Origin of the sequence: uncultured Streptococcus sp., from assembly GCF_963456385.1 — a bacterium.
Lineage (GTDB): Bacteria > Bacillota > Bacilli > Lactobacillales > Streptococcaceae > Streptococcus.
In genome coordinates, this window is record NZ_CAUOLF010000023.1 from 1 (window position 1) to 41,145 (window position 41,145).

42 protein-coding genes and 1 pseudogene are annotated in these 41,145 nt (G+C 42.4%); 38 read left to right on the plus strand and 5 right to left on the minus strand.

Features of this window, described 5'->3' with window-relative positions; translation table 11 throughout:
- The 10 genes and pseudogenes from RP262_RS09265 to RP262_RS09310 all read left to right on the plus strand — a co-directional run.
- Positions 1-281 (plus strand): annotated as a pseudogene (locus RP262_RS09265) (hypothetical protein); the annotation flags it as partial.
- A 494-nt stretch (positions 282-775) separates the two neighbouring features.
- Positions 776-1,564 carry a YhfC family glutamic-type intramembrane protease gene (locus RP262_RS09270; protein WP_311154963.1) on the plus strand — a complete coding sequence of 263 codons (789 nt, stop codon included), beginning with the start codon at positions 776-778 and terminating at the stop codon, positions 1,562-1,564.
- Positions 1,542-1,823, plus strand: coding sequence for an autorepressor SdpR family transcription factor (locus tag RP262_RS09275; protein ID WP_002915637.1), 282 nt, complete (start codon positions 1,542-1,544; stop codon positions 1,821-1,823). Before RP262_RS09270 ends, RP262_RS09275 begins: the two co-directional genes overlap by 23 nt.
- A complete protein-coding gene (locus tag RP262_RS09280; RefSeq protein WP_060976303.1) occupies positions 1,810-2,307 on the plus strand; it encodes a DUF1648 domain-containing protein in 498 nt (165 codons plus the stop codon). Before RP262_RS09275 ends, RP262_RS09280 begins: the two co-directional genes overlap by 14 nt.
- Positions 2,308-2,354: 47 nt before the next feature.
- Entirely contained in the window at positions 2,355-3,041 is a 687-nt protein-coding gene (locus RP262_RS09285) for a Crp/Fnr family transcriptional regulator (RefSeq protein WP_268686415.1), read from the plus strand.
- 289 nt (positions 3,042-3,330) lie between these two features.
- Positions 3,331-4,560 (plus strand): arginine deiminase, encoded by a 1,230-nt coding sequence (arcA, locus tag RP262_RS09290; RefSeq protein ID WP_002897955.1) that lies wholly within the window; start codon positions 3,331-3,333, stop codon positions 4,558-4,560.
- Between the two features lie 50 nt (positions 4,561-4,610).
- Positions 4,611-5,627, plus strand: coding sequence for an ornithine carbamoyltransferase (gene argF, locus RP262_RS09295; RefSeq protein WP_002896073.1), 1,017 nt, complete (start codon positions 4,611-4,613; stop codon positions 5,625-5,627).
- Between the two features lie 166 nt (positions 5,628-5,793).
- Positions 5,794-6,741 (plus strand): carbamate kinase, encoded by a 948-nt coding sequence (gene arcC / locus RP262_RS09300; protein ID WP_311154964.1) that lies wholly within the window; start codon positions 5,794-5,796, stop codon positions 6,739-6,741.
- A gap of 205 nt (positions 6,742-6,946) precedes the next feature.
- Positions 6,947-8,458, plus strand: a complete 1,512-nt coding sequence (locus RP262_RS09305) for a YfcC family protein (RefSeq protein ID WP_311154965.1) — start codon at positions 6,947-6,949, stop codon at positions 8,456-8,458.
- A 21-nt stretch (positions 8,459-8,479) separates the two neighbouring features.
- Positions 8,480-9,817: a dipeptidase gene (locus tag RP262_RS09310; RefSeq protein ID WP_311154966.1), complete on the plus strand. Its 1,338-nt coding sequence runs from the start codon at positions 8,480-8,482 to the stop codon at positions 9,815-9,817.
- A 138-nt stretch (positions 9,818-9,955) separates the two neighbouring features.
- Here the strand turns inward: RP262_RS09310 and RP262_RS09315 are convergent, their stop codons facing one another.
- Genes RP262_RS09315 through RP262_RS09325 form a run of 3 tightly spaced genes read right to left on the minus strand, consistent with a single transcriptional unit; the run spans position 9,956 to position 11,660 of the window.
- Positions 9,956-10,426, minus strand: coding sequence for an arginine repressor (locus RP262_RS09315; protein WP_002929798.1), 471 nt, complete (start codon positions 10,424-10,426; stop codon positions 9,956-9,958).
- Positions 10,427-10,442: 16 nt separating this feature from the next.
- Positions 10,443-11,471: a tRNA preQ1(34) S-adenosylmethionine ribosyltransferase-isomerase QueA gene (gene queA / locus RP262_RS09320; RefSeq protein WP_311154967.1), complete on the minus strand. Its 1,029-nt coding sequence runs from the start codon at positions 11,469-11,471 to the stop codon at positions 10,443-10,445.
- A gap of 9 nt (positions 11,472-11,480) precedes the next feature.
- Entirely contained in the window at positions 11,481-11,660 is a 180-nt protein-coding gene (locus RP262_RS09325) for a hypothetical protein (protein WP_311154968.1), read from the minus strand.
- Positions 11,661-11,794: 134 nt separating this feature from the next.
- On the opposite strand from RP262_RS09325, the gene nagB reads away from it, so the two are divergent.
- The 28 genes from nagB (at position 11,795) to RP262_RS09465 (ending at position 38,568) form a co-directional block, all read left to right on the plus strand.
- Entirely contained in the window at positions 11,795-12,502 is a 708-nt protein-coding gene (gene nagB / locus RP262_RS09330) for a glucosamine-6-phosphate deaminase (protein ID WP_311154969.1), read from the plus strand.
- A gap of 152 nt (positions 12,503-12,654) precedes the next feature.
- Positions 12,655-14,010, plus strand: coding sequence for a DUF1958 domain-containing protein (locus RP262_RS09335; protein WP_311154970.1), 1,356 nt, complete (start codon positions 12,655-12,657; stop codon positions 14,008-14,010).
- A gap of 94 nt (positions 14,011-14,104) precedes the next feature.
- A complete protein-coding gene (locus tag RP262_RS09340) occupies positions 14,105-15,274 on the plus strand; it encodes an MFS transporter (RefSeq protein WP_311154971.1) in 1,170 nt (389 codons plus the stop codon).
- A gap of 116 nt (positions 15,275-15,390) precedes the next feature.
- Entirely contained in the window at positions 15,391-16,353 is a 963-nt protein-coding gene (locus RP262_RS09345; protein ID WP_311154972.1) for a competence protein CoiA family protein, read from the plus strand.
- Positions 16,354-16,513: 160 nt separating this feature from the next.
- On the plus strand, positions 16,514-16,900 hold the full coding sequence (locus tag RP262_RS09350; RefSeq protein ID WP_311154973.1) for a DUF1310 family protein: 387 nt from the start codon (positions 16,514-16,516) through the stop codon (positions 16,898-16,900).
- Positions 16,901-17,110: 210 nt separating this feature from the next.
- Positions 17,111-17,518, plus strand: coding sequence for a DUF1310 family protein (locus tag RP262_RS09355; RefSeq protein ID WP_311154974.1), 408 nt, complete (start codon positions 17,111-17,113; stop codon positions 17,516-17,518).
- Between the two features lie 196 nt (positions 17,519-17,714).
- Positions 17,715-18,101 carry a DUF1310 family protein gene (locus RP262_RS09360; RefSeq protein ID WP_311154975.1) on the plus strand — a complete coding sequence of 129 codons (387 nt, stop codon included), beginning with the start codon at positions 17,715-17,717 and terminating at the stop codon, positions 18,099-18,101.
- Between the two features lies 1 nt (position 18,102).
- Positions 18,103-19,722, plus strand: coding sequence for a hypothetical protein (locus RP262_RS09365; RefSeq protein ID WP_311154976.1), 1,620 nt, complete (start codon positions 18,103-18,105; stop codon positions 19,720-19,722).
- Positions 19,719-20,093: a hypothetical protein gene (locus RP262_RS09370; protein ID WP_311154990.1), complete on the plus strand. Its 375-nt coding sequence runs from the start codon at positions 19,719-19,721 to the stop codon at positions 20,091-20,093. Before RP262_RS09365 ends, RP262_RS09370 begins: the two co-directional genes overlap by 4 nt.
- A gap of 35 nt (positions 20,094-20,128) precedes the next feature.
- Complete coding sequence (locus tag RP262_RS09375) at positions 20,129-20,437, plus strand: hypothetical protein (RefSeq protein WP_311154977.1); 309 nt, start codon at positions 20,129-20,131, stop codon at positions 20,435-20,437.
- A 162-nt stretch (positions 20,438-20,599) separates the two neighbouring features.
- Positions 20,600-22,402, plus strand: coding sequence for an oligoendopeptidase F (gene pepF / locus RP262_RS09380; protein WP_311154978.1), 1,803 nt, complete (start codon positions 20,600-20,602; stop codon positions 22,400-22,402).
- A 1-nt stretch (position 22,403) separates the two neighbouring features.
- A complete protein-coding gene (locus RP262_RS09385; protein ID WP_311154979.1) occupies positions 22,404-23,087 on the plus strand; it encodes an O-methyltransferase in 684 nt (227 codons plus the stop codon).
- 113 nt (positions 23,088-23,200) lie between these two features.
- Positions 23,201-24,208, plus strand: a complete 1,008-nt coding sequence (prsA, locus tag RP262_RS09390) for a peptidylprolyl isomerase PrsA (RefSeq protein WP_002904120.1) — start codon at positions 23,201-23,203, stop codon at positions 24,206-24,208.
- Between the two features lie 140 nt (positions 24,209-24,348).
- Positions 24,349-24,930: an LURP-one-related family protein gene (locus RP262_RS09395; RefSeq protein ID WP_311154980.1), complete on the plus strand. Its 582-nt coding sequence runs from the start codon at positions 24,349-24,351 to the stop codon at positions 24,928-24,930.
- 38 nt (positions 24,931-24,968) lie between these two features.
- Entirely contained in the window at positions 24,969-27,587 is a 2,619-nt protein-coding gene (gene alaS, locus RP262_RS09400) for an alanine--tRNA ligase (protein ID WP_311154981.1), read from the plus strand.
- Positions 27,588-27,829: 242 nt separating this feature from the next.
- Positions 27,830-28,852 (plus strand): N-acetyl-gamma-glutamyl-phosphate reductase, encoded by a 1,023-nt coding sequence (argC, locus tag RP262_RS09405; protein ID WP_311154982.1) that lies wholly within the window; start codon positions 27,830-27,832, stop codon positions 28,850-28,852.
- A 17-nt stretch (positions 28,853-28,869) separates the two neighbouring features.
- Positions 28,870-30,063 (plus strand): bifunctional glutamate N-acetyltransferase/amino-acid acetyltransferase ArgJ, encoded by a 1,194-nt coding sequence (argJ, locus tag RP262_RS09410; protein ID WP_125342545.1) that lies wholly within the window; start codon positions 28,870-28,872, stop codon positions 30,061-30,063.
- An 11-nt stretch (positions 30,064-30,074) separates the two neighbouring features.
- Positions 30,075-30,812, plus strand: a complete 738-nt coding sequence (argB, locus tag RP262_RS09415) for an acetylglutamate kinase (RefSeq protein WP_125342544.1) — start codon at positions 30,075-30,077, stop codon at positions 30,810-30,812.
- Positions 30,813-30,814: 2 nt separating this feature from the next.
- Positions 30,815-31,957, plus strand: a complete 1,143-nt coding sequence (locus RP262_RS09420; protein WP_311154983.1) for an acetylornithine transaminase — start codon at positions 30,815-30,817, stop codon at positions 31,955-31,957.
- 156 nt (positions 31,958-32,113) lie between these two features.
- Positions 32,114-32,323 (plus strand): helix-turn-helix transcriptional regulator, encoded by a 210-nt coding sequence (locus tag RP262_RS11205; protein ID WP_009659847.1) that lies wholly within the window; start codon positions 32,114-32,116, stop codon positions 32,321-32,323.
- Between the two features lie 97 nt (positions 32,324-32,420).
- Positions 32,421-33,185, plus strand: a complete 765-nt coding sequence (locus tag RP262_RS09430) for a DUF3169 family protein (protein WP_311154984.1) — start codon at positions 32,421-32,423, stop codon at positions 33,183-33,185.
- 28 nt (positions 33,186-33,213) lie between these two features.
- Positions 33,214-33,756: a DUF3267 domain-containing protein gene (locus tag RP262_RS09435; protein ID WP_311154985.1), complete on the plus strand. Its 543-nt coding sequence runs from the start codon at positions 33,214-33,216 to the stop codon at positions 33,754-33,756.
- Entirely contained in the window at positions 33,753-34,454 is a 702-nt protein-coding gene (locus RP262_RS09440) for a type II CAAX endopeptidase family protein (protein WP_311154986.1), read from the plus strand. Before RP262_RS09435 ends, RP262_RS09440 begins: the two co-directional genes overlap by 4 nt.
- A 21-nt stretch (positions 34,455-34,475) precedes the next feature.
- Positions 34,476-35,129, plus strand: coding sequence for a type II CAAX endopeptidase family protein (locus RP262_RS09445; RefSeq protein WP_311154987.1), 654 nt, complete (start codon positions 34,476-34,478; stop codon positions 35,127-35,129).
- A 162-nt stretch (positions 35,130-35,291) separates the two neighbouring features.
- Positions 35,292-36,209 (plus strand): diacylglycerol kinase family lipid kinase, encoded by a 918-nt coding sequence (locus tag RP262_RS09450; RefSeq protein WP_311154988.1) that lies wholly within the window; start codon positions 35,292-35,294, stop codon positions 36,207-36,209.
- 354 nt (positions 36,210-36,563) lie between these two features.
- Complete coding sequence (locus RP262_RS09455; protein WP_002919373.1) at positions 36,564-37,499, plus strand: XRE family transcriptional regulator; 936 nt, start codon at positions 36,564-36,566, stop codon at positions 37,497-37,499.
- 71 nt (positions 37,500-37,570) lie between these two features.
- Positions 37,571-38,185, plus strand: a complete 615-nt coding sequence (locus RP262_RS09460; RefSeq protein WP_002904134.1) for a DUF6287 domain-containing protein — start codon at positions 37,571-37,573, stop codon at positions 38,183-38,185.
- Between the two features lie 77 nt (positions 38,186-38,262).
- The gene (locus tag RP262_RS09465; RefSeq protein WP_002900763.1) at positions 38,263-38,568 is read left to right on the plus strand and encodes a hypothetical protein; all 306 of its coding nucleotides are present in this window, start codon (positions 38,263-38,265) and stop codon (positions 38,566-38,568) included.
- Positions 38,569-38,626: 58 nt separating this feature from the next.
- On the opposite strand, the gene nrdF is transcribed toward RP262_RS09465, so the two are convergent.
- Positions 38,627-39,586, minus strand: coding sequence for a class 1b ribonucleoside-diphosphate reductase subunit beta (gene nrdF, locus RP262_RS09470; protein ID WP_002910202.1), 960 nt, complete (start codon positions 39,584-39,586; stop codon positions 38,627-38,629).
- Positions 39,587-39,742: 156 nt separating this feature from the next.
- Positions 39,743-41,145, minus strand: a 1,403-nt coding sequence (gene nrdE, locus RP262_RS09475; RefSeq protein WP_311154989.1) for a class 1b ribonucleoside-diphosphate reductase subunit alpha, incomplete at its 5' end; no start/stop codon positions are given.

Here is a 41,145-nt window from a genome sequence, read left to right on the forward strand (position 1 = left end):
CTTACCGAGAAATCACCAAGCCAGCTTTTGCCCGCTTCGTCCTTTGGATTGTTCCCTTGACCCATATCATTGTCTATCTTTCTATTTTGTTCTATGCTCTCGATTCTCACTTCAATGTTAATAAGATTGCCTTGATTTTTTCAGGCTTGATGTTTATGATTTCTGGGAATTATATGCCCAAGAAAGTGGTGGTGGAAGAAAAACCAGCGCCGCGTTGGCTAGCCTACCTCTTTATCCTGGTCGGATTGACAGCCGTACTAGTGGGACTCTTTCTTTTGTAAATGAAGTGAAAACAAAGTGCACAGATTGTGCGCTTTTGTTTAGTCTCATTCTGACTCTTTGTCAACTGTAGTGGGTTGATGAGAAGTTATAATCTGGAGAGGACTAAATCAGTCCTCTCCTTTTTGATGTTCAAAGCGATGATTTCTTTATGAGTTCCAGCATCTAGAACATCCAAGATTATGATGTTAGGGTCTTTTATTCCCAGTAAGTTTGTGATAAAATTGAACTGTTCCATAAGAGTCTTTCTAATGATGATTTTGTCGCTTTTCATTATAGGTCTTATGGGACTTTTTTTCTACAACAAATAGGCTCCATCATTCCTACAGTGGTTTTACCCACTACAGAAATTATAGAGCCGTTTTTTATTGCAGTAGAGCTTGATGATTTTTAGATTGAAGTTGTTTAGAAAAAATTCGAAATAGATTTGACAGAAAGAAAGGAAAGATGTATAATCTATTTAGAAAAAAACCAAAACAGTTTAGGAGAAAAAACGATGATTTCCATTCATATCTTGATTGCTATGCTGCTGATTTTAGGGACAGTCCTTGTTCCTTTGGTTTATTTTAAAAAGACCAAGCACATTTCTCTATTAGTCTTTCTTTTAGGGGGAGTCGGTTTTTATTTATCGAGTCAAGTTCTGGAAAATATTTTGCATCGTATCGTTTTACAGCCTCAGGCTGATGGAACTATCGCTTTGCAGACGGAAAATCCTTGGCTATACGTTCTTTATGGTATTGCTGCGGCAGCTATTTTTGAAGAAACAGCCCGCTGGGTCATCTTTTACTGGTTGCAAAAGAAGCGTCCACTGACCTTTAGGGATGGTGTGGCCTATGGCTTGGGTCATGGTGGTATTGAGGCTTTGTTTGTTGGTATTGTCAGTCTCTTAAACTTTTGGGTTATAGCCCAAGTAGTGACTCAGGGGAATGCTCAGACGCTGGCTCAAATTCCTCAAGCAATTATTGACAATGTCCGTTCCATGAACGCTGGCAGCATCTATCTTTTGGCTTTTGAACGGATCTTGGCTATTCTCATTCAAATCCTTCTGACCTTCTGGGTTTGGAAAGCGGTCAAGGAGAAGGCGCCAGTGTATTTTTTAGCCGCTCTGGGACTTCACGCCCTGATTGACTTAGCGCCTGCTCTGGCTCAGGTAGGCTTTCTTCCGCCACTGGCTGTTGAGGCTCTGCTCTTAGTAGAAGTAGTGGCACTAGTCTTTCTGACCAAGAAAATTTTGAAAGTTTACCTGAAAGAAAGGTCTAATCATGGGGATCAGTCAAACGCTTAAAGCTCTAGCTGACCCAGTTCGAAGGGGGATTCTGGAAATGCTCAAGCATGGTCCGAAGTCTGCAGGGGAAATTGCCCAAGCTTTTGAGCTGACGCCTGCGACGGTATCCTACCACCTCTCTCAGCTAAAGAAAGCCGGTCTGCTCATAGAAGAAAAGCAGAAGAACTTTATATATTACAGTTTAGATGTCACTGTTTTTGAAGAAATTCTTGTCTGGTTTCAATCTCTTGGAGGAGGAAAAGAAAATGAAAAAAAATAGTTTTCAAGAATTAGGCTGGGCGCTTTGCGTCATGCTCTTGCCAGTTTTATATGCCATCTGGGTCTATCAGAAGTTACCAGAAAACCTAGCTATTCACTTTGACTTATCTGGAAAAGGTGATTCCTTTTTACCTAAGTTTTTAGTAGTTTCGGCTTTTCCAATTGTCATGATGCTGCTAGAAGTCATGATCTATTGGACAACCATTGCCAAAGATATCTTGAATAGAACCTTTAAGCACCTTATTCGCTGGGTCTTTCCCTTTAGCTTTGTCTTACTCTATATGGCGACTATCTATGGGGGCTTAAATGAGGAATTTGATATCCGTAAAATAGCAGCCATGATGGTTGCTTTGGTTTTCATAATAGTAGGCAATTACTTGCCCAAAAAAGTACAGGCTAACAGAAATCCCATGAATAGAAAATGGGCATACCTCTTTATTTTGTTAGGATTTCTTACTTTTACAGCTAGCATTTTCTATTTGTAAGCGAATTTATGCTATAATGGTATCAAGTATCAAATAAAAGGGTTATCATGATTACCAAGGAGCATTATCAATTTATCCGGCAGCACCCTGCCTTTGTCAATCTGCCAGTGGAGCTTTTCGATAAATTAGCAGTGGAGATTCAGTATCGCAAGATTCCAAAAGGGCAAATTATCTTTTTTGCAGGAGACCGACGAGAGCGCCTTTTTCTCTTGTCTCAAGGCTATGTTCGGATTGAGCAGTATGATTCGACAGACACATTTTCTTATATGGATTATGTCAAGAAAGACAGTGTTTTCCCCTATGGAGGTATGTTTTTTGATGAGCGCTATCATTACACAGCCAGCGCTGTCACCAATGTCGAATATTTGTCCATTCCTATCGATTTGTTTGAAGATTATTCAAAGAAGAGTGTGGATCAGCTGTTGTTCATTACCAAGCGCCTATCGCAAATCCTGGAATTTCAGGAACTTCGTTTGCGCAATGTCGTAGCAGCTAGTGCAAGCGAGCGTGTTATCCAGTCTCTGTCGCTGCTCTGCATGGATTTGTGCAAGGAGGGGGATAGCTTGCCCTTTCCTATCAGTATGAAAGAGTTGGCAAAACTAGGAGCCACAACTCGGGAAACGGTCAATCAAGTTCTGAAAAAGCTCTTGGATGAAGGTCGGATTGAATACGAACATAAAAAATTAACTTTTAAAGAGAAAGAGTATTTTATGAAATACCTTGCTGGAAGCTAATCTATTTTGATTGGCTTCTTTTTTGTCAAATAAATTCAAAATATTCTAATATTAACCATGTACTGATTTTATTTTAAAAAATAAATATTCACAAAAATAATATAATGCATAAAATATTCAAAGAAAACGCTTTAAAGAAGAATATTATAAAAATAGAAATAGAAAAAAGCAAAGGATTTGACATTTGCAATGTAGGCTTTTTCTTGAAAGCGGTAGCATTAAATGCTAGAATAGTACATGTAAACGGGCTTAGAAAAACCTAAACCGCAAAGAAAAAGGAGGATAGTAGATGTCTACACATCCAATTCGTGTTTTCTCAGAAATTGGAAAACTGAAAAAAGTTATGTTACACCGTCCTGGCAAGGAGTTGGAAAACTTGCAGCCGGACTATTTGGAACGTCTTCTCTTTGATGATATTCCTTTCTTGGAAGATGCACAAAAAGAACATGACAACTTTGCTCAAGCGCTTCGCAATGAAGGAGTTGAGGTTCTCTATCTTGAGCAGTTGGCTGCTGAGTCACTGACTTCTCCAGAAATCCGCGAGCAATTCATCGAAGAATATCTGGAAGAAGCCAATATTCGTGGCCGTGAAACCAAGAAGGCTATTCGCGAACTGCTCCGTGGTATCAAAGATAACCGAGAGTTGGTTGAAAAAACGATGGCAGGGGTTCAAAAAGTTGAATTACCAGAAATTCCTGAAGAAGCAAAAGGCTTGACGGACTTGGTAGAATCTGATTATCCATTCGCTATTGATCCAATGCCAAACCTTTACTTCACACGTGACCCATTTGCTACAATTGGTAATGCTGTATCGCTCAATCACATGTATGCAGACACTCGTAATCGTGAAACTCTTTATGGTAAATACATCTTCAAACATCACCCAGTATACGGTGGAAATGTTGAACTTGTTTACAACCGTGAAGAGGATACACGTATCGAAGGTGGGGACGAGTTGGTACTTTCAAAAGACGTGTTGGCAGTTGGTATTTCACAACGTACAGACGCAGCTTCTATCGAAAAACTCTTGGTCAATATCTTCAAGAAAAATGTTGGCTTCAAGAAAGTTTTGGCCTTTGAATTTGCCAACAACCGTAAGTTCATGCATTTAGACACTGTCTTCACTATGGTTGACTATGACAAGTTCACGATTCACCCAGAAATCGAAGGTGATCTTCGCGTTTACTCTGTAACTTATGTTGATGACAAACTTAAGATTGTTGAAGAAAAAGGTGATTTAGCAGAAATCTTGGCAGAAAACCTTGGTGTGGAAAAAGTTCATCTGATTCGCTGTGGCGGTGGCAATATCGTAGCTGCTGCGCGTGAGCAGTGGAATGACGGTTCTAACACCTTGACCATTGCACCTGGTGTAGTAGTAGTGTATGATCGTAATACAGTTACTAACAAGATTTTGGAAGAATACGGCTTGCGTTTGATTAAGATCCGCGGAAGTGAATTGGTTCGCGGTCGTGGTGGACCACGCTGTATGTCTATGCCATTTGAACGTGAAGAAATTTAGGAATCCAGTATTTTACTGAAACTCAAAAAATAGAAAGAGGAAATAATAGAATGACACATTCAGTATTCCAAGGACGTAGCTTCTTAGCAGAAAAAGACTTTAGCCGTGCTGAGTTAGAATACCTTATCGGTCTTTCAGCTCACTTGAAAGATTTGAAAAAACGCAATATTCAACACCACTATCTTGCTGGCAAGAATATCGCTCTCTTGTTTGAAAAAACATCTACTCGTACTCGTGCAGCTTTTACAACAGCGGCTATTGACCTAGGAGCACATCCAGAATACCTTGGTGCTAACGATATCCAGCTTGGCAAGAAAGAATCTACAGAAGATACTGCTAAAGTTTTGGGCCGTATGTTTGACGGGATTGAATTCCGCGGATTCAGCCAACGCATGGTAGAAGAATTGGCTGAATTCTCAGGTGTTCCAGTCTGGAATGGCCTGACAGACGAATGGCATCCAACTCAAATGTTGGCTGACTACTTGACTGTTCAAGAAAACTTTGGCCGTCTGGAAGGCTTGACGTTGGTATACTGTGGTGATGGACGTAACAACGTTGCCAACAGCTTGCTGGTGACAGGAGCTATCCTTGGCGTAAACGTTCACATCTTCTCACCAAAAGAACTTTTCCCAGAAAAAGAAATCGTTGAATTGGCAGAAGGCTTTGCTAAAGAAAGCGGCGCTCGTGTGCTGATTACAGAAGATGCTGACGAAGCAGTTAAAGGTGCAGATGTTCTTTACACAGACGTTTGGGTATCTATGGGTGAAGAAGACAAGTTTGCAGAACGCGTTGCCCTCCTTAAACCTTATCAAGTAAACATGGATTTGGTGAAGAAAGCTGATAACGAAAACTTGATTTTCTTGCATTGCTTACCAGCATTCCACGATACAAATACTGTTTACGGTAAAGATGTCGCTGAAAAATTCGGCGTAGAGGAAATGGAAGTAACAGACGAAGTCTTCCGCAGTAAATATGCTCGTCATTTCGACCAAGCAGAAAACCGTATGCATACAATCAAAGCGGTTATGGCTGCAACTCTTGGAAACCTCTACATTCCAAAAGTATAATCTTACCTAAGAAACCGTCTACCAACAGCTATGAGGGCTGCGACTAATAGCTTTAGTCCGGCCCTCTTTTATATGATAAGAAAAGCTCATTTTCTTATTGAAAATTAAAAAATCTACTAAAATAAATTGGAAGCGCATTCATTAGAGCGCAATTAAGGAGAATTTAATGGCAAATCGTAAAATCGTTGTAGCTTTGGGAGGGAATGCCATCCTTTCATCTGACCCATCAGCGAAAGCACAGCAGGAAGCCTTGGTGGAAACTGCTAAACACTTGGTAAAATTGATTAAAAACGGGGATGACCTTATCATTACCCATGGAAATGGTCCACAGGTAGGGAATTTGCTGCTGCAACAGTTGGCAGCGAACTCTGAGAAGAATCCTGCTTTCCCACTAGACTCTCTTGTGGCTATGACAGAAGGAAGCATTGGCTTTTGGCTGCAGAATGCTTTGCAAAATGCTCTCTTGGATGAAGGTATCGAAAAGAATGTTGCTTCTGTTGTGACGCAAGTAGTAGTTGATAAGAACGATCCAGCTTTTGTCAACCTCAGCAAGCCAATCGGTCCTTTCTACTCAGAAGAAGAAGCCAAAGCAGAAGCTGAAAAGAGCGGAGCGACTTTCAAAGAGGATGCTGGCCGCGGTTGGCGTAAGGTCGTTGCTTCACCAAAACCAGTCAATATCAAGGAAATTGAAACAATCCGTACGCTTTTGAATCAAGGTCAAGTAGTAGTAGCTGCGGGTGGCGGCGGGATTCCTGTCGTCAAAGAAGAAAATGGCCATCTTACTGGTGTTGAAGCCGTTATTGACAAGGATTTTGCTTCTCAACGCTTGGCAGAGTTGGTTGATGCTGACCTCTTCATCGTCTTAACGGGTGTGGACTATGTCTTTGTTAACTACAACAAACCAGATCAAGCAAAACTGGAACATGTGAATGTTGCTCAATTGGAAGAATATATCAAGCAAGAACAATTTGCACCAGGCAGCATGCTTCCAAAAGTAGAAGCAGCTATCGCCTTTGTCAATGGCCGTCCAGAAGGGAAAGCAGTTATCACATCTCTGGAAAATCTGGGTGCTCTGATTGAGTCTGAGAGCGGTACGATTATTGAAAAAGGCTAGACATAGAATTGACTGAAAAGCGATAGCAAGTAATCTCTATTGCTGATGGAAGTCTTTTCCTGAAAATTTTTGATTATTTTCAAAAATACTGGCTTTTTCAATGTTAATATGGTAAAATAGAAACAAAGTAAGCGTTTTCTTGTTTGCTCATACAGGGAAATGTAGGTTCGTAACCTCGTTAAAAAATTTTTAGGAGGGAATACAAATGAGTGAAAAAACAAAAAAAGGGTTTAAGATGCCTTCATCTTACACCGTATTGTTGATAATCATTGCCGTTATGGCAGTGCTGACTTGGATTATCCCAGCAGGGGCTTTTATAGATGGTGTGTATCAAAAACAAGCGCAAAATCCGCAAGGGGTTTGGGATGTCCTGATGGCACCGATTCGTGCTATGCTGGGTACGCATCCTGATAAAGGATCCTTGATCAAGGAAACTACTGCTGCGATAGATGTTGCCTTCTTCATACTCATGGTCGGTGGTTTCCTTGGTGTTGTCAATGAAACTGGCGCTTTGGATGTGGGAATTGCCTCTATCGTTAAGAAGTACAAGGGTCGCGAAAAGATGCTGATTGTTGTCTTGATGCCTCTCTTTGCCCTCGGTGGTACTACCTATGGTATGGGTGAGGAAACCATGGCTTTCTATCCGCTTTTGGTGCCGGTGATGATGGCGGTTGGTTTTGACAGTCTGACTGGGGTGGCTATTATCCTGCTTGGTTCGCAAATCGGATGTTTGGCTTCTACGCTAAACCCATTTGCAACTGTTATCGCTTCAGAGACTGCTGGTGTCGGAACCGGTGAAGGGATTGCCCTTCGTCTCATCTTCTTGGTTGTCATGACTGCTCTCAGCACTTGGTTTGTTTACCGCTATGCAGATAAGATTCAAAAAGATCCGACCAAGTCATTGGTTTACAGCACTCGCGAAGAAGATTTGAAACACTTCAACGTTGAAACTTCTTCATCTGTTGAGTCAACTCTGAGCAAAAAGCAAAGAATTGTTTTAGTTTTGTTCATTTTGACATTTGTCATTATGGTATTGAGTTTCATTCCTTGGACAGATCTCGGTATTACTATCTTTAAGGACGTCAATACCTGGCTGACAGGTCTTCCAGTACTCGGTAAGATTATTGGTTCATCTACTTCCGCACTGGGGACTTGGTACTTCCCAGAAGGAGCTATGCTCTTTGCCTTCATGGGAATCTTGATTGGCGCTGTTTACGGTCTCAAGGAAGACAAGATTATCTCAGCCTTTATGAACGGTGCAGCTGACCTGCTTAGCGTAGCCCTAATCGTAGCAATCGCTCGTGGTATCCAAGTTATCATGAATGACGGTATGATTACAGATACTATCCTCAACTGGGGTAAACAAGGACTCAGTGGTCTGTCATCACAAGTATTTATCGTCTTGACCTACATTTTCTACCTGCCAATGTCCTTCCTTATCCCATCATCATCTGGTCTGGCCAGTGCGACTATGGGAATCATGGCTCCTTTGGGAGAATTTGTCAATGTCAAGGCAAGCTTGATCATCACAGCTTACCAGTCTGCTTCAGGTGTGCTGAACCTGGTTGCTCCAACTTCTGGTATCGTTATGGGGGCTTTGGCACTTGGACGTATCAATATCGGAACTTGGTGGAAATTTATCGGTAAGCTGATTGTAGCTATCATTGCGATCAGTATTGGTCTCTTACTCCTAGGAACTTTCTTACCGTTCCTATAAGCTAGAAGCTGAGGTGATTCCATGAAAAATTTTATAACGGAAGAAGTTAAAGAAGATTTTCTTGAATCTTTGAAAACAATCGTTTCCTATCCTTCAGTACTGAATGAAGGTCAAAATGGAACACCTTTTGGACAAGCTATCCAGGATGTCCTAGAAAAAACTTTAGAAATCTGTCGAGAGTTAGGTTTTACAACCTACCTCGACCCTAAAGGTTATTACGGATATGCAGAAATCGGTCATGGAGCTCAGCTCCTGGCCGTTCTCTGTCATTTGGATGTTGTTCCATCAGGTGATGAGTCGGACTGGCAGGCGCCTCCCTTTGAAGCTACTGTCAAGGATGGCTGGATTTTCGGCCGTGGGGTTCAGGACGACAAGGGACCTTCCATGGCCGCTCTTTATGCGGTAAAAGCATTGCTGGATAGCGGAGTGGAATTTAAAAAGCGGGTTCGCTTTATCTTTGGTACAGATGAGGAGACGCTTTGGCGCTGCATGGCTAGGTATAATCAGCTTGAAGAGCAGGCTGCACTTGGATTTGCACCAGATTCTTCCTTCCCTTTGACCTATGCTGAGAAAGGGCTTCTGCAGCTCAAGCTGGAAGGGCCGGGCTCTGACACTTTAGAGCTCGAAGCTGGTCAAGCTTTTAATGTCGTTCCTGCCAAGGCTTCCTATTCAGGCAGCCTACTAGAGTCAGTCATTGCAGGACTGAAAGATTTAGGTTATGAATATGAGCGAACGGCAGAAGAAGTAACGGTTATTGGCTTGCCCAAGCACGCCAAGGATGCCGCCCAAGGAATCAATGCCATTATTCGCCTAGCTAAGGTCTTGCAGCCCTTGGATTCGCATCCGGCTCTTGCATTTCTGGCTCAGGCGGTCGGTGAAGATGCAACAGGCAGCCATCTCTTTGGTCCTGTGTCTGATGAACCGACGGGCTTTCTTTCCTTTAATGTTGCTGGTCTGACTTTAGCCTCTGACCGCTCTGAGATTCGGATTGACATGCGGATTCCGGTCTTGGCAGACAAGGATAAGTTGGTTGAAAAGCTAGCAGAAATAGCCAGTCAATACGAGCTGACCTATCAGGAGTTTGACTACTTGGCTCCGCTCTACGTACCTTTGGACAGTGAGTTGGTCAGCACCCTGATGGAAATTTATCAGGAGAAAACAGGAGACGACAGTCCAGCTATGTCTTCTGGCGGAGCGACCTTTGCTCGTACTATGTCTAACTGTGTTGCCTTCGGTGCTCTCTTTCCGGGAGCTGATCAGACAGAGCATCAGGTCAATGAACGATTCCGCCTAGCTGATCTGTATCGGGCCATGGATATTTACGCGGAAGCCATTTATCGTTTGGCTACAACGCCTTAAATGCTGATTTTTTAAAATCATTTTCAAATCTTATTTGTACTGCCTTGCTCTAGTCAAGTATGGCTTGCTGATTTACTAATGGGTTTCATTGAGCAAAAATCGTAAATAGAAAAAGCTGAGGCAATTTTGTCTCAGCTTTTATTTACTAAAGAAAAATGGTGGAGTGAATTCTTTGAGCTTCTCAAAGCAGTCCAGAGCACCTTGGTTATCCTCGCAGATAATCAGACAGACGTCATCTCCACAGACAGTAGCTACAATCTGTGGTAGCTCTAAGGCGTCTAAGATGGCACCGAAAGATTGAGCCAACCCAGGCAGGGTTTTCATGACGACTTGATTTTGAACTGGTCGTAGCATGACCAAAGCATCCTCCATATAGAAACGGAGACGTTTTTCCCAACGGGATGGTGCGATGCTATTGATGATATAGTAGGAAGTATCGTTCTCACTGACCTTGACCAGATTGAGTGCTTTCATATCTCGTGAAAGAGTGGACTGGGTTACAATGACGCCGTTTGCTTCCAAATGCTCCTGAAGTTCTTGCTGGGTATGGATTTTTTTCTCCATGATTAAGGAGCGGATGAGACGGTGTCTGCTTTCAATTTTATTCATAAATTTTCACCTATAGTTATTTGATAAACATAGCATCACCAAAGCTGAAGAAGCGATAGCGCTCAGCAATAGCGTGCTCATAAGCTTCAAGTGTTAAGGAACGTCCGGCAAAGGCAGAGACTAACATGACAAGAGTTGACTTGGGCAGGTGGAAGTTGGTTGAAAAAGCATCAACGACCTTCCAATCGTATCCCGGCTTGATAAAAATATTGGTCCAGCCAGAGTCAGCCTGAATCTGCCCCTGGAATTTACTACCAATTGTCTCCAAGGTGCGGATAGATGTCGTGCCGACTGCAATGACACGGCCTCCCTTAGCTTTAACCTGACGGAGTATCTGGGCCGCTTCTTCGGACAGACTGTAAAATTCGGAGTGCATCTCGTGATCATCTAAGCTGTCCACAGAAACCGGTCGGAAAGTTCCCAGTCCGACATGAAGGGTGAGATAGACTAGCTTGACTCCCTTGGCAGCAATCTGCTCCAGCAGCTCTTCTGTGAAATGAAGTCCAGCAGTTGGCGCAGCGGCAGAGCCGTTTTCTTTAGCATAGACAGTCTGGTAGCGTTCGCGGTCTGACAGTTTTTCGTGGATATAAGGTGGAAGCGGCATTTCTCCCAAACTTTCCAAGACTTCTAAGAAAATCCCTTCGTAGCCAAAGCGCACAATTCGGCCGCCGTGCTCAAGCTCCTCTACCACAGTAGCAGTTAAGCGTCCATCACCAAAGGAAATCTGAGTACCTACTCTGAGGCGCTTGGCTGGCTTAGCTAGCACTTCCCAGTCATCTCCCTGAGTATTTTTCAGCAGTAGCAGCTCGACATGGCCTCCTGTCTCAGGTTTGATACCATAAAGGCGGGCGGGCAGGACACGCGTATTATTCATCACTAGGGCATCGCCGGGCTGGAGCTGATCAATAATCTGGTCAAAGTGCTGGTCGGAGAAGGCTCCTGTTTCTTTATCGACCACTAGCAAGCGGGAAGCATCCCTTTTCTCCAAAGGCGTCTGAGCAATCAGTTCTTCAGGCAAGTCAAAATCAAAATCAGCGGTATTCATCGTATCTCCTTATATTGTTTTCATCAGCCAGAGTAGGTAGGCGGCTAGTAGGAAGGGACTAGCTGTAAGTAAGCCACCCAAAATCAAGGTTAAGATCTGCCAGCCTCGCTGTTTTTTCATGAGGAAACTCAAGCTGCAGAGTAAGACTCCGACAAAAAATAAAATCAATAAAACAATCAGTAAAAACATGTCTCTATTATAACACGATTTGCCGCAAAAGGAAGCGAGCACGACTAGAAAGTATGTCTATTTTACATACTTTTTCTTGACAAAAATTGGTCTATACCATATAATAAAATTAAGAAAAGAAGTGGAGGTAGAAAATGAAAATTATTCAAGTGGAAAACCAAGTAGAAGGTGGCAAAGTAGCTCTTGAACTGCTTAAAGAAAAGCTAGCTCAAGGAGCAAAAACTTTGGGGTTGGCCACAGGAAGCAGCCCAGAAGAATTTTACAAGCAGATTGTTGAGAGCGACCTCGATTTCTCAGAGATGATTAGTGTCAATCTGGATGAATATGTCGGTTTGCAGGAGGACGATCCTCAGTCTTATCGTTATTTCATGAATCAACACCTCTTTAATCAAAAGCCTTTTAAAGAAAGCTTCCTGCCCAATGGCGCAGCGAAAGATTTAGAAGCAGAAGTGTCCCGGTACAATCAGCTTCTTACAGAGCATCCAGCTGATTTGCAGATTTTGGGAATCGGTACGAATGGCCATATCGGCTTTAATGAGCCGGGAACCAGTTTCGGCAGTCAGACTCACTTAGTAGATCTGACACCTTCCACCATTCAGTCCAATGCTCGATTCTTTGACAAGATGGAAGATGTTCCGACTCAGGCTATTTCCATGGGGATTGGCAACATTCTCAATGCTAAGTCCATCATTCTCTTTGCTTATGGTTCTGCTAAGGCCAAAGCCATAGCAGGGACTGTTGAGGGTGGGGTGACAGAGGAGCTGCCAGGCAGTGCTCTCCAGAAGCATCCGGATGTTGTAATTATCGCTGATAAGGAAGCACTTAGCTTGTTAAAACACTAAGATTTTAATGTTGTTGCTATAAAACTAGTTTTGCCAGATAAAAAGTCTCTTAATTTCCTATCTATTTTTTTAGGTAGGATTTTTAGATTTATGGTTGACTTTGCGTAAAATATGATATACTAGATAGGTATAATTGTTCTTTGGAGGATCCTGTGAAGAAAAAGCTTTTGTTATTGGGAATTGCGTTCCTAACCTCGTTAGCACCATTAGCTGCTAGGGCTGATGAATTGGTGGATATGGCTAAAAAGATGTATCCGCATGATAATGTTCAGGCGATTAATCGTCCCAAGTCTTCTCTCGTTATTGATGGCAGTACAGGTGACGTTGTCTGGGAGGATAATGTCGATGAGGTGCGTGATCCCGCGAGTATGAGTAAGCTCATGACGCTTTACTTGGTCTTTGAAGCGATTAAGGAAGGAAAAATCAGCGAAAAGACGGTCATTACAGCTACACCTCAGGATCAAGCTACTGCTAATATTTATGAAATTTCTAATAATAAAATTGTTGCGGGTGTAGACTATACCGTATCTGAGCTGATTACCATGACAATCGTGCCTTCATCCAATGCGACAACAGTCATGCTGGCCAATTATCTATCGGATAATGATCCAGATGCTTTCTTGGATCGGATGAACGCCAAGGCTCAAGAGCTGGGCATGACCAATACCAAGTGGTTCAATGCCAGCGGTGCAGCAGCGGTTTCTTTCAAGGGCTATTATAATCCTCAGAATTATGATAATACTCTCAGTAATCAGACCACTGCTCGTGATTTGGGGATTCTGGCTTATAACTTTGTCAATCACCATCCTGAAATTCTAAACTATACTAATAAAGCCAAGGTTACGGTTAAAGCCGGAACTCCTTACGAGGAAACCTTTGAAACCTATAATTACTCCCTGCCGGGTGCTAAATACGCACTCAAGGGCGTAGATGGCATGAAGACAGGCTCTAGTCCTAACGGTGCTTTCAACTATATCGCGACCATTAAGCGTGGAGATCAGCGCATGATTGCTGTGATTATGGGAGTCGGTGACTGGTCTGACCAAGACGGTGAGTATTACCGCCATCCTTTTGGTAATGCTTTGATTGAGAAGGCTTATGCGGACTACGAGTACAAAAAACTCTTATCCAAGGGTGAGCAGGAGATTGATGGACAGAAATATAAGCTGCCTGAGGATTTCTACGCTACTGTTAAAAAGGGAACCGAGCCTAAAGTCAAGGTTGAAAACAATGTTCTCAAGGCTGAAAATGGCTTGAAGACCTTATCTAGCAAGATCTCTGATGAAATGAAAGTCGAGAAAGTTGAGAATCCAGTTGCTCAGGCTATTGAAAATGTGACTGGCAGCAAGTCGGAAAGTAAGCCTTGGTATGGTGTGTTCTTCAGCGATAAGATGTTAATTCTGTTGCCTGTTGGCATCCTGTTAATCATTCTGTACTTTGAATACCGCAGTCGTCAAAAGCGCAAGGCTGCAAAGCAGGAACGTCGCAGAAATACAGATGTTGAATAAAGGGAATGTCCTCTGTCACATACAAACGGAATGACTTTCCAAGCTAAAACTCAGTTCTTTTGCTGAGTTTTCTTTCTGCCTTAAGGAGATTTTCATGCGAAAAAAGTTTCACAACAGCTATCTGGCTCATTTTTTACTCTTTAATTTTTTCTTTCTAGCCTATTCTCTTTTTTCGACTCTGATATCAGTCTATATGCAGGACTTAGGCTATTCTAATGCTCAAGTATCGCTAGTAGTGTCGTCTTCCTTCTTTGCTTCTATGCTGGCCCAGCCAATCTTTGGAGTACTCAGCGATGCATTGGGCATTAAAAAGATCTTCCTTTTTAGCTTTCTAGTTATGATGGTTGGGGCTGTATTTTTCATGAAAGCGACTCAGCTTTGGCAGTTACTGGTCTGGTATAGCCTAGTTCTCATGTTGGTTAACGGGGTCAATCCAGTCATGGATGTTCTTGCGGCTCAAAGTCCTTATACTTATGGTAAGATTCGGATTTGGGGAACCATTGGCTATGCCTTAGGCTCTCAGCTGGCTGGTCTAATCTATCAAAGAGTCGCACCGCAGGCTATTTTCCCAGTCTTTATTGGTATGATGATTATCAGCAGTCTAGGACTTTTGGGAATCCAGCCCAAGCACGACCGAGCAGCCCTAGATAAAAAAGACATTCACAAGCAGACAGGTCTGGGGAAGCTCTTGACCAACAAAACCTATCTCTTTTACCTGCTGTTGGTCGCCCTTTATTCAGGGGTGGGGAATACTGGTCATACCTATATCCCGGCCATGCTACAGCATAGTGGCTTAGAGGTAGATATGGCTTCGACTGTCGTTGCCTTATCAGTTCTGGTTGAAGCGCCTTTTATCTTTTATTCCTATCTTTTTATGGACAAGATTTCGATGAAAAAGCTTCTTTATATCTGTCTGGGAATCATCTTTCTCCAGTACAGCGTTTATGCCTTGGACCTAGGTTTGATTTCGAAAATCGGGATGACTCTCCTTTCCAAGCACGTGACGGGCATGGTTTTGATTATGGTGACCCTGAAAATCGTAGCCAGTTTGGTCGATGAAAAATACCTGGTAACAGCCATTGCTCTGGTCCAGACAGCCCGCAGTCTAGGCACCATTCTCATTCAAAATCTGGCCGGCCATTTTCTGGACAATTGGGGTTACGAAGGAATGAACCTCTTTCTAGCAGCAGTTATCTGTCTAGTCTGTCTCCTAGCCCTCTTTCTAAAATTGCCAGAACGAAAAGGAAATCAGTTATTTGGATAATGAAAAACGAGTCGGAGAGATGTTCTCTTGACTCGTTTTTTTGATGGTGTAGATCTTTTCTCTTTTCTTTTGCGAATATTTTAGTAAAAGAGAGAAATTTTAGAGGGGGCTAGGATATGTTTGTGGCGCGAAATCATAAGGGGGTTTTGTGTAATGCTCTAGAGGAGAAGATTGAGAAGGGGGCTGATTTTGTCTGCCCAGCTTGTTCGGGGGCAGTCCGTTTTAAAAAAGGTAAAGTTATGCAGCCGCATTTTGCGCATGTTTCGCTAGAAGAGTGTCGTTTTTATAGGGAAAATGAGAGCGCTGAGCACCTCAACCTTAAGGCAGAGCTTTTTCGCTGGGCTGACCATACAGAAGAAGTTGAGGTGGAGGCTTTTTTGCCTGCTCTGCAGCAAATTGCTGATTTGCTAGTTGATGATAAAAAACTGGCGCTTGAAGTCCAGTGCAGTCCCCTAAGTATAGAACGACTGCAGGAACGGACGCTTTCCTACCGCCAGCATGGCTATCAGGTCCTCTGGCTCTTGGGGCGAAAACTTTGGCTCAAGGATTCCTTAACCCGCCTGCAGAAGGATTTTCTCTATTTTAGTAAAAATATGGGCTTTCATCTATGGGAGCTGGATCAAGAAAAGCAAGTTCTGCGTCTCAAATACCTGATTCACGAAGATCTGCATGGAAAAGTCCAACACAAGACTAAGAACTTTCCCTTTGGTCACGGTCAGCTTTTGGATATTTTGCGTTTTCCCTTTCAAAAGCAGGAGATGAACAGCTTTCTGGCCCAGCAAGATCCGCAGATCTGCAATTATATCCGTCGTCAGCTTTATTACCAGCAGCCTAGATGGATGCGGTTGCAGGCCCAGCTCTACCAGAATGGCGATAATCTCTTGACTAAGACTGCAGAGGATTTCTATCCACAGGTTCGGCCGATACAGGCTGCCTTCTTCTGTCAGATAACTAATGACCTGACTGGCTATTACCAGCAGTTTGAGACCTATTATGCCAATCTCCAGCAAAAAAATTTGCAAATTGTTTATCCACCGGCTTTTTATGAGATGATAAGAGAAAATGCTAAGTATCGTTAGTTTCCCATTGATGAAGCCATAAACTTTTAGCTATCCTTTCAGTTTTAGAATATTTTAGAATCCTGTATAATATAATAAAGTAATAAGTTAGACAGTTAAAAATTCTAAATCGTGCTAATTCAGCTAGCTTTAGCAAAGATGAGAAGCGAAAGGGGCCATTGTGAAGAAAATATTTGTCATTTTTCTGAGTATCATCGTGATCAGTTCAGCTATGTTGTTAGGAGGCTGCAGTATGCTAAATAGTCGGTCAGAACAAGAAGAAATGATTCAGATTGCGGAGAGTAAAAAGATGAAGAAAACCTTGGAAAAATTTCTCAAAAGTTTAGATTCTAAAGCTTTAACATCAGAAGGAAAGATTAAATCCTATGAAATTCAAAAGGATCAGTTAGAATATAATCCAATGGGAGGGATAATGATTCAAATGTTTATTAACGGAGATAAGAATATAAGTTTAAGTGTAACAGTAGTAGAAGATTCAACTACTGGTAACTATGAAATTGCCACAAATTCAAGAAGTCCGAAACTTAGTGATCTATTGGTGAAATAGAATACATAGTCTCCGTGTCTCAAATTTACAACAGTATAAAAGATGATGGAGAACGAGTTTTTGTCTTTATATCTCTTTATCCGTAGTGGCGCTCTCGCAATGTTAAAAAAATAGTATAAAAATGATAATATCAAACATTAATCCAAATCCATTTTCCCATTTTCGTTAAGGCATCAGCTTTAGTAAAGATAACAAGCGAAAGGAGCTATCATGAAGAGAATTTGTGTCATCTTTCTGAGTATCATTACGCTCAGTTCAGCTATGTTCTTAGGAGGTTGTAGTATGCCAAGCAGTCGGTCGGAAAAAGAAGAAATGATTCAAATTGCAGAAAGTAAAAAGATTAAGAGTGTTATTGAGGAAGGGCTGAAAAAGATTGACCCTCAAGCATTAACACCTGAAGGGAAAATTAAAAGTTATGAAATTAATAAAAAGTCTCTAACTCAGAACCCAATGGGAGGATTAATGTTTGATTTAATCATTAATGGTGACGAGGAAGTAACACTAGGATATGTCATTACAGAGGACGAAAATGGGAAATTTCACAGAGATGGGACTGTGTGGTCACCGAAGCTTATAGAACTAATGGATGAAGAAAATGTAAATAGCAATGAAGAATAAGACTTTTTCTTCATAACTTCCTAGCAATGATTGCGCTATGATAAAGCATTTTATATTTATGAATCTTTGATGATTCCGCTTTCATATTCTTTGGGAAAATAGTATAATAATCAATATAAAACATTAATCTAAATCTAGTTTCCCATTTTTGCTAAGGATCCAGCTTTAGCAAAGATGAGAAGCGAAAGGAGCCACCATGAAGAAAATTTTTGTAATCTTTTTGAGTATCATCACGCTCAGTTCAGCTATGTTTTTAGGAGGGTGCAGTATGGTAAACAGTCGGTCAGAAAAAGAAGAAATGATTCAGATTGCGGAGAGTAAAAAATCTAAGAGATTGATTAAGCAAATGTTAAAGAAGAAAGATCCTGAAGCATTGACAGAAAAGGGAATAATCAAAAAATATACAATAAACGAAAAAAATCTTGAGTATAATCCCATGGGAGGTTTAATTGTTGAGCTTATAATCAACGATGATCCTGACTTGACAATTACAACAACATTAACGGAAGATTCTAATGGACAGATGGAGTATTCTGGATACGTAATTTCTGGTGAACTCGCAAAGAAATTCAGAGGAGAATAATATGACATATGATGAATCATTTAGTGATAAACAGAAAGTAAAAATTGCCTTACAAGAATATGAGATAAAACGTGTTAATCAAGAAATTGAACTAAGTGACGAAACCTATGTTGGAACCGTCTCCCAAATTTACGATAATGTAAATGGTCATGAAGAGCAGGTCTATGTGCTAACGAATAAAGAAAGTGGCTTAACAGAAGCTGAAATCAAAGACTCTAATGGGAGTTTGCGTGGTGCTGTTCCCTACTCAGCTTCGGATGCTGAGCGTGCTCAGGTGCAGGATGTGACAGTCATGATGCAGGGCTCTCAGACCAAGACGCACACTCCTAAGTTAATCCACGATACAGTTACGGATTGGCTGCCTACAGACTTTGTGACGGCATCTCACCGTCTGGGACCTGTAGGCGCAGTAGAATATGCTACCCCTTTTGTTTATCGTCATTCAAAAAATATTATTACTCAAAAAAGCCGAGAAGAATTAGATAAGGCAGATCGAGATGTAAGTAATAACATAGGAAATGTAGTAGGATTCTTTAATAAAGAAGCTGGTCAAGCTGTGAAGCAGAGCCTTAATTCTTTCAATAAAAATCCTTTCAATGAGCTGAGGAAGAATGTTATATCAAATCTTGCAGGTGTTTCTGGCGGAACTTTCACGACAGGAATTGCTGCACCGAATATTTTGGTAGCTGCTAGTTATCTCAAAAAGACACAAGAGTTTCCTCCGGCTCAGTTTAAGGATGCGGCTAAGCATCTTAAGGAAACCATTCGTAAGTACCCTAATGCCAAGATTGATCTTTACGGACACTCTTTGGGTTCTATGGATATCCAGTATGCTCTATCCACCCTGACAGAGGAGGAGATGCGCCATATTGGCACAGTCCATATCTACAATGGCCCTAATATCTATCCTCTCTTGCCCAAGGAACAGCAGGCACGACTGGATAGCGCTAAGTATAAGATCTTTAATCATATCGACCATAAGGATATCGTCAGCTTAGGCTACAGCTTATCTGGCAGTGAAAATGCTGCTGGTATTGTACATCATATTGCGACTGTCGAAAAGGAAATAGGTGCTCAGCATATGATGGAGGGCTATATCTACGATAAAAATAAAAATTTTGTGCTTATGGATGGGACAGGAAAGACGACTATCAAGGATACCATCAAAGCCAATATGATTCCTTACCAGAATATGAAGAAGTATCTGTCTAAGGGTGGATTTAGCAGTAATGAAAAGATTTATCTGGACAGTGTTCAAGCCCAGGCAACTGTTCAAAATTTAGTAAATGTGATCAAACTAGGCTATGACACTTTGCAGCAGGCTAGAGATCGGGTTGTTAGCGAAGCAGAAAAGCTAGCAGAGCAGTTGGAAAAGGTTCCTCAGGGCTTCAGTCTTAGTCCAGATGAGGTGGCTGCAGCCTATCAGGCTGGAGGTGCAGATTATCAATCATTGGTCGCATCTTTGCAAGAGCACTTTTATATTCGATTGTCTAAATTTCAGATGCTTCGAATTACCTTTAGCGTTTTGCAAGGTCAGATTGAAGCTGGTATTGAGTTGTTGCTGGCTAGGGATCAAACATTAGCAGGAGATTTTGAGCAATGGAACCAAATCAATCAATGAAGCAGGATATAGCTAAAAAAGAAAAAGAGTTGGAGGAGCTTTACTCAGAACTTCAGCGAGAACGTTTGAAGATTGATAAAGAACGAGATATCATCCTATCTAAGAAAAAAGCTTTTTCCGTCATGCTACAAGAAGAGTATGAAATGGCGACTGCTATTTTACGGAAACAAGAAAGGGACACTAGTATCGAATGGCAAGCTCTAAATCAGTATATAGAATCCTATGATATGTTGGCGGAAGAGGCTAGCAGCGAGGAACTGAAAAATCTTGATCTAAAAGATGAGAAAGTTTTGGAAACATTCTCTAAGCAGAGACGCCGTTTAGAATGGGAAATTGAAGATAGCTATTCTCATCTTCGTGATTATAAATAAATCTGCTGTTTAGAGTAGAGGAAAGGAAAAAGTCTATGTTTATATCAGAAATAGCTTCAACACCAGTAAAAAATTACTTTTCACCATCTAAAACATCTGATTTGGCAGAAATCAGGAAAGCAATAGAAAAGCAAATTATAACGAATGTTTTAGCTCCTCTTTTGTTAGCTCAAAAAAGCAGTCTTCAAAGCAATTATGATACTCTTTTTACCGATGTCGCAAAGACTGTTCAGGAGAGCGTGAAAGTAGCTGCAGATCAGATAGATAGCTCGATGAAAGGGAAATTTTCTAAAAAAGTTGTAAGCGTTATAGACAACAGCAGTACGAAATTTGAAGAAATTTAGCAATGAACTCTTTGGAATCTAATTTTTGTTTGGTCAGGAATTAGGTTCAAAGAGTTTTTTTTAAAACTAAGTCAGTCTGCCTAGCTACTATGTGATTTTGGTACTTAAGTTTTATAAAAAGTGGAATTTTGTGATAGAATAGGGAAGTCGGAGGATTTTTTTATGGCAAAACAAAGAAATGAAATTGAAGAAAAATATACTTGGGATTTGAGTACTATTTTCCCAACAGATGAAGCCTTTGAAGCGGAGTTGGCACAGGTTTCAGAAGAAGTGAAGAAAGCAGCTGGTCTGGCTGGGCATTTGCTGGATTCAGCGGACAGTCTCTTAACAACGACTGAAGTGCAGTTGGACTTGATGCGTCGTATTGAAAAGCTTTATTCTTATGCTCACATGAAGAATGACCAAGATACACGTGTGGCTAAGTACCAAGAGTATCAGGCTAAAGGCATGACTCTTTACAGCGACTTTGGTCAAAGCTTTGCTTTCTATGAGCCAGAATTTATGGCGATTACAGAAGAGCAGTACCAAGCTTTCTTGGCTGAGCAGCCAGCCTTGCAGCAGTATCAGCATTATTTTGACAAGCTTTTGAAAAAGAAAGCTCACATCCTGACACAGCGTGAAGAGGAGCTATTGGCTGGTGCTGGTGAAATTTTTGGTGCAGCGGGCGAAACCTTTGCTATCTTGGATAATGCGGATATTGTCTTTCCGATGGTGCATGATGAAGATGGAAATGAAGTTCAGCTCAGCCACGGTAACTATATCACCCTGGTCGAGTCTAAGAACCGAGAGGTCCGCAAGGAAGCTTACGAGGCTCTCTACAGCGTCTACGAGCAGTATCAGCATACCTATGCTAAGACTCTGCAGACCAATGTCAAGGTTCACAACTACAATGCGAAAGTCCGCAAGTTCTCATCTGCCCGTGAAGCGGCTTTGTCAGCTGACTTTATTCCAGAAAGTGTTTATGACAGCCTAGTTTCAGCTGTCAATAAGCATTTGCCTCTTTTGCAGCGTTATATTGCTTTGCGAGCGAAGATTTTAGGCATTTCTGACTTGAAGATGTATGATATGTACACACCTTTGTCAGAGACAGACTACAAGTTCACTTATGAGGAAGCCTTGGCTAAGTCTGAGGAAGTTTTGGCTATTCTGGGTGAGGATTATTTGAGCCGAGTGAAGACAGCTTTTTCAGAGCGCTGGATTGATGTTCATGAAAATCAAGGCAAGCGCTCAGGGGCATATTCTGGCGGTTCTTATGACACCAATGCCTTTATGTTGCTCAACTGGCAGGATACGCTGGACAATCTCTTTACCTTGGTGCACGAGACAGGCCACAGTATGCATTCCAGCTACACCCGTGAGACTCAGCCTTATGTCTACGGAGACTACTCTATCTTCCTAGCTGAGATTGCTTCAACGACTAATGAAAATATCCTGACAGAGAAGCTCTTGGAAGAAGTAGAAGATGATGCTACCCGCTTTGCTATTCTCAATCACTTCTTAGATGGCTTCCGAGGTACGGTCTTCCGTCAAACCCAGTTTGCGGAGTTTGAGCACGCTATCCACAAGGCTGACCAAGAAGGTCAAGTTCTGACCAGCGAGTTTCTCAATGAACTCTATGCTGATTTGAATGAGAAATACTTTGGACTGAAAAAAGAAGACAATCCGCAGATTCAGTATGAGTGGGCACGCATACCTCATTTCTACTACGATTACTATGTTTTCCAATATTCAACAGGCTTTTCAGCGGCTTCTGCCTTGGCTGAAAAGATTGTCCATGGCAGTCAGGAAGACAAGGACAAGTATTTGGACTATCTGAAAGCTGGGAACTCTGACTATCCACTCAATGTCATCAAAAAAGCAGGGGTGGATATGGAAAAAGAAGACTACCTAAATGCTGCTTTTGCTGTCTTTGAGCGTCGTCTGGATGAATTCGAAGCCTTGGTAGAGAAGTTGGGACTGGCATAAGATGGTTGAGACTTATAATCAAAACTCTAATCCCAATATGCGCCGTCCTGTGGTCAAAGAGGAAATCGTAGACTTTATGAGACAGCGTCTCCAGCCAGTTACTGGTGGACTCAAGGAACTAGAGGATTTTGCCAGAGCTGAAAATGTGCCCGTGATTCCCCATGAGACAGTGGCTTACTTCCGCCTGCTACTCGAAAGTCTGCAGCCAGAGAAGATTTTAGAAATTGGGACTGCTATTGGTTTTTCGGCCCTTTTGATGGCGGAACATGCTCCTCAGGCTCAGATTACGACCATTGACCGCAATCCAGAGATGATTGAGCTTGCTAAGGCTAATTTTGCCAAGTATGACAGCCGTCAGCAGATCGCCCTGCTGGAAGGTGATGCTATGGATTTGCTTGATACACTGGAGGATTCTTACGACCTTGTCTTCATGGACTCTGCCAAATCCAAGTATGTGGTCTTTCTGCCCCAAGTCCTCAAGCGCCTTAATCCTGGTGGTCTGGTACTTATTGATGACGTCTTCCAAGGCGGAGATGTTGCCAAGCCTTTTGAGGAAATTAAGCGTGGTCAACGGGCTATTTACCGAGGACTGCACAGCCTTTTCGATGCAACTTTGGACAGTCCAGATTTAACTTCCAGTCTGCTTCCCTTAGGAGATGGCCTGCTTATGATTAGAAAAAAATGACATCTCTGATTTTTTCCTAATTTCCAAAAATTTTTAGTAAAATTTAAGATATCAATTCAAATTTGTGCTACAATAGAAAACGTGAACTTTTAAGAATAAGGAGTCAATATAAAATGAAGAAAAAAATATTTGCAGGAGCTGTGACACTCTTGTCAGTCGCTGTATTAGCAGCATGTTCCAACTCAGAAGGCAAGGACATCGTGACCATGAAAGGAAATACGATTACTGTCAATGAATTCTATGATCAAGTGAAAAACAATGGTGCAGCTCAGCAGGTCTTGCTGCAGATGGCTATCAAAGACATCTTTGAAGAAAAATACGGCAAAGACGTCAAAGACAAGGATGTTAAGGATGCTTTCGAAAAGTCTAAAACGGCTTACGGTACAGCTTTTGCCCAAGTCTTGGCTCAAAACGGATTGACCGAAGATGCCTACAAGGAGCAAATCCGCACCAATATGCTGGTAGAACATGCCGTTAAGAAGGCTGCTGAAAAAGAGCTGACTGACGAAAACTACAAGGCTGCCTTTGAAAACTACACGCCAGAAGTAACGGCTCAAATCATCAAGGTTGACAGCGAAGACAAAGGTAAGGAAGTTCTCGAAAAAGCTAAGGCAGAAGGAGCAGACTTCAGTCAAATCGCTAAGGAAAACTCTACCGATGCTGCCACTAAGGAAAAAGGCGGAGAAATCAAGTTTGACTCTGGCTCTACTGATGTTCCAGATGCTGTCAAAAAAGCTGCCTTTGCTTTGGAAGAAAATGGCGTTTCAGACCTTGTGACTGTGCCAGATTCACAGTATTCAGCAAGCTACTATATTGTTAAGCTGGTTAAGAAGTCAGAGAAATCTTCTAACTGGAAAGACTACAAAGATAAACTGAAAAAGATTATCATTGCGCAAAAAGAAAAAGATACTAGCTTCATCCAAAGTGTTGTGGCGAAAGAGTTGAAAGATGCCAACATTAAGGTTAAGGACAGTGCTTTCCAATCTATCTTTGCTCAGTATATCGAAACGACAGGTTCTTCAACTTCTTCATCAAGTGCTGCCAGCAGCTCAAAGACTTCTGAATCTAGCTCAGCAGCTGAAAGCAGTTCAGCGGAAGCTTCATCATCAGCCGCAGAATAAGGTTGACGAAAAGACAATAAGCAAGTATAATAAGACTGGTGAGAATTGATTTTTCAAGTTCTTAGTTCAGAGAATTGGCGGTGCTGCGAGCCATCTGAGACGGAGAATCATGCTACTCATCTAGCAAAATAGAATACGAAATGAGAATGACAAGTTCATTGAATGAAGGTGGTACCGCGGTTTTTCGCCCTTCGGACAAGGAACTTGTCTTTTATGTTGACTCTGGAGGTAACGTAATGAAAACCTATCTTGTCAAACAGAAATTTCGCTTAGGCGGCGAACGCTTTGATATCAAGGACGATCGAGGAAATGTGGATTACCAAGTGGAAGGCTCTTTCTTTCAGATTCCTAAGACTTTTACTATCTATGATAGTCAGGGACAAATCGTCAGCCAGATTACCAAGACCCTTATAACCCTCTTGCCCCAGTTTGAAATCAAACTCAGCAGCGGGCATAGCTTTTATATCCGTAAGAAATTCTCTTTTTTGCGTGATAAATATAAATTTGATAATTTGGGTCTTCGAGTTGAAGGGAATATCTGGGATTTAAACTTTCGTCTGCTGGATGACAGCAATCAAGTTGTTGCAGAGATTACCAAGGAGCTCTTCCATCTGACCTCTACTTATCAGGTGAGTGTCTATGATGAGACTTATTCAGATTTGGTCATTTCCCTCTGTGTCGCTATTGATTATGTCGAAATGCTGGAAAGTTCTTCGTCATAATGCAATTATTTTTAGAAAAAATTTAAGGAGAAAAAATCATGAAACAAATGTCAAGTGCTCAGGTTCGTCAAATGTGGCTGGATTTTTGGGCAACTAAAGGTCATGCAGTAGAACCATCTGTCAGCTTGGTGCCAGTCAATGATCCAACCTTGCTCTGGATTAACTCTGGTGTAGCGACGCTCAAGAAATACTTTGACGGAACCATTATTCCAGAGAATCCTCGAATTACCAATGCTCAAAAGGCCATTCGGACCAACGATATTGAAAATGTTGGAAAGACTGCCCGCCACCATACCATGTTTGAAATGCTGGGCAACTTCTCTATCGGTGATTATTTCCGTGATGAAGCGATTGAGTGGGCTTACGAGCTTTTGACTAGCCCTGAATGGTTTGATTTCCCCAAAGACAAGCTCTACATGACCTACTATCCAGACGATAAGGACTCTTACAACCGCTGGATTACTATGGGCGTTGAGCCTAGTCATTTGATTCCGATTGAGGACAACTTCTGGGAAATCGGTGCGGGACCTTCTGGGCCGGATACAGAGATTTTCTTTGACCGGGGTGAGGCTTTTGATCCAGAAAATATTGGGGTCCGTCTCTTAGAAGAAGATATTGAAAATGACCGTTATATCGAAATCTGGAATATCGTCTTGTCACAATTCAACGCTGACCCTGCTGTACCGCGTAGCGAGTATAAGGAATTGCCACATAAGAACATTGATACGGGCGCAGGTTTGGAGCGTTTGGTCGCTGTTATTCAAGGTGCTAAGACCAACTTCGAGACCGACCTCTTTATGCCAATCATTCGTGAAGTAGAGAAACTGTCCGGCAAGGTCTATGACCAAGATGGCGACAATATGAGTTTCAAGGTTATCGCAGACCATATCCGCTCGCTCTCCTTTGCAATTGGTGATGGGGCTCTTCCTGGAAATGAAGGCCGCGGCTATGTCCTTCGTCGTCTTCTTCGTCGTGCTTCAATGCATGGCCAAAAGCTGGGTATCAATGAGCCTTTTCTCTACAAACTTGTTCCAACTGTGGGCAAGATTATGGAAAGCTACTATCCAGAAGTCCTTGAAAAGAAAGACTTTATTGAAAAGATTATCAAGAGTGAGGAAGAATCTTTTGCTCGTACTCTGCACTCAGGTCAACATTTTGCCCAAGGCATCGTAGCAGACCTGAAAGAAAAAGGTCAAACAGTCATCTCTGGTCAAGATGCCTTTAAACTCTACGATACTTACGGTTTCCCGCTGGAGTTGACTGAGGAAATTGCTGAAGAAGCAGGCATGACTGTAGATCGTGCTGGCTTTGAAGCGGCTATGAAAGAGCAGCAAGATCGGGCACGTGCTTCTGTTGTCAAGGGTGGTTCAATGGGCATGCAAAATGAAACCCTGCAGGCTATCACCGTAGAGAGTGTCTTTAACTACGAAAAAGAAGAGCTGACAGCTGAACTCCTTGCTATCGTGGCGGATGATGCAGCAGTCGAAGCTGTTGAGACAGGAACAGCTGCCCTCATCTTTGCAGAAACACCATTCTATGCTGAAATGGGTGGTCAGGTAGCCGACCACGGTCAAATCTTTGATGGAGCAGGCAATCTGGTAGCGCAAGTAAGGGACGTACAAAAAGCACCAAATGGTCAGCCACTACATACTGTAGAAGTCTTGGCTCCTATAGCTCTGGGTCAAAGCTACAAACTGGAAATTGACCACAGCCGTCGCCACCGTGTGATGAAAAACCACACAGCAACTCACCTCTTACATGCAGCCTTGCATAATGTTCTTGGTAACCATGCAACCCAAGCAGGCTCTCTGAACGAAGTAGAATTCCTGCGCTTTGACTTTACGCATTTCCAAGCGGTGACAGCAGAAGAGCTGCGCTCTATTGAGCAAGAAGTCAATGAGAAAATCTGGGAAGCTCTTGCCATTGAGACAGTGGAGACGGATATTGACACGGCTAAGGAAATGGGTGCCATGGCGCTCTTTGGTGAAAAATATGGTAAAGAAGTTCGTGTCGTAACCATCGGCGACTACTCAGTCGAGCTTTGCGGAGGAACTCACGTAGGCAACACTTCTGAAATCGGCATTTTCAAGATTGTCAAAGAAGAGGGTATTGGATCTGGAACTCGCCGTATCTTGGCAGTCACCAGCAAGGAAGCTTTTGAAGCCTACCGCGAGGAAGAAGAGGCACTCAAGGCTATCGCAGCGACCCTCAAGGCACCGCAAATCAAGGAAGTGCCTCACAAGGTAGAAGCGCTGCAAGAGCAGCTACGTCAACTCCAAAAAGAGAACGCAGAGCTCAAGGAAAAAGCAGCAGCAGCGGCCTCTGGTGAAGTCTTCAAGAATGTTCAAGAAGCAAATGGACATAGCTTTATCGCTAGTCAGGTCTCTGTTTCTGATGCAGGTGCCCTGCGTACCTTTGCGGACACTTGGAAGCAGAAGGACTATTCAGATGTTCTCGTACTGGTCGCAGCAATTGGTGATAAGGTCAATGTTCTTGCAGCCAGCAAGACCAAGGACGTCCATGCTGGTAATCTGATTAAGGAATTGGCACCGATTGTAGATGGTCGAGGGGGCGGTAAGCCAGACATGGCTATGGCCGGCGGCAGCAAGCAATCAGCTATTCCAGACCTGCTAGCAGCAGTTGCTGAGAAGTTGTAATATTAGATAACAGATAGATGAAAAGGTCTGCTCTTTGGGCAGACCTTTTTCTGTGCTCTTAGGTCGCTTACTCATCTGTATGAGAAGCAAATAAGCCGCTTTAAGGCAAGAAATCATGAATGTTCTTTCACATAATTAATTATATTTCCAAAAATATTGCATAAAAATACAGAAAATACTTGACAAAGGGAAAATATGCGAGTAAAATAAAACGCATATTTATACGGAGGTATTTTAATAATATGCGAATTTCGATTGTAGGAATAACTGGTTATTCAGGAATGGAACTCCTCCGTATTTTGTTGCAACATCCGCAGGCAGAAGTCGTTTCCCTTCATGCCAGCCAAGATATGGAGTCTCCTGTGTCAGAGCTTTATCCTCATTTGAAGGAGATTTGCGACTTGAAAATAAAAGCTTTTGACAGTCAGGAAATTATGCGACGAGCAGATCTTGTTTTCTTTGCAACATCAAGCGGAGTGGCTAAAGATTTGTCAAAAGACTTTGTAGAAGCGGGATTTCCAGTCATTGACCTATCTGGCGATCATCGTTTGCCAGGGAATATTTATAAAAAATGGTATCAGAAAGAGCCAGCTGAAGACTACGTTCAAAAAGAGTTTATTTATGGGCTGTCTGAGTTTACAGATGTCAGAGGGAAGCGATTTATTGCCAATCCTGGCTGCTATGCGACTGCTACAGAGTTGGCCTTGATTCCCTTGCTGCAGGCTCATGCTATTGAGCTAGACTCCATTATTGTTGATGCCAAGAGCGGTTTGACAGGGGCGGGGAAAAATCCAGCTGCATCCAGCCATTTTGTCCATGTGCACGATAACTATGTGACTTACAAGCTGAATCAGCATCAGCATATTCCTGAGATTGTGCAACAGTTGCAACGTTTTGATGAGGGATTGGAGCAGATTCAGTTTTCAACTTCCCTCATTCCGCTCAATCGTGGCATCGTAGCGACGGTTTATAGCAAGTTAAAAGAACCTTTGACTCGAGAAGAGCTGGCTGCTATTTACCAAGAATGCTATCAGGACAAGCCTTTTGTCCGTATCCAAACAGCTCTTCCGAATCTGCACCAGGTTGTCGGTACTAATTATACAGATATTGGTTTTGATTATAATCCTGTGACAAATATTTTAACTGTCGTGGCTGTGCTGGATAACCTGATTAAAGGGGCTGCTGGTCAGGCGGTTCAAAATATGAATCTGATGCTGGGCTTCCCTGAAACAGATGGTCTGCTCAGTCAACCGTCCTATGTCTAGATGAGAAAGGGTTAGATATGAAGATTATTGATGGAACGATTGCCAGTCCGCTAGGCTTTTCGGCTGACGGTTTACACGCTGGCTTTAAGAAAAAGAAGTTGGATTTTGGCTGGATTGTCTCAGAAGTGCCGGCCAGTGTGGCAGGAGTCTATACAACTAATAAGGTCATTGCTGCTCCGCTTCTAGTGACCAAAGCATCGATCCAAAAGAGCCAGAAATTGCAGGCAATAGTGGTTAATTCTGGTGTTGCCAATTCCTGTACAGGCCAGCAGGGACTGGACGCTGCCTATGAGATGCAGCGATTGACTGCTCAAAAGCTGAAGATTAAGCCCGACTTGGTAGGCCTGGCTTCTACAGGAGTCATCGGCGAGCAGCTTCCAATGGATGCTCTGAAAAATGGCCTGTCACAGATTCTGGTGAGTGGCAAGTCAGAAGATTTTGCTGAAGCTATCTTGACGACGGATACTTGTACCAAGACCTGTGTAGTCACAGAAGAGTTTGGCTCAGATCTGGTGACGATGGCGGGAGTAGCCAAGGGCTCGGGCATGATTCATCCGAATATGGCGACCATGCTGGCCTTTATTACCTGTGACGCTAATATTTCCAGTGCTACCCTGCAAGCGGCTCTCAGTCAGCATGTGGAGACGACTTTCAACCAAATCACTGTGGATGGAGATACATCGACCAACGACATGGTGCTAGTCATGGCAAACGGCTGCCGACAAAACGAAGAAATTCTGCCAGATACGGAGGAATTTGAAAAGTTTTCTAAGATGCTTCGCTATCTTATGGCTGACTTAGCTAAAAAAATTGCCAAGGATGGCGAAGGAGCAACCAAGCTGATTGAAGTTAATGTGCGGCACGCCAAGGATGAACAGAGCGGGCGTATGATTGCCAAGAGTGTCGTTGGCTCTAGCTTGGTCAAAACAGCTATTTTTGGTCAAGATCCCAATTGGGGCCGAATCTTAGCAGCTATCGGCTATGCGAGAGCAGATGTCTCAGTGGACAATATTGATATTTGGATTGAGGGGATTCCAGTTATGCAGGCTTCTAGTCCTGTGGCTTTTGACACCGAGGAGACTAGTGATGCCATGGCTGGGGAGCTGTTGACCTTGACGATTGATCTACACGATGGGGACGCTGAAGCTCAGGCCTGGGGCTGCGATTTGTCCTATGATTATGTGAAAATCAATGCCCTCTATAGAACCTAAGGAGAAATGCAATGAAAGATGTGATTGTTATAAAAATTGGTGGTGTTGCTGCGCAAAAGCTGTCTACCAAGTTTATCAAGCAAATGCAAGCGTGGATAGCAGCTGGTAAGAAAATTGTGGTCGTTCACGGGGGCGGTCTGGTCATTAACCAACTTATGAAAGAGCGCCAGATGCCTACTCGCAAGGTTAAGGGGTTGCGGGTGACAGCTAAGTCTGACTTGCCCATCATTGAGCAAGCCCTGCTAGGTCAAGTCGGCTGGACGCTGACACAAGAACTGAACGACTCAGATATTGAAAGTCTTCAGCTGGTTTCACATTTGGGAAAGACAGTTTCGGCAGATTTTATCGATAAAGAGCTCTATGGCTATGTCGGTCGGGTGAAGGCGATTCAAACTGCCTATCTAGAGCAGCTGCTGGCTGCGGACATAGTCCCGGTGCTGGCTTCGCTAGGAGAAAATGCTACTGGCGAGCTCTTAAATATCAATGCAGACTATCTAGCTGCGGCAGTTGCTAGCAGCTTGCAGGCAGAGAAGCTAATCCTGATGACAGATATAGAAGGGGTTTTAGAGGACAAAAAAGTCCTGCCCCAGCTTCTGACCAGTCAGGTTTCCAAGAAGATTCAGACAGGTGTCATCAAGGGCGGCATGATTCCTAAGATCGAGAGTGCTGTTCAGACTGTGCTTTCCGGTGTCGGGCAGGTTTTGATTGGCGATAATCTTTTGACAGGCACCTTGATAGCAGAGGGATAACGATGACTTATTTATTTGAAAACTACAAGCGGGCGCCTATTGAGTTTGTTAAAGCAGAGGGCTCCTATCTGATTAACAATGAGGGAAAGACTTATTTGGACTTTTCATCGGGGATTGGCGTAACCAATCTTGGCTTTCACCCGCAGGTCCAGCAAGCTTTGATCCAGCAAGCAGGGCGCATCTGGCACAGTCCCAATCTCTATCTTAGCTCTCTGCAAGAGCAGGTGGCTCAGGAACTGGCTGGTTCTTATGATTATTTGGCTTTTTTCTGCAATAGCGGAGCAGAAGCCAATGAAACAGCTATTAAGCTAGCCCGCAAAGCTACTGGCAAGCAAGGCATTATCACTTTTCAGCAATCCTTTCATGGTCGGACCTTTGGCGCTATGGCCGCAACAGGACAGGATAAGATTAAGGAAGGATTTGGTGATGGGGTACCCCATTTCAGCTATGCGGTTTACAATGATCTAGCCAGCGTAGAAAAGTTGGTCAATCAGGATACGGCAGCTGTCATGCTGGAATTGGTCCAAGGAGAATCGGGTGTTCGTCCAGCAGAAGCAGCTTTTGTCAAAAACTTGGCTGATTTTTGCCAACGAGAGGGGATTTTGCTGATTGTCGATGAGGTACAGACAGGTATGGGGCGCACTGGTCAGCTTTATTCCTTTGAGTATTATGGGATTATACCGGATATTGTGACACTGGCTAAGGGTCTGGCCAATGGCCTACCCTCTGGCGCTCTATTAGGAAAATCAAGCTTGGCTCCTGCTTTTGGACCTGGCAGTCATGGTTCTACCTTTGGTGGCAATAAATTAGCCATGGCAGCCGCTTTGGAGACCTTGCATATCATGAAAGAAGCGGGCTTTATGGAAGAAGTCAGGTCTAAGAGTGCCATCTTACTGGAGCAGCTGCAGTTTGCTTTTCAGGACCATCCAAAGATTTCTGCTGTTCGAGGCCTGGGCATGATGATTGGGATTGAAACAAGTGCCAGTCTGTCAAAGATTGTTGAAGCCGCTCGTCAGAAGGGCTTGATTATCCTGACAGCCGGAGAGAATGTTATCCGTCTCCTGCCGCCTTTGACTATCAACAGGGAGGAAATTCAGCAAGGGATTGCTATTTTAAAAGAAGTATTTTCAGAATTAGATGAATAAAGGAAAAGGATTCAGTTTGAGCTGGATTCTTTTTTATCTATTATAATGGTGTTCTTGACAATGATTATTATTTTTTTGACAAATATACTTGTCAAAAAGAAAAGAATCTGTTACAATGATTTTATCCAAGGGAGAATAATAAATAAGGAGTTTATGATGCAGCTTAGAAATCGACTCAAGGAGTTGAGGGCGCGTGACGGTCTCAACCAGACAGAACTGGCTAAGCTGGCCGGTGTTTCCAGGCAGACAATCAGCCTTATAGAGAGAGGCGAATATACCCCGTCGATTGTGATTGCCCTTAAGATTGCCCATATTTTCAATGAAAACGTTGAGAATGTCTTTCGGCTGGTGGAGGAAGCAGAATGAAGAACCAATTAAGATTCATTTCAACAGGAGCTAAAACAGTCCTTCAGCCTCAGCATTCTTGTATCATCTATTGTAAAAAAATAAAGGAGAAGAAGTCGTGAAAGAGCAAAAACGTATATCTACACAGAAAAGAGTTTTATATAATGTCCTTATATTTCTAGCTGGAGCTTTAATAGGTGGTCTGTCTATTTTGTTTTCTGAAACTGGTCTGCTAAAAAACATCAGTTGGTCGACTATTTTTTCTGTTCAACTGCTGCGCCAGCTAGGTAGGGCCAGCCTTATCATCCTCTATCCCTTGGTCTTTTTCTTGATTTATCGGACTCGTAAATACAATGAAGCTTATGAAAAAGAAGCAGATGAGGATAAGAATTATGAATGGTACCGCTTAACCTTTAAAAATCTGGAGTATGCGACTATTGTCTTTAATATCAGCAGTGCTATCGTTCTTTTTACGATTTTAGTTGGAGTTGTTTTTATTGGAAATATCACTAATCATAAGAGCCCTCTTCAGTGGAGTTTTATAGATTATGCGATTGCCTTTCTTTATATTATTTTGCAAGTTGTCTTTTTAAAGACAGTTCAGAAGGTGCGGCACTATAAGTTATCAGCCTTTCCGACTACTGAGGAAATAAAAGAATTTGTGCTCTCTTATGATGAATCAGAGCTGCAAGCCAATTATGAACAGTGCTATCTCATTCTCTTCAATGTAAATCAGAGACTTCTGCCAGCCCTCTATGTCATTTTAGGGATAGTTGGAACTTTCACACCCCTCAATGTCGTTTCGGGTTTTGTCATCCTAGTGGTGATCCATATCTATATCAATCTTATGTATTGTCCAATGGTAAGAAAATATTTCAAATAAGCTTATTTCCCGATGAAAGGCGGAAATTATGAAACTACTGAAAGAACTTGATTTTATCCATAATAAAAAGGTCATTCTGGCTCTGAATATAACGGCCGTGCTGCTGCTCTTCCCTTTTCTAGCCCTCTTTACTTGGATTGCCATTCTGATGTATGGCAAGGGCAGCGAAGTTTTTCATTTCTTTGACTTACTCTACCTCCTTGTTCTAATGGTCATCCATGAACTAATCCACGGCTTTTTCTTCAAGGTCTTGGGAGATGAAAATACCAAGGTCAAGTTTGGTTTTAAGAGTGGCATGGCCTATGCGACCAGCCCAGGCAGTCGTTACAGTCGGAAAAGGATGCTCGTCATTATCCTGGCACCTTTCGTTTTGATTAGCCTAGCCCTGACCTTGATCTATGGCTTGCATATTTTAACTGCGGCTTCTTATATCGTCCTTGCTAGCTTCCATGCAGCTGGCTGTGCAGGAGATTTTTTCCTCGCTGCCACTATTCTCCAGCAGAAGGGAGATATTGCTGTTGAGGATACGGAAGTCGGTATCAATATTTATCAAAAGGAGAATACAAAATGAACAACTTCAAATCAACTGCTTTAGGACTTGTAAAATGGATAGGCTTAATTGCTCTTAGCCTCCTTATAAATGCTGCTCCAATGCTATTCTTAAGGCTCGGGAAGAATTTACCTATTTATGCAGAAATCTTATTGGTAGCCTTGTATCTGATTTTAGTTTTCCTGATTTTTCGTAGCTTGTGGCGGCGTTATCAGAAGCGTGTACCTGAAGAAAAGAAAAAATTCAAACAGTCTGGCAAGGACATCGGTTTTGCTTTTCTATTCTTTTTCCTTGCCAGAGTAGCTGCTATTGTCGGTGTTTATCTCAATCTCATCCTGAGCGGCAATTCCCAGACAAGTAATGACAGCGCCATACAAGGGCTAGGGGGAATGATGTCTTCGCAGCATATCTTCTTTGCCTTGCTCTTTGTTGCAACGATTGCTTTTATCGCTCCTATCATGGAGGAATTAATTTTCCGCGGTTTTGGGACTGCCTTCTTTTTCAAAAATAATCAAAAAGTTTTGCCTGCTATTGTGACTTCTGTGGTCTTTACTCTGCCTCATATCACTCAATTGACTGAGTTCCCAATTTATTTTGCACTTGGACTGGTTCTTTATTTATCCTATGCTCGTCGGGGGAATATAAAAGATTCCATGTTGGTTCATATCCTGAACAATCTCCCCATGGCTATAATACTGCTGCTAGCTATGTTTAAGTAAATCAATCTATAAGGAATCACTATGAAATTAAAAACCTTCTTTACTAATTTTGGCCTTTATATACTTGTTCTCTTGGCCTATTTCTATATATTTTCCGCTATAGTTTTCTTCACCATAGTTTCTCTGACAGGAGGAACTTCTCAACTATTGATTTTGCCGATTTTTGTCATACTTGCAAGTCTCTATTCTTTTGCCATGTGGAAATGGTACCAGAAAGATTTGAAACTGGAAATCAAAAATACCAAGCTAACCAGTTCTATCTGGCTACCCAGTGCTCTCTTGCTTGCTTTTATCATCTTCCAGCAGCTCGTTCCTATTAAATCTTCTGCCAATCAGAACACTGCTGTAGAGTTGATTCAGCAGCAGCCAGCCTTTGCCTTCCTATACATGGTAATCTTTGCTCCTATTCTTGAGGAGTTGCTGACACGAGGATTTTTGGCTAAGTTTCTCTTTCCCAACCAAAATAGCTTGGCGAAAATCCTGCTCTATTTAACTGTATCTGCCAGCTTTTTCTCTCTTCTGCACATGCCGGGTAATCTAGTTCAGTTTCTGGTTTACTTCATCTTGGGGGCAATCTTTGGACTAGGCTATCTAGCTAAGAAGGACCTGCGCTACTCAATGGGGCTACATTTGGCCAATAATCTAATTGCCTTTGTTCTCATTGTCTTCTTTTAGTAGAAAAAGTTAAATATACGACAACACTTCTAAAGTTAGACAGAAAAATCTAACGCAAGAAGTGTTTTTCTGTGGAATGGAGTTTAAATACTAAACTGCTTTTCTGGTTTTTCGAAAGCTAGAAGTTTCAAATTCTTGTGAAAGTGTTTTCCAGATGGTATAATGAGCTATCAAACGAAAAGAGGTTTCCTTATGTCTAAAGTCCTATTAATTGTCAACCCTAGCTCGGGAGGCGAAAAAGCCAAGTCCTATGAAGACTTGGCAAGAGAAAAACTGGCAGAATGTTTCGATGAGGTAGTGGTCAAGCATACTGAAAAAGGTGGAGACGCAGCAGCTTTTGCTAAGCAAGCCGCAGAAGACCATTATGATAGCGTCTTTGTCATGGGTGGCGATGGAACAGTCAATGAAGGAATCAGCGGCCTGGCTGAACTAGACTATCGTCCGACTTTTGGTTTCTTTCCACTTGGTACAGTCAATGATTTGGCGCGTGCTCTCGGCATTCCTCTAGACGCTGAAGAAGCCATTCAGAATCTGGATATCAACAAAGTCAAGCCACTTGATATCGGCAAGATTAATGACCAGTACTTTATGAATGTGGTTGCCATTGGAACTATTCCTGAGTCAATCAACAACGTAGATTCAGAAGACAAGACCAAGTGGGGTAAGTTTGCCTACTTTATCTCTGGCTTCAAGCAGTTGATGGATACTAGTTTTTACGAATTTCACTTGAAGATTGATGGAGAAGAGCGTACAATAAAGAGCAGCACACTCTTGATTGGCTCTACCAACTCAATCGGAGGTTTCGAGAGCATTCTCCCTGAAGCCACTGTCAATGACGGCTTGCTGCATCTCTTGTACCTTAAGGATAAAAATCTCTTGGACACCTTGGTTTCTGTGCCGGATTTGATTTCTGGCAATGGAGAAGAAAGTGATAATATCGAGTACTTGACCTTTAAGGAAATCACAGTTGAGTTGGCTGATGCTGATGCTGAGCTTAGTGTCAACGTTGACGGAGATGAGGGCGACCAATTGCCAGTGACGATTCGTGTCCTGCCATCTCATTTGAATGTGTATTGCTAGTTTTTTGTGTTTAGGTTTAAAAAAAAGAATATGGTAGAAGGACTCCAAACTTTTAAGTTTGGGGTCCTTTAATACTTGTAATATACTAATTTTTAGATTTACATCCTTTTCTCAAGTGATGGCGGACGTCAGCGACCTCCTGCAGAGTTCCATGACTAGCTATTGAGCCTAAGGTCTCAATAGCTCCGCTCTACCTAACTGTTGCATCAGTTAGGTAGATTTCATCACTGAGAAAAGGAAGTAATCTTTTTGGAATTTTATTAGTAAAATCTCTCCAGTTATGCTATAATAAATCTAGAATAACATGATAACATAATCAAAAGTTTCCTGATTTATTTGGGAGGGGAATTGGCGATGCAAGGAAAAGAATTTGGACAGCATTTGAAACAGCTTCGATTAAATAAGGGCTGGACTAAGGAACATCTGTGTGGTGATGAGTCAAAGCTTTCTATACGGCAGTTAACGCGTTTGGAGTCAGGCATTTCCCAGCCGACTCTCTCTACTTTAGAATATCTGGCTTCCTGTCTAGAGGTCGATTTGGCAACCTTGATAGGAAACAAAAAAGAAGATGTAGCTCTACCTGCTGATTACCAGCGTTTGAAGTATAAGCTGATTCGGACGACCACTTATGGCAATCCCGAAGTCTTATCTGAATTGGAGCATATCATAGATGAGATCTTTGAAGTTTATTATGATGATTTGCCAGAAGCTGAGCAGAATATAATGGTTATTTTGCAGTCAAAGATTTATACCTATACTTCTGAGAATTTCCAGAAATATGGAATGACTCTCTTTGCCCAACATTTGGATGATTTACAGAGTAAAAAGCATTATGATGTAAATGATTTGCTCTATATTCAGCTCTATCAGATCTATGTGGGAGATGAAGAGGAGATTAGGTCAGCTAAGTTTGATAAGGAATTATATGCAAGAATCGCTCAGCGATTACTGCAGTCAGTTGACTATATTCCAAATGAATATCTCTTTCTCATGCGGGATGCTTTACTGACAATCCCAGGTATTGAGTGCGAGCGAAAAGAGTTCATTTATACAAAAGATACACTCAACAAACTTAATGTAATTATGGAATTGACAGAGGACTATCAAAAGAAACCGCTGATAAGAATGTTAGAGGGAGAATATGAGCTTTTTGTACACAAGGACGAGAAAAAGGCACAACAATACTATGAAGAGGGACTGACGCTGGCAAAATTGTTAGGTCATACTTTCCTATCTAAAAAAATGGCTGAGGAATGGAATAAAGAACTTCGGCTCTATCATCAAGGCTAGCAGGACATGGATGTCCTGTTTTGGCAAAATCTTTCGTGTTATAATTAGGCAAACCTAAAGGAGGTCCTTTTATGAAAAACGCAAAATTAATGTTTCTTGCGACTGCACTCACTTCTTCCATTATCTTGCTTGGTGCTTGCAGTAAACAGCAGGACAAGCAAACATCTCAAAGTAGTAGCTCTAGCCAAACAGTTCAAACTTCTAAATCAGATTCTAAGTCTGAAGCGAAAGCTGTTCCATCAGCTAGCCCAGATGAAACTGATGCAGCGTCAGTATCTTCTGAAGCTCAGCCTAAAAATGAAACAAAGTCTGACACGAAAGACCCAGCCACTCCAGCAGCGGGTATCGATGTCAATGCTTTGGCAGCAGGAGATTTTTCGACTGTAGCCGGTACTTGGCAAAATGATTTGGGGGATGCGATAGTATTGAATAATCAAGGGGTCGTTTCTCATACTCTGAATGGAAAAGAATCCAGCGATTATACTTTACTAAAAGGTCAAGTAAGCGATGGTAGTTATGTATCTACTCTTGCTTATACTGCTGGTAGCAGTAGCGCAACCTTTTTAGTAATTCCAGAAGGAGCTGTTTTGCCTGATACTGGAAACGAGAATCCTAAAGCACAGATTCGAGTTGGACAAGATGCTATCACTGCTTCCCAGCATCCGTATTATCGCGTATCTAATTAGTGACTGCATAAGTGGAGTTAGGGATGATGTTCCTAGCTCCACCTTTATTTGGATAAAAAACATGAAGGGAGGAAAAGATGGCTACTTTAATGATGAAAAAAATAGCTGAGGATTTAAATAAGACTAGAGTATTGGATGAAAATGGAGCTTTGGTAGCTTATTATGCCCTTCTGCCAGCTGACTTTTCTGGTGGTGACAGCAAGCTTTATCTTGAAAATCCAACGAGTCAAAGGCGGATGTATAGAATTTATCAAAATATGAAGCCCTTTTTATTTCCTATTGTCCCAGCTCATGACTGTACCGTGATTTATCTAACATCTGATGTTGGAGTTGAGATTACAGTCGCAGAACATCTGGAAGAATATATCTATGATAGTCAATAGATTAATAGTCAGTCAAAGACCCCCTCTTTCCGTATTTTGGAAAGAGGGGGTCTTTGTCTTATAAACCGTAATTATAGTCGTCATCCTGCATGGCTTCAACTTCGCCTAGCAGGTAGCCGTTACCCACTTGGGAGAAGAAGTCATGGTTGGAAGTACCGGTTGAGATACCGTTCATGACGATAGGATTGACATCGTCTGCTGAGTCAGGGAAGAGCGGATCTTGCCCTAGATTCATCAGAGCCTTGTTGGCATTGTAGCGCAGGAAGGTCTTGACTTCTTCAGTCCAGCCGACTGTGTCATAGAGGCTTTCAGTGTAGCCTTCTTCATTTTCATAGAGGGTGTAGAGCAGGTCGTACATCCATTCTTTGAGTTTTTCTTGCTCGTCTTCTGGCAGCTCGTTAAAGGCTAGCTGGAACTTGTAGCCGATATAGGTTCCATGGACAGACTCGTCACGGATAATCAGCTTGATAATTTCAGCAACGTTGGCCAGTTTGTTATTACCCAGATAGTAGAGCGGAGTGAAGAAACCAGAGTAGAAGAGGAAGGTTTCCAAGAAAACGCTGGCTATTTTCTTTTCCAGAGCTGTACCGTTCAGGTAAATCTCATTGATAATCTCAGCTTTCTTTTGCAGGTATGGATTGGTGTTGGTCCAGTCAAAGATTTCATCGATTTCTGACTTGGTGTTGAGCGTAGAAAAGATAGAAGAGTAGGACTTGGCGTGAACGGACTCCATAAATTGGATGTTGTTGAAGACAGCTTCTTCGTGGGCTGTGCGGACATCCTTGCGCAGGGCATCCACACCAGACTCAGACTGGAGGGTATCCAGCAGGGTCAGGCCACCGAAGACCTTGCCGACTAGGTCTTTTTCCTTGTGGGACAGCTTTCTCCAGTCATCCAGGTCATTGGATAAGGGAATCCGCGTATCCAGCCAAAATTGCTCAGTCAGTTTTTCCCAGGTGGACTTATCGATGACATCTTCGATAGCGTTCCAGTTAATGGCTTTGTAGTAAGTTTGCATTCTTTCTCCTTTAGTAGATGGTACGACCTGATGGGGTATCAGCTATCACTTCTTGGATACTACCCCAATACTCCACGATTTTACCTTCCTGTCAATGATGGGGAAGGTAAAATTGTGACATGGTCGAATTTCCTTTTCTTTTTCTAAAATCTCTTGTTAGATGACACAGCTTTCACATTGGTTGGCACCTACTTCGCCCCCATCATCAGTGAAAGTACGGACGTAGTAGATGGACTTGATACCCTTGTTGAAGGCATAGTTACGTAGGATAGAAAGATCGCGGGTTGTTTGCTTGCTTTCTTTTTTCCATTCGTAGAGGCCCTGAGGGATATCGCTGCGCATAAAGAGAGTCAGGGAAAGACCTTGGTCTACGTGCTCAGTTGCGGCTGCATAGACATCGATAACCTTGCGCATGTCCATGTCATAAGCACTGGTGTAGTAAGGGATAGTCTCAGTTGACAAACCAGCAGCAGGATAGTAGATCTTACCGATTTTCTTTTCTTGACGTTCTTCGATCCGTTGAGTAATTGGATGGATTGAAGCAGAAACATCATTGATGTAGCTGATGGAGCCATTTGGTGCAACAGCTAGTCGGTTTTGGTGGTAGAGACCATCAGCCTTGACCTTGTCGCGCAACTCTGCCCAATCTTCTGAAGACGGGATAAAGATGCCTGCGAAGAGTTCTTTGACACGGTCAGACTTAGGTACAAATTCACCTGTCAGATATTTGTCAAAGTAAGTACCGTTAGCATAGTCAGATTTTTCAAAGTTATGGAAGGTCACGCCACGCTCGCGAGCGATATTGTTAGACTCGACTAAGGTCCAGTAGTTCATGAGCATGAAGTAGATGCTGGTGAACTCTACAGCTTCCGCTGATCCATAATCGATCAGCTGCTGAGCCAAATAGCTGTGCAGTCCCATAGCTCCCAGACCAAAGGTGTGCGCCAGACTGTTACCATTGTCGATAGAAGGCACAGCTGTGATGTGTGAGCTGTCAGTGACAAAGGTCAGGGCGCGTGTCATGGTACGGATGGATTTTCCAAAGTCAGGCGATGTCATCATGTTGACAACGTTGGTAGACCCTAAGTTACATGACACATCTGTCCCTAGGTGAAGATACTCTTGCGCATCATTCAAAAGGCTAGGTTCTTGTACCTGTAGGATTTCAGAGCAAAGGTTACTCATGACGATTTTACCGTCAATTGGATTTGAACGGTTGGCCGTATCAATGTTTACGACATAAGGATAGCCAGATTCTTGTTGGAGTTTGGAAATTTCTGTTTCCAAATCACGGGCCTTGATCTTGGTCTTAGTGATATTTGGATTAGCGACCAATTCATCGTATTTTTCAGTGATGTCAAGGTAGGCAAATGGCACTCCATACTCACGTTCAACAGAATATGGGCTGAAGAGGTACATTTCTTCATTCTTACGCGCCAATTCGTAGAACTTATCCGGAATGACAACACCGAGTGAGAGGGTTTTAACCCGAACTTTTTCGTCGGCATTTTCTTTCTTGGTAGAAAGGAAAGAGATGATATCTGGGTGGAAAACATTGA

Bases quoted from the DNA above. Each gene is read 5' to 3' on its own strand.
- arcA (WP_002897955.1), top strand. From the start codon at position 3,331: ATGTCTACACATCCAATTCGTGTTTTCTCAGAAATTGGAAAACTGAAA.
- RP262_RS09370 (WP_311154990.1), top strand. From the start codon at position 19,719: ATGAAGCAGGATATAGCTAAAAAAGAAAAAGAGTTGGAGGAGCTTTAC.
- argF (WP_002896073.1), top strand. From the start codon at position 4,611: ATGACACATTCAGTATTCCAAGGACGTAGCTTCTTAGCAGAAAAAGAC.
- argJ (WP_125342545.1), top strand. From the start codon at position 28,870: ATGAAGATTATTGATGGAACGATTGCCAGTCCGCTAGGCTTTTCGGCT.
- RP262_RS09385 (WP_311154979.1), top strand. From the start codon at position 22,404: ATGGTTGAGACTTATAATCAAAACTCTAATCCCAATATGCGCCGTCCT.
- RP262_RS09340 (WP_311154971.1), top strand. From the start codon at position 14,105: ATGCGAAAAAAGTTTCACAACAGCTATCTGGCTCATTTTTTACTCTTT.
- RP262_RS09465 (WP_002900763.1), top strand. From the start codon at position 38,263: ATGGCTACTTTAATGATGAAAAAAATAGCTGAGGATTTAAATAAGACT.
- RP262_RS09445 (WP_311154987.1), top strand. From the start codon at position 34,476: ATGAAATTAAAAACCTTCTTTACTAATTTTGGCCTTTATATACTTGTT.
- RP262_RS09305 (WP_311154965.1), top strand. From the start codon at position 6,947: ATGAGTGAAAAAACAAAAAAAGGGTTTAAGATGCCTTCATCTTACACC.
- argB (WP_125342544.1), top strand. From the start codon at position 30,075: ATGAAAGATGTGATTGTTATAAAAATTGGTGGTGTTGCTGCGCAAAAG.
- RP262_RS09270 (WP_311154963.1), top strand. From the start codon at position 776: ATGATTTCCATTCATATCTTGATTGCTATGCTGCTGATTTTAGGGACA.
- nrdF (WP_002910202.1), bottom strand. From the start codon at position 39,586: ATGCAAACTTACTACAAAGCCATTAACTGGAACGCTATCGAAGATGTC.
- RP262_RS09435 (WP_311154985.1), top strand. From the start codon at position 33,214: ATGAAACTACTGAAAGAACTTGATTTTATCCATAATAAAAAGGTCATT.
- RP262_RS09365 (WP_311154976.1), top strand. From the start codon at position 18,103: ATGACATATGATGAATCATTTAGTGATAAACAGAAAGTAAAAATTGCC.
- RP262_RS09455 (WP_002919373.1), top strand. From the start codon at position 36,564: ATGCAAGGAAAAGAATTTGGACAGCATTTGAAACAGCTTCGATTAAAT.
- RP262_RS09450 (WP_311154988.1), top strand. From the start codon at position 35,292: ATGAGCTATCAAACGAAAAGAGGTTTCCTTATGTCTAAAGTCCTATTA.
- RP262_RS09395 (WP_311154980.1), top strand. From the start codon at position 24,349: ATGAGAATGACAAGTTCATTGAATGAAGGTGGTACCGCGGTTTTTCGC.
- RP262_RS09355 (WP_311154974.1), top strand. From the start codon at position 17,111: ATGAAGAGAATTTGTGTCATCTTTCTGAGTATCATTACGCTCAGTTCA.
- argC (WP_311154982.1), top strand. From the start codon at position 27,830: ATGCGAATTTCGATTGTAGGAATAACTGGTTATTCAGGAATGGAACTC.
- RP262_RS09275 (WP_002915637.1), top strand. From the start codon at position 1,542: ATGGGGATCAGTCAAACGCTTAAAGCTCTAGCTGACCCAGTTCGAAGG.
- RP262_RS09420 (WP_311154983.1), top strand. From the start codon at position 30,815: ATGACTTATTTATTTGAAAACTACAAGCGGGCGCCTATTGAGTTTGTT.
- prsA (WP_002904120.1), top strand. From the start codon at position 23,201: ATGAAGAAAAAAATATTTGCAGGAGCTGTGACACTCTTGTCAGTCGCT.
- RP262_RS09440 (WP_311154986.1), top strand. From the start codon at position 33,753: ATGAACAACTTCAAATCAACTGCTTTAGGACTTGTAAAATGGATAGGC.
- RP262_RS11205 (WP_009659847.1), top strand. From the start codon at position 32,114: ATGCAGCTTAGAAATCGACTCAAGGAGTTGAGGGCGCGTGACGGTCTC.
- alaS (WP_311154981.1), top strand. From the start codon at position 24,969: ATGAAACAAATGTCAAGTGCTCAGGTTCGTCAAATGTGGCTGGATTTT.
- nagB (WP_311154969.1), top strand. From the start codon at position 11,795: ATGAAAATTATTCAAGTGGAAAACCAAGTAGAAGGTGGCAAAGTAGCT.
- RP262_RS09310 (WP_311154966.1), top strand. From the start codon at position 8,480: ATGAAAAATTTTATAACGGAAGAAGTTAAAGAAGATTTTCTTGAATCT.
- RP262_RS09360 (WP_311154975.1), top strand. From the start codon at position 17,715: ATGAAGAAAATTTTTGTAATCTTTTTGAGTATCATCACGCTCAGTTCA.
- RP262_RS09280 (WP_060976303.1), top strand. From the start codon at position 1,810: ATGAAAAAAAATAGTTTTCAAGAATTAGGCTGGGCGCTTTGCGTCATG.
- queA (WP_311154967.1), bottom strand. From the start codon at position 11,471: ATGAATACCGCTGATTTTGATTTTGACTTGCCTGAAGAACTGATTGCT.
- RP262_RS09375 (WP_311154977.1), top strand. From the start codon at position 20,129: ATGTTTATATCAGAAATAGCTTCAACACCAGTAAAAAATTACTTTTCA.
- RP262_RS09325 (WP_311154968.1), bottom strand. From the start codon at position 11,660: ATGTTTTTACTGATTGTTTTATTGATTTTATTTTTTGTCGGAGTCTTA.
- RP262_RS09315 (WP_002929798.1), bottom strand. From the start codon at position 10,426: ATGAATAAAATTGAAAGCAGACACCGTCTCATCCGCTCCTTAATCATG.
- RP262_RS09460 (WP_002904134.1), top strand. From the start codon at position 37,571: ATGAAAAACGCAAAATTAATGTTTCTTGCGACTGCACTCACTTCTTCC.
- arcC (WP_311154964.1), top strand. From the start codon at position 5,794: ATGGCAAATCGTAAAATCGTTGTAGCTTTGGGAGGGAATGCCATCCTT.
- RP262_RS09345 (WP_311154972.1), top strand. From the start codon at position 15,391: ATGTTTGTGGCGCGAAATCATAAGGGGGTTTTGTGTAATGCTCTAGAG.
- pepF (WP_311154978.1), top strand. From the start codon at position 20,600: ATGGCAAAACAAAGAAATGAAATTGAAGAAAAATATACTTGGGATTTG.
- RP262_RS09285 (WP_268686415.1), top strand. From the start codon at position 2,355: ATGATTACCAAGGAGCATTATCAATTTATCCGGCAGCACCCTGCCTTT.